Source organism: Halobacillus sp. A5 (assembly GCF_024189315.1).
Classification (GTDB): domain Bacteria; phylum Bacillota; class Bacilli; order Bacillales; family Halobacillaceae; genus Halobacillus_A.
The window spans coordinates 1-56,982 of sequence record NZ_JAIZEO010000005.1 but is presented as its reverse complement, the minus strand read 5'-3'; the positions used below and the strand labels follow the sequence as shown (position 1 = coordinate 56,982).

Sequence of the window (56,982 nt, the reverse complement as noted above, 5' to 3'; positions counted from 1 at the left end):
TGATTAACTTCAGCATGCTGGTGATTGTCATGTTGAAATTCCATGATCATGATCAAGAATAATGCAACTAGAACCTTACTTCCTGAAGCTTCTTAATTTGATTTCTATGAAAAGGAGAACTTGGTTTTTTGTATACTACGCTTAATGTGTTCCCATCTGGATCAAAAAAATCAAATTTCGTCATAGAGCCAAAGTCTTCAATATCTGTAGTTTCCACTTGATTACTTTTCAATTTTTGCTGAGCTGCATTCAGATCATCCGTTTTTAAATTGAAGTAGACATTTCTTTCTCCATCTTCACGCGTAAACTCAGACAGCTCTATATTTTTACCTTTATGAGAGCCAGTGTGGCAGATCCTGCAGGAAAAATATAACCAGTTCCTTCACTCCATTCATCCACTTTAATGAGTCCTAAGTTCTGTTCATACCATGCTTGCGCCTTTTCCAGATTGGTTACTGGAATAAAAGCTCCATTAATTTGAAACATTTTATCACTCCTTGTTCACCATATTAACTTAAGACTCCTTCAATTCCATGAAAAAAGCCTCTCTAAATAATTAGAGAGGCGTAAACTTTCATTATTATTCATCATCCACGATTGGATAAACACCATTTTCATCGTGCGTTTCTTTCCCCGTAATTGGAGGGTTAAACACACATACCATTCGCATATCTGTGTTGGCACGCAGAAGGTGCTCATCGTTCTCATCTAGCGCGTAGATTTCATTTGCCTTAATTGGCCAAACCTTACCATCTTTTATGGTTTCGACTTCACCATCACCTTCGATGCAGTATACAGCTTCCAGGTGGTTCTGGTACCAGATGTGTGTTTCTGTTCCGGCTTTAATCGTGGTGTCATGGACAGAGTAGCCCATGCCGTCTTTTTTTAGCAATAGGCGGCGTGAGGTCCAGTTTTCACCTTTAACTTCATTTTCTGTTCCTAGTACATCTTCTAATTTAACGACTTTCATTATATGAGCCTCCAGTTCCTGTTGTATGGTTTGTTGGGTTGATTAAGAAGTAACTAAATCTTTTTCTTTAGCAATGGATCTTACAGCTTCCTCGATAATAGCAAAGCCTTCTTTTAAAGCTTCCTCGTCAATATTGATAGGTGGGAACAGCTTAAATACTTCATCATCTGCACCTGCTGTTTCCATAATTAACCCTTGTTCAAAAGCAGCGGCTGCTACTTTTTCTGAGAAACCTTCAACACTTGAAGAGATTCCCTGCATAATGCCGCGGCCTTTACGGTATCCTTCCATTTCAGGATACTTCTCCACAAGTCCTTCGAGGAACTCTGTGATTTTTGCTGCTTTATCTTGAATGCTTTTCTCAAAACTTGGGTCATCCCAGTAATTCAGTGCCTCCGTTGCAGTAACAAAGGCCATATTATTACCACGGAATGTTCCATTATGCTCGCCCGGCGCCCATACATCATGTTCAGGCTTAATCAGCGTGATGGCAAATGGCAGACCGTAACCGCCGATTGATTTAGATAAGCAAACGACATCAGGTTTAATTCCTGCTGGTTCAAAACTGAAGAATGTACCTGTGCGTCCTACACCTGCTTGAACATCATCAATAATAAGGAAGATCTCCCAGCGTTTACAGATCGCATCGAGTTTCTTCAGCCACTCTGAGCTTGCTGTGTTAAGACCGCCTTCACCTTGAACAGTTTCAAGGATAACGGCTGCTGGAATTTCAACACCGCTTCCTCCATCTTCCAGATAACGCTCCAAATAATCAAGAGAATCGGAACTTTCGTCAATATAGTTGTCATAAGGCATCGTCACTGTGTTGTGAAGCGGGATACCTGCGCCTTTACGTTTGAAAGAGTTTCCTGTAACTGACAGAGCACCGATCGTCATGCCATGGAAACCATTAGTAAAGCTGATAACCTCTGTACGACCGGTTACTTTACGAGCGAGCTTAAGTGCACTTTCTACCGTGTTTGTTCCAGTCGGTCCTGGGAACATCACTTTATAATCGAGATTTCTAGGTTTTAAAATAACATCATTTAATTTTGTCAGAAAATCTTTTTTTGCAGTTGAAGCCATGTCTAAGCTGTGAGTTATTCCATCATCCGTAATATATTCAATCAGCTTTTTCTTCATGTTCGGATCGTTGTGCCCATAGTTTAATGCGCCGGCTCCACTAAAGAAATCTAGATATTCTTTTCCATCTACGTCCCACATTTTGTGACCCTGTGCTTTTGTGAAGATCGTAGGGAAGCTGCGGCAATATGAACGTACCTCTGATTCTAATTGTTCGAATACGGTTAGATCGTTTTTCATTTTCTAATAATCCTCCTTGAATGAATCATTCGTTGTGAATAAGTTCTTGTTCTATTTGGAAAATGGTCCGATTCTATAAGTTTGTTCTTCCTCATGTTCATCTCCAGGGAATAATTCCTCTGCAAAGCAGTCTGAGACTTCACACTTTGTGTTGTGGTCCCGGGCCAGGCGCTTAAATAATGCCTGTGACGCTTTGTTGGATGGTGTAACGGTGGCTTCCACGTATCGAACGTCTTTGCAGCTCTCGCGCTGCAGAAGACTGTTTAAGAGTCTAGAGGCTACTCCTTTCCCTCGCTGCGAAGCATCTGTACCAACTTGCCAGATAAACAATACATCTTCTTTCTCTGGTGGAATGAAGGCAGTGACAAAGCCGACAAGCTGATCATTCTCTTTAGCAACAATACAGGTTTCCGCGAAAAACTCACACATCATTATATATTTATAGGGTGAATTTTGATCGAGGGTTGAGTTGTCAACAAGCTCCCACATTGCAGAGCCGTCTTCAACGGTAGGTTTTTCAAAGGATAACGTATCTTCAGCTTTTGTGATTGTGGCAGTGTTAGGATTCATTAGAAATCACCTGTTTCATTTCCAATAGTTTAATGACATTGGCCTCCTTTAAAATTATCAGTGACTAACGACAGTTGACCAGAGTTCCCTTTAAGTGAATTCTCCCAATTGGACATCCACTATCTGGAATAAATCTGGAATTGTTAACGTTTTTATAATAGGGGGAAGCGCGAATATAATCAAACCGGCTTAATGGCGATAAATTGGCTTTAATAGTGATTAATGGGAATGGCACACACTAAGTGGCTGTTCCTTCTAGTTTGCTTATGTATAGTTAAAAATACAGAAGATTTGAAGGAATTTGGAAATTAAGTGTATTTTGAAAAACGGCTTAACCCTATGTGTGCCATAGGGTTTGGAAGAATCGCGCGGGGAGCGCATTTATAGCACATTAACTGCACATTTAAATCACGCTGAAATCAAATTTTGGCAACAATCTATGTGCCAAACATGTATTTAGATTGTATTGATGTCAACAATGTAACCGTTTTACTATTAAATTACAAAGAAAAAATTTGAGACGAGGAGTGAGTTAAATGTCTGAACAGAAAAAATCAGGCTTTAGAGCAAAAGTTCAAAGATTCGGAAGCTTCCTCAGTGGAATGATCATGCCGAATATTGCTGCATTTATAGCTTGGGGGATTATTACGGCTTTGTTTATCCCGGACGGCTGGACCCCAAACGCTGATCTTGCCGGCATGGTAGATCCGATTTTATATTACTTATTACCAATTTTAATTGCGTTCACTGGCGGCCGTCTGATTTACGGTCTCCGCGGAGGAGTAGTTGGTGCTATTTCCACTATGGGAGTGATTGTATTCTCTGAGGATGCACCGATGTTCTTAGGAGCCATGATTATGGGTCCGATCGGGGGCTATGCAATCAAACAACTGGATAAGCTGTTTGAAGGGCGGATCCGGCAGGGATTTGAAATGCTGGTTAATAACTTTTCAGCAGGTATCCTGGGTACGATTCTGACCATTCTGTCTTACTACGTGATGGGTCCAATTATCTCTGGACTTACAAGAGCACTTGCTGTCGGGGTTGAATTTTTAGTTGATGCGGGTCTTCTCCCACTGGTAAACATCTTTATAGAACCGGCAAAAGTGCTTTTCTTAAACAATGCGATCAACCATGGGATTTTAAATCCTATTGGTGCGAGCCAGCAGTCTGAACTTGGGAAATCTATTCTTTTCATGCTGGAATCAAACCCCGGACCGGGATTTGGTGTCCTGCTGGCCTTTATGATTTTTGGAAGAGGAGTTTCAAAACAAACTGCCCCAGGTGCAGCTGTTATTCAATTCTTAGGTGGAATTCATGAAATCTATTTTCCATATATTCTATCCAAGCCTGCCCTGCTGCTGGCTGTAATTGGCGGAGGTGTAAGTGGTACAGCTACGTTTGCTGCTTTTGGTGTAGGGTTAAGTGCTACTCCTTCCCCAGGTAGTATTTTTGCTTATATGGCTTTAACACCTAGAAGTGATTATGTTGGAGTTGTATTAGGAGTGCTTATTGCAACAGTGGTATCCTTCCTTATTGCTTCCTTCATTCTTAAGTTAAGTAATCAGGACGACGAAGGAGATCTCACAGAAGCCACTGCTAAAATGGAAGGAATGAAAGGGAAGAAGAGCAGCGTGGCTGGCAGTCTCTCTGATGAAGAGAAAGCTAAAGAAGCAGAACCTGCCGAAACTCGCTCGACAGATGAAGTTCCTGCATTAAATCGTGAAAATGTTAATAAAATCATTTTTGCCTGCGATGCTGGTATGGGATCGAGTGCAATGGGTTCTTCATTGCTGAAGAATAAATTTAAGAAAGCCGGTATTGACATTGATGTCACGAACATGGCTATTAATGACCTGCCATCTGATGTAGATGTAGTTATTACCCACAAAGATTTAACGGAAAGAGCGATTCACATAGTTCCAAATGCTTACCATATTTCTGTTGAGAATTTCTTGAATAGTCCAAAGTATGATGAGTTAGTAGAAGAGTTGAAGTCTGAATAATTATTGGGAAGAAGGGTCTGATTGGTATCAGACTCTTTCTTTTGATATCGATATTAAATTTTGTCAACAATATGAATGAAGTAATTTGCTTTTCTTACTATTGTTTCTCAGTTAGAACAGGGATTATGATTAAGAAGTACAATTAAATATTAAATGATGTCAAAAAAAGAGGAGGTGGGAGCGTGTACATTACCGCAAGAGAACGCAAGATCCTGCAGCAGTTAATTAGTGCCCAAAATGAAATCACAGTGAAGACTATCGCTGATGAATTAGATGTAAGCACCCGGACGATCCATCGGGATTTAAAAGGTGTAGACGATGCACTTGCATCTTATGGCTTAAGTCTTGAAAAAAAATCAGGCAGCGGTCTTGTACTACAAGGAGAGCAAGAACAGAAGCGGGAGTTAGAAAGAGAGATTAATCAGCAGCCTGCTATAGACTACACACCTGAAGAACGGCATGTCATGATTTTATCCCGGCTTCTTGAAGCAAGAGAGCCTGTTAAATTACTTTCTTTGGCTAATGAACTGGGTGTGACAGTGGCGACAATAAGTAATGATCTCGATAAAATTGAAGAGGAATTATCCGGCTTCCACCTTACTCTTATTCGAAAAAGAGGGTACGGAGTTGAAGTTCAAGGAGAAGAAGTAAAAATCCGCGAAGCGATAGGTTTTTTAATTATGCGTCATATGGACGAACTCGAGCTGTTAAATATTCTTAGAGAGAATATTGGAGGCACGGCAAGTTCAACAGTCGATACTGTTTCTGATCAATTACTCGGACTTGTTGATAAAGAAAAACTTGTTCAGATTGAACGTCATGTGGAAGAAATCCGCTCCTCTCTTCCTTATGACTTAGCGGACAGCGCTTATTTAGGATTAGTGATCCATTTGGCTTTAGCTTTAGAACGTATTCAAAAAGATGAAATAATTGAAATGGCGGGAGAGTATTTAGACGAGCTGCGTCAGTCCCAGGAGTTCGAAATGGCAAGCAGACTTATCTCTCAGCTGGAAAACTCGTTTCACCTAACGATTCCTGAGGCAGAAACCGGTTATATTACGATGCATTTAATGGGAGCTAAAGTCCGTTACAGTCAAGACTCATTCCTTGAAGCGACAAGTTTAAGTGTAGCCTTTAAAGCAAAGCAGCTAATTGAGTACGTTTCCGCTCAAATTAGTGTGAATCTTCACGATTCAAGTCATTTACTCAATGACTTAGTTATTCACTTAAAACCTAGTGTGTACCGTATACAGCAAAAAATGGATATTCAAAACCCTCTAACCGAGCAAATTGAAAAAGATTATAAAGATTTATTTGCTATTGTGGAAGAGGCCGTCCGTCAAGTATTTACGGAGTTTCATTTTCCAAAAGAAGAGACCGCCTTTCTAGTGATGCACTTTGCTTCCGCGCTGCTTCACGATACGCAGCTTAAAGGGTTAAGAGTGCTGGTTGTTTGTTCAAGCGGAATCGGCACAGCCAAAATTCTGGCAGCAAAGCTTAGTCAGCAATTTAAAGAGATCGATGCGGTGGAGCACGAGTCACTGTTTGATTTAAAGAATATCGACCTCTCCATGTTCGACCTTGTAGTTTCTACTGTCGGGCTGGTTGAGTTTGACGACTACATTTTAGTGAATCCGATGCTTCCGGTCGGGGATATTCATAAAGTAGAGCATGCTATCCGACGGAAGAAAGTAATCAAACAGACTGAAAAAACAAAAGCAAAGCCCAAGCTGCAGATTCAAGATCAGACGATGAAGAGTATTCAGGATTCTGTATTATCTGTTCAGCGGTATGCTACAGCTGTGCACCAGCTCTTAGATTCGTTAGAGGTGTATAACGTTTCAGGAAGTGCCACAGAGGAAATTATACAAGCAGCAACTAAAAAACTGAAAGTAAGACAGTTTTTAACTCATGCTGACTCTGTTGTTCAAGCATTAATGGAAAGAGAAAAGGCCGGAGGGTTAGGTATTCCAGAAACTAAGATGGCCTTATACCATGCACGGTCAGAAGAGGTAGTACAGCCGCTGTTTACGATTAATCTGCTCGAGAAGCCGCTTCAAGTTCCAGGTATGGATGGAACGGACATGGAAGTCACGACAATCCTCCTTATGCTTGCTCCGCATTCAATAGAAAAGGAAGGGCTTGAAGTGTTAAGTTTTCTCAGTTCATTAATTGTTGAAGATCCTAAAGGAATAAAAACATTAGAGTCTCATGACAAAGCTGCGATCATGCACTACCTTTCAAACAAGCTGCATGAATTTTTTCAAAAGAATTAACTTAAAAAGGAGAATTATAATGTCTGAAAATATTTTAACGACCAATAACATTGAATTAAATGTGAGCCTGAGTGATAAAGAAGAAGCTATCCGCTACACTGGGAAAATTCTTAAGGAGCAGGGGTATGTATCAGAGGACTATATTGACGAAATGTTAAAACGAGAAGAATTGACGTCTACTTTTATGGGGAATCACGTAGCTATTCCACACGGCACTGAGGATGCCAAAAAGGCTGTACTGGAAACTGGGATTTCTATTGTCACGGTTCCTGAGGGTGTTGATTTTGGTGATGGAAATATAGTTAAACTGTTGATCGGAATAGCGGGTAAAGGAGATGACCACCTCGAAGTGCTTTCACAGATTGCTATTGTATGCTCAGAGGAAGAAAATATCGATCGAATTCTAGCGGCCGATACAAAAGAGGCAGTCTTAGCGATCTTTAGTGAGGTGAGCTGAATGAAGGCGGTCCATTTTGGCGCTGGTAACATTGGCCGGGGATTTATTGGTGCTTTGTTAGACCAATCGGGATTCGAGACGATTTTTGTTGATGTAAACGATCAAGTAATTGAAGCGTTAAACCAAAAACAATCCTACCAGGTTGTTCTTGCCGGGGGAGATCAGAAGTTAACCGTTGAAAATGTCTCGGGAATAAACAGTAAATATGAGGAAGAGAAAGTTACAGAGGCTATTGCAGAGGCCGATCTTATTACGACAGCTGTAGGTCCCTCGGTCCTTCCGTTGATTGCACCTGTAATTGTAAAAGGGCTGCAGAAACGAATAATCGCAAGTAAAGGCTATCTTAATGTTATTGCTTGTGAAAATATGATCGGGGGAAGCTCTCTTTTAAAGGAACATGTTTATGAGAGGCTTAATAATGAAGAAAAGAATGAGTTTGATCGATTGATTGGTTTTCCTAATGCTGCGGTGGATCGAATCGTTCCTGATCAAAAGCATGAGGATCCATTAACAGTAGAAGTGGAGCCCTTTTATGAATGGGTGGTAGAAACAAATGGGCTGAAAGGAAAGCAGCCTGAGGTAAAAGGCATTACTTTTGTTGAGGACCTTACTCCTTATATAGAACGAAAGCTTTTTACAGTGAACACGGGACACGCAGCTGCTGCCTACTTAGGAAGGCAGCACGGACATATTACGATTAAAGATGCGATGGACGATGAAGCGCTTGTGGAGAAGGTGCGGGGTACCTTAGAGGAAACCGGGGCAGTGCTGATCAAAAAATATCAGTTTAATCAGGTTGAGCACAATGCCTATATTAATAAGATTATCGAACGCTTTATGAATCCGAGTATTTCAGATGAAGTGACTAGGGTTGGGCGGGGACCAATCCGGAAACTTGGCCCTGAAGACCGCTTGATCAGACCGGCTGCTGAATATGTGAGCTGGATAGGAGAAACTCCTCAATATTTGCCGGAGGTCATAGCAGCTGCTCTTCATTTTGACGATACTAACGATGAAGAAGCAATCAAACTGCAGCAATCTATAAAAGATAAAGGGGAATTAAGGACGTTACAGGAAGTAACCGGGCTTCTGGAAGATCATCCGCTATTCCTCGAGATTAAAAAGTATATAACTACGAACTGATCCAAATAGCAGGGGGAGGCGCAGTATGCGTACTCCCTCATTTTAATTTAATAGCGTATTTATTCGACAGGCAGGAAAACGAATGTTTTGAAAGAATTATAATGGAGAGGGTAAGAAATTTATGAATATAGAATATATATGGGATAGTAAGGTGGAATAAGGTATGACAAAGGTTGCAGTCATTTCAGATATTCATGGAAACAAAACAGCATTAGATTCCGTAATGGCAGATATAAGACAGCGTGGTATTGAACGTATATTTTGTTTAGGAGACCTTATCGGCAAAGGTCCTCAAGGCTCAGAGTGCATTGAAATAATAAAAAACAATTGTGAAAAGGTGATAAGAGGCAACTGGGATGTTTTTATTCAAAATCCAGCAGAGGGTGAGTTTATTCAATGGTTTCAAGATCAGCTCACTACTGAGGACTTTCATTATCTGTCCTCCCTTCCTTTTTACATTGATTTGGAACTTAACGGCCAGCTTATTAGATTCTTTCATGCATCGCCAAGAAGTGAATTTGAACGAATCCTTCCTTTTCATTCGATAGAGAAGCGGTTATCCATGTTTGAAAATAGCGAACACACAGGAGAAACTCCTCCTCCAGACATTGTGTTTTATGGAGATATTCATACAACCCTTTTACATACTTACAAGCCTGGTATTTTGTGCAATGCCGGAAGTGTAGGTAATTCCCTGGATTTAACGACAGCTTCCTACGCTGTCATTGATGGTACATATAGTACGAATGCGATCCAATTTATACGAGTCGATTACGACCGTAACGCAGAATTACAAATTGCAAAAGATCTAGGACTCCCTGGTTATGATGAGTATCGGAAAGAACTTATGCTGGCTAAATATAGAAATGCTGAATAATTCTACTGTGGGAAGAGGTAAAGCTATGAAGATTGCCATAAACTATTCACCTGACGCACAGAAGCTTCTTGATCAATCTTTGATAAATGTAGACCTGTTTAAATGTCCTGATTTTAATTCCGATTTAATTCAGCAGGCAGAGAAGAGCAGGCCTTCATATATACATTTTGACTTGGACGCCGGTCGTGGTGATTTGGAAAGTACGGACTGGGACAGAGTAGAAGATTTCATTACACAGACGAATACGCCTTATGTCAATTTACATTTAGTTGCCTACTCTAATGACTTCCCAGCAATACCCAGTGCCAGCTTAGAACGAAGAGATTTAGCTGCAATAAAGAAAAAAGTATTAAATGATATTAGTTATGCAGTAGATCGATTTGGAGCAGACCGTATCATATTAGAAAACGTTGTTTACCGCGATCAGAACAGTGATATGCTGCATGCAATTGTGACCCCTGAACTGATCTCCGAAATTGTAACTGAATCAAAATGCGGCCTGCTGCTTGATATTGCTCATGCACAAATGACATGTTATTACTCCGGAGAAGATGTATACAGTTATATAAACCGTTTCCCGCTGGCTCACCTTAAAGAGCTGCACATCACAGGTATTCAAAAAAAGGAAGGCAGATATAAGGACAGTATGCCGATGAGTGAAGCAGATTGGAAACTTGCTGAATGGGCAGTATCCAATATTAAAAAGGGACTTTGGAATGAGCCGTGGGCAGCTTCATTTGAATATGGAGGGGTAGGACCGATTTTTGAGTGGCGAACTGATATGAAGGTGATCGCTGACCAAGTCCCCCGATTATATAACCTGATAAAGGATTAAATTGCTTGGATATTTTTAGAGGTAACACTATTTGTTGAATGAACCAATGAAGAATATATATGGCGCATTAATATCAACAGTCCGAATTGTTTAAAAAGCAGGTGTATGATTTATGCCTGCTTTTTTTTTGCTGGAGATAGACACTTTATTGAATAATGGAGTTTAACGTGTCAAATTTACGGGTTTAGTAAAGTATCTAGTTATCTATTCCTATATCATTTCTATCAATAAGCTACATAAAAAAGTTGATAACTGGGTAAGGTCTATTAAGTGGGGGAGAGTTTTTGAAAAAATTAATTATGGGCGTATTATTAGGCGCCGTTGTTGCCGGAATCATAGTGTTCTTAGTAACGGCTGACAATGAAGAGTTTGGCTATGGTTCCGATGATAATGGAGAAGAAGGGGAAGGTGAACGCACCGTTGAAGGTGATTCAGAATTAATGGAAGAACAAGATGGGGTGAGTGAGGTTATTCAATCCTCCTATAGTCAGGGAGATTATAATTTTGACGAACCTCTGGTGATAGAAGATCCCTATGGAGCTGCTCCTCTGACAGCTTTGGCCAAATTTGAAACTGATGAAGCACAGGAAATCACCGTAACGGTTGAAGGCCGTGATGGCGGAGAAGAAATCTCTAATACGTTTGACGGATATGAAACAGAACATGAGATTCCTATACTGGGACTTTATCCGGACCACGATAATACGGTAGTTTTGGAAGCGGAAACAGACGATGGAGAAACTTCTGAAACGGAACTTACGGTAACTACTGACCCTCTTCCTGATAATTTCCTGGATACAGAATTAGTTGAAGCGGATGAACAACGGATGGAAAACGGACTGACATTTATCATCCCCAGTGGGGAATATGCATACGGGGTTGATTCAAATGGGGAAGTACGCTGGTATTCTTCTATGCCGAACAGTCATGTCTTCCAGCGGCTTGAGAATGATAAGCTTGTATTTCTAACCCAGAAGGTAGAACAGTCCGGTCAGTATAACCTTATTCTTGAAATGGATATGCTCGGGCAGGTTTCTTTTGGCTCTTATATTGATGTCAGTAATTTTGAAAACTGGGGTGTCGTTCACCATGATGTCATTGAACTGCCAAACGATAATTTCCTGGCTACTGACCATGATGGTTCAGAATACATTGAGGATGATATGGTCGAAATTGACCGTGAGACAGGTGATATGGTGGATGAATTAAATATGAAAGATATTTTCCCAGAAGAAATGTATGAGGATTATGATGGTGCATCCGCCGATGAAGGAGACTGGTTTCATCAGAATGCGGTCTGGTATGACGAAAATGATGATGATATTTTAGTTTCCAGCCGTCACCAGGATGCGATTGTTGACATGAGTTATCCTGATGGAGAGGTAGAATGGATTCTGGCTGACCACGAGGGGTGGCCTGAAGAATTTGAGGATAATCTTCTTGAACCACAAGGGGAGGACTTTAAATTTCCTGGAGGACCGCACGCTATTATGACGCTTCCAGACCAGGATGATGATCCGGAAACGACTGACGTGATGCTTTTTGATAATAATATCTCCATCGTCAGGGGAGATGAAGGTCAAAGTGAAGAATTCAGCCGGGCTGTCCAGTATCGTATAAATACGGAAGAAATGACTGTAGAAGAAGTATGGTCTTACGGTGAAGATAGGGGTGAAGCTTTCTTCTCTAATATCGTAGGGGATGCTGATTATCTTGAAGAAAGCGGCAACCGCTTAATAACTTCGGGACACGCCTTTGGAGAAGAAGGGGACGACCTCCACAGCCGTATTGTTGAAACAACAGGCGATGAAGAGGCTGAAGTTGTGTATGAACTTAAGATTTCAGGTTTTGAAGAAGGCGAGAGCCGCCAAGCTTATCGAGCCTAGCGCATGCCTCTTTATCCAGAGGAATGGGAGTTTAACCTGCAGAATGAATAAAATGAGAAGATTCTCATGTGGAATGACAAAAATTTACTGTTCACCAAATATGAATACAAAGCAGTGAAGCACGTTAATGCAGAGAATCTGCTAAACACAGAAAGACCCGATCAAATTCAAAAATGAATTGTTCGGGTCTTTCTTAGATTCATGTCGTTTTATTTCTGCTTAATTCTGTTTTGCATCCCATTCTTCATCAGTTGGAGGAGAAGTACGTCTCACAAAAATGGATAGAATTAAAGCGATGAAAGATAACACCGCTACTACCATAAATGCTACATTCACTCCAAATATGTCTGGAGTTTCTACTGTCTGCTGCTGTTCGGCAGTCATAGCAGTTGTTGTCATCACTGTAACTAAGATAGCTGTCCCGACGGAAGCTGCAATTTGGCGCATTGTATTGTTCATAGCAGCGCCATGAGGGATAAGCTTTGGAGGCAGCTCATTTAAACCGGCTGTGGTTACGGGCATCATGACCATCGATAATCCAAACATTCGAATCGCATAGGCAATCATTAAGTAAGTTAATGACGTTTCGGTGTCCAGCATTCCAAGGGCGACAGTTGAGACAGTCATGATAGATAAACCGACGATAGCAAGGGCACGTGCTCCAATTCTGTCAAAAATTCGTCCTGTAATAGGAGACATTAAACCTGATATCAATGCTCCCGGCAGCAGGACAAGACCTGATTCCATGGCCGAGAAGTCTCGCATATTCTGCATGTAGAGAGGGATGAGAGTCTCAGCTCCAATTAAACCCATAAAGCTTACCATTCCAATACCTGTTGTTATTGTAAAGGTGCGTAATTTAAACACTCTAAATTCCAGCATAGGGTGACTCAGACGGAGCTGGCGGGTTATGAAGATGTATAAGATCAGAGCGCCTCCGGCAAGCGCTCCTATTGTAATAAGGCTTGCCCAGCCGTTATTTCCGGCACTGGTGAATCCGTATAATAATCCTCCAAACCCGAACGAGGATAAAATAATGGATATGGGATCAACTTTAGGGTTCTTTATCTCTGTTACATTTCTAAGAATCTTGTAAGCAATGATAATCATGATAATTGCTAGAGGTAAAATAAACCAAAACAGGTACCGCCATGAATAACTCTCAGTGACCCATCCGGATAATGTCGGCCCAATGGCTGGTGCAAATGAGATTACGAGACCAATATATCCCATGGCCGCTCCTCTTTTTTCTACAGGAAAGATAAGAAGAAACACTGTCTGCATAAGGGGCAGCATAACACCGGCACCTGCTGATTGAATAATACGTCCCAGCAGCAGTATGGGGAAGTCAGAAGCAATACCACCTACAATTGTTCCTGCTGCAAAAACAGACATTGCCGTTATGAACAACTGCCTTGTAGTGAATTTCTCCATTAGAAATGCACTAATGGGAATCATGATTCCATTAACCAGCATAAAGACTGTTGTCAGCCATTGTGCTGTATTTTCCGAAATAGACATTTCCTCCATAATAGGGGGGATCGCTGTAATCATAAGTGTTTGATTTAAAATAGTTATAAATGACCCTGCAATAAGCAGAGCAGCGATTAAAACCTTGTTGTAGTTCTGCGGCATCAGACGTCCTCCTCGTATGTCAAAAAAATCTATTAACCTCTCATTATTTAGTGACCTAATGAAAAATTATACTCCTAGAAGAGGAGTGTGACAAATATGTTGATTAACTTTTCAATCATATTTGGAAGGGATTACAAGCTGGTTGTCGAATAAGAGGAAAGGTGAGTAAAGAGGAGGGTGTTAATTGAAGGAATTTGAGGGGGCTTCCGTGTATGATCAGATTGAATTTTTTTCTTCATACTTAAACAAAAGAAACTGTAACGAAAGTCCAAATCAAATGATAGAAGAGCCGGTGTTTGTAGAATTATTGGGAAATGTAGCTGGCAAAGACGTAGTTGACCTGGGCTGCGGTGATGGAAGATTTGGGAGACAATTATTAGAACGGGGCTGTGGTACTTATCTCGGAGTAGACAATTCCGCTAATATGTTAAAGGAAGCTGAGAAAAACCTGGAGAATACTGTTGGTAAAGTCGTCAGGTCTTCACTGGAGGAGTGGTGTTCACAGGAAACTGCTTTTGATCTGGTGATTTCCCGTCTGGCTCTTCATTACATTGATAATTTATTACCTCTCCTATGCAGAATTAATAAAGCATTAAGAGAAGGCGGACGGTTTATTTTTACTGTACAGCATCCTGTTTTAACAGCTTCCATGAGAAGCGCGCAGAAAGAGGGCAGACGTACAGACTGGATAGTAGATGATTATTTTTTCAGTGGTAAACGGAGTGAACCCTGGATGGGGCAGCAGGTCGTTAAATATCACCGTACATTTGAAGAATATTTTCAATTGCTTAATGCTGCCGGATTTGAAATAAAGGATGTAAGAGAGGGCAAGCCGGATCCGTTCTATTTCACAGAAGAAGAATACAAGAGGCGGGCAAGAATTCCGCTGTTTCTTATGATTTCCTGTGTAAAGCCAGGAGGACAATGACGGAGCGGCATTCTTTTTTGGAAGAAGTTAGATGAATGAATGAGGTCTGCCTGCAGGTTTGCGGAACTGGGGACGCAGTACAGGAAGCTGTGAAAAGAGAAATATTAGAGGTCACAAATTTGAAATTAGGGAGATGGATTATTCGGTATTTATTATGGACCTGATAAACATAAGGCCTTCTCTATTAATAATGAGGCTGCTGTGGTCCTAATGCTGTTAGTGAATGAAGACTTCAAGGGAGAATTAGTTAATTTTATTAGTGAAACCATTGCTGCTCAATTCATTTTAAAGACCCATCTTCCCATCCCTGTTTCCATGAGCATAAAAGAATGATAGGCGACTTCCTTTCCAAAAGAGATTGACTTGAAGGCGGTTAACGTGCAGCTAATAGCTTAGGCTGCTGGCTGATCTTCCGTAAGATGTATAGCTGTTCCTGTTTTGATAACATCCTCCAGCTGCTCACTTTAATTTTCACTTAAATCTCCTCCATGGATAGATTTAATTGCTGTATATTAGGTTATACCGTCTTTTTAACCATTTTAAACAACAAAAATTTCTACAATGTTCGCAGGAAAGGATAAAGATACAGATGTTTTCTAAACTTGTAATGCTCTGGAAGAAGCTGGACAGAAGTAGTGCATAAACATCTGGAAATAACTTCAATTTTAAATGTTGTCCTAATAGTCATTTTTTTTGCCATATGCATAATATCTGCACATTTCCTGGGGAAGTATAATGTAGGGTTTAGCCTATCCCTTTATTGGAAAATAGGTAACAAAACTACCTTATACCTAAGGAGGATGAAGATGTCTCACTTAAAGTATCAATCCACTATTGAAAAATTGCATGAGTGTATGGAAGCGTGTAACCACTGCTACGACGCATGTCTTCAGGAAGATGATGTGAAAATGATGGCCGACTGTATACGCACTGACAGGGAATGTGCAGATATTTGCAGCTTTCTTGAACAAGCGTTAACTCGCGGAACTCCATTCGCAGCTGAACTTGCGGAAGCTTGCGCGAAAATTTGTGAAGCGTGCGGAAAAGAGTGCAAGAAGCACGACCACGACCATTGCCAGCAGTGTGCTGAAGCTTGCTTTGCCTGCGCGGAAGAATGCCGGAAGCTTGCAGCATAGCAATCCTAAAAAAGGAGCGATTGCGCAGGCATAGCGCTCCTTTTTTACGGGTTATCTGCTTGTCAGACGTATGTTGTTAATCAACATTAGGGTAAAAATACAAATTAAAAAAATTAGAAAAAACACGTTGACTTTTAAAAATACCTATGTATAATTATAAACAATTAGTAATAAACATACAGAAAACAGACACTAAATAATTCTACGATGAAGAGAGTAAATGTATTTAGAATTCTAGCGAATCAGGGACGGTGTAAGCCTGATATTCGAAATACGTTGAAACGCACTTCTGAGAAGTTCTGGTGAAGAAGCAGTAGTCAGAGCCGGGAGCTCCCGTTATCAGTATATGAGCTGGTCTATTTATATAGACAATTAGAGTGGTACCGCGGATGATACGAAGTCCGTCTCTTATTTATAGAAGAGACGGACTTTTTTGATGGAAAATATAAGGAAATACACAAGGAGGCATTTACTATGGCAAAACCAAAAGTAGTATTAGCATATTCAGGCGGGTTAGACACATCAATTTCGGTAAAGTGGATTCAGGAGAAATACGGATATGACGTAATTGCTCTTGGACTTGATGTGGGCGAAGGGAAGGACCTGGAAACCATTCGTCAAAAAGCGCTTGATGTTGGGGCTATTAAGGCGATCATGGTAGATGCGAAGGAAATGCTGGCAAAGGACTATCTCATGCCGGCCTTAAAAGCAAACGCATTATATGAAGGGAAGTATCCATTATCTTCTGCATTGTCCCGTCCACTCATCTCGAAGCTCCTCGTGGACGTTGCTGAGCAGGAGGGTGCAGTGGCTGTAGCACATGGCTGTACAGGTAAAGGAAATGACCAGGTTAGATTTGAAGTATCTATCCAGGCACTTAATCCTGAATTAGAAGTAATTGCTCCGGTAAGAGAATGGGGCATGAACCGTGATGAACAAATTCAATATGCAGAGGATAAAGGCATTCCAATTCCTGTTAATTTAGAGAATCCATTCTCTATTGATGCGAATATCTGGGGACGTGCCTGTGAAGCAGGTGTGCTTGAGGATCCTTGGATGGAAGCTCCTGAGGCAGCATATGCATGGACGAATCCTATTGAAAAAACACCAGATACACCAGATACAGTTCAAATTGAATTCGACCAAGGCATTCCTGTGGCACTCGACGGTCAGCCGATGGATCTTGTTCCGCTTATCGAAAAGCTGAATGAATTAGGTGGTATGCACGGCGTCGGACGTATTGACCATACAGAGAATCGACTCGTAGGGATTAAATCAAGAGAGGTTTATGAAAATCCTGCTGCAATGATTTTAATCAATGCTCACAAAGAGCTCGAATTTATTACTCTGACTAGAGAGGTTTCTCAATATAAAGTGAATGTTGAACAGCAGATGTCAAAAATGATTTACGACGGACTATGGTATTCACCTCTTCAGCCGGCTCTGCAGGCCTTCGTTGAAGAAACGCAGCAGGTAGTTACAGGTACAGTTAAAGTGAAGTTGTTTAAAGGCCATTACAATGTAGTTGGTAAAAAATCTCCTGTCAGCCTTTATAACGAGGAACTTTCGACTTACTCTAAAGGTGATGCCTTCGACCATAATGCAGCAGTAGGCTTCATTAAGCTTTGGGGACTGCCGACAAAAGTGAATGCAGATGTGCATAAAGCAAAGGAAATTAAAGCAAAGAAAGTACCGGTGAGTGTGAATGAGTAAGCTGTGGGGCGGAAGATTTACGAAGCCGACGGATAAGCTGGTCGAAGAGTATACCTCTTCGATCGGTTTTGATGTTAAATTGGCATTACAGGATATACAAGGAAGCAAAGCGCATGTTGAAATGCTTGGCAAATGTAATATTATTTCAGGTGAAGAAGCCTCCCAAATTAAAGAAGGTCTTCAAATCATTGAAAAAAAGATCGAAAATGATGAAGTCGAGTTTTCAGTAGAAGATGAAGATATTCACATGAATATTGAAAAGCTTTTAATAGAAGAAATTGGTCCGGTCGGCGGCAAGCTGCATACGGGGAGGAGCCGTAATGATCAAGTGGCGACCGATATGCACTTATATTTAAAGGAAAAGACGAATCAGCTTATTAAGTTAGTTGAAGCTGTTCAGCAAGCACTGGCTGAACAGGCCGAACAGCATGTTGATACTATTATTCCGGGCTATACGCACTTGCAGCGAGCTCAGCCCGTTTCATTTGCGCATCACCTGCTGGCTTACTTCTGGATGTTTGAGCGGGATAAAGAGCGTCTTCAGGACAGCATTAAGCGAATCGACTGGTCTCCTCTTGGAGCAGCAGCACTTGCGGGTACGCCTTATCCTGTTGATAGAAAAATGACGGCCGAAGCTCTTGGGTTTGAGAACGTTTATCCAAACTCATTAGACGCCGTCAGCGATCGTGATTTTATTCTTGAATTTTTATCGATTTCATCCATTTTAATAACTCATATTTCAAGGTTGTCGGAGGAGCTTATTCTATGGAGCAGCCAGGAGTTTGATTTTGTTGAGCTTGATGATGCATTCTGCACAGGTTCAAGCATTATGCCACAGAAGAAGAACCCTGACGTGCCGGAGCTTCTACGTGGAAAAACGGGGCGGATTTATGGAAATCTAATGGGTCTGCTGACGCTGCTTAAAGGGCTTCCTCTTGCCTACAATAAGGATATGCAGGAAGACAAAGAGGGGATGTTCGATACGATGGAAACGCTGGACGGGGCATTGTCTTTGCTCGCTCCAATGCTTTCTTCGATGGAAGTGAAGGGAGCGAATATGCGCCAGGCTGTGAATGAAGATTATTCGAATGCCACAGATATTGCTGATTATCTAGCCGTCAAGGGAATGCCATTTCGTGATGCTCATGCAGTCATTGGCCAAGTCGTTCTTTATGCTATTGAACAAGGAAAGTATTTACTCGAATTAAAGCTTGATGAATATCAACAGTTTTCGGAGTTGTTTGAAGAGGATATTTATGAAAAGCTTGCGCCTGACCACGTGGTTGCTGCCCGTATCAGTGAAGGTGGTACAGGATTTGAACAAGTAAAGGAACAACTGAAGCTTGCAAAAACACATTTGAAATAAAATGGAAAGATCGGGACAAAACTGAATAAAACATAAATAATCCGGATGATTTTTAGAAATCAGTTCGGATTATTTATGTTAAAAAGAATTCACACTATCGCTCCGTCCAAATGCTTCGCTTTCCGTGGACACAGCCTCAGATTCATCAGAAAGTAAAGAGCGCTTTCCTGCGGGATCTTCGGCTCGTGCTGTCCCCACAGGAGTCTTCGCATTTTGACTACGCTAATAATCTCGTTTATACAAATGTCTGTTTTTTTGACATAAATGCTTTACTTAAGCCTCAGCGTCTTTTTGTACGTGCTGGAAAAGGTTATAGTTCCCTTTGTTTTGGGAATAGTGATAGTACAAAATAAAAAAAGGAGTGGGTATAGCGGTGACTAAGCATATTGAAGCTTACTTCAAGACGGAAAACGATGCCGAAAGTGCGAAGGCAGAGCTCCAGAAGCTTTCCGTAACAAATGAAATGGTAGAGCCGATTCCTGAAGAATCCCGGTTAACCGGGGTGGTGCCTGTACTAAACCAGAGCCAGTCAGCAGGCGTGGCCAATTTCAGTGACGTGATCAATCCCGAGAAAAGCACTTCACGGGAAGATACACCGCCGGAGGTTAAGCACCTGACCTATTTGCTTCATTTTGATGTAGACAGTAAAGAATATAATGATGCTCTGGCCATATTGAAAACCCACCATGGGCATATGAATCAGGACAAATTGTGATAGGAAGCGATGCTCCTTGCCGGGATCATCGCTTTTTTCATAGGGCAAGTGAGCAGCAAGCCAGACAATTTTCCTTCTACATGTACATACTCGCTAAAAAGATTCCGAGCGTTTTTTGATAGATTTCATCAAATTGTGTGATGGGCAGAGGATTGATTCCTTGACCAAGCTCTACTGTAAACCCTGGTTTGCGAAAATCTTGAATAAACCAGTCCTTGTAACCTGCGAAGCTGTAAACGTATCGGATGGGGTCATAACCGCTCACGCGGGAGAATTCGTTGATGATCCGGCGGGAACCGGCAGGCTCCAGATTCTTATATCCCCAATAAATGACTTCCCCTTGTGTATGAAAAGCCAGTAATTTTTCGAAATTCAATTGTGCTGCTAATTCTGCCATGGCGATGCTTTCTGGTTCTGTCAAGGGCGCGTATCCTGGAAAATCCCTCGGGGCGGGTTGTTTTGGTTTTCGTTCTGCTTCTATTTCCCAGTTAGCTGGATACTGGTTATTTAAGTCAACCCCGCGGATATTCGCTTTCCACCCCCTGAAATCCCTATTTCCGCCATTAATACGCAAGGCTTCTTCGCCAAACTCTCCTTCTGGCGGACCGTGTAAACCAAGATCAACGCCGTCGGGGTCCACCATTGGAACAATCGATAAAGTGATTTGATCGTAGAAAGGGTACATCATATGTCCCCGGATTGCTTCATTATTTGTAAGAGCTAATAAGTAGTTATTAACAAATTCCATAATGACAGCAGAGGTAATCCATTCCTGGGCATGAAAAGCACCATTCCAATGAACTACTTTCTCACCTCTGCCTATTTGAATTTCAATCAAGTCTTTTCCCATTACACTTTTGCCAATTGTCCGCATTCTCATAAAAGGATAGAGATCAGCTAAGTTTTCTAAATCAGCAGCTAAAACTTGAGAGTCATAATTTTGTCTGGGGTTAATAATCGTTGAAGTAACTCTTGATGGAATTTGAATGCTCTGCCCGATTTGCAGTGCTCTCGGGTTTGTATTTGGGTTGACTAATAATAAGCTGTCGATCGAGGAGCGTTGGGTTGAAGCCAATTTATAAAGAGAATCGCCTGCCTTTATGTTATAGCTTTGAAGCTGGTAACCTGGAATCTGAATGGTCTGTCCAATGGATAGGGAAGATGGATTGATAGTGGGATTGGAATGAATAATGAGGGGGAGCGGAACGTTAAATGTATTGGAATAGGACCATAAAGTATCTCCGCTTCTAACTTGAACCTCCATGCACTGCAGCCCTCCCTGAATCATTGATATTATCAATATTATATGGTTTTTCTAAAATAAAAATGTTCATTAATTAATGTGTCCGTTACAATAAGGAGATGGACGCATATTAGAAAGAAGTGAAGAGAAATGACAACCTTTAAGAATATAGGTATAAATGAAACATTGGGACTCAAATTGAAAAAACTTGGGCTGACAGAACCTACTCCTGTTCAGGAAAAAGCGATACCACTGCTGCTTGATGGACAAGATGTCATGGCTGAAGCTCAGACAGGTACAGGTAAAACACTCGCCTTTTTACTGCCGCTTTTACAAATGATTGATACAGATCAGCCCACTATACAAGGATTAATTGTAACTCCTACCCGGGAATTAGCTCTGCAAATCACGAAGGAACTGGAAAAGCTTCGTTCAGACCACACAGGAGTGCTGGCGGTTTACGGGGGTCAAGATGTAATCAAACAGGCAAAAAAATTAGGCCGGACGCACATCGTTGTAGCGACTCCAGGAAGACTGCTGGATCATGTACGCAGAGAGACTATCTCATTAAGCAGCGTAAAGCATGTTGTGTTAGATGAAGCGGATCAAATGCTCGAAGCAGGGTTCCTTCCTGATGTGAAAGAGATCTTATCTGAAACTCCTGCACAACGACAGACGAGCGCATTCTCAGCAACTATTTCTGCTCAAGTGAAGAGCCTGGCTGGTAAAGTAATGAACAAACCTGAAAAAGTAACGGTTCAGGCTGAAAAAGTAACCCTTAAAGAAATTAAGCAGCTCGTTTATGAAACAACGGACAGGGCTAAGCAGGATACGTTAATACAAATTATGAATGAACACCGGCCTTTCCTTGCTGTCATTTTCTGCAGAACGAAACGGAGAGCGGGTAAGCTTTATGGTGCTTTAAAGGCTGAAGGTTTTGAAGTGGATGAATTGCATGGTGATTTATCGCAGGCGAAGCGGGAAAAAGTGATGCAGTCTTTCCGTGACGCTAAAATCCAGTACTTAGTCGCAACGGATGTAGCGTCACGAGGGCTCGATGTTGAAGGAGTAACACATGTGTTCAACTATGATATTCCTCAAGACACGGAAAGTTATATTCACCGCATCGGCCGTACTGGACGTGCTGGCGGAAAAGGTCTTGCTATTACCTTTGCAGCACCTAAGGATAAACAAGCGCTGCACATAATAGAAAAGGGGATAGGTGAAAAGCTGCTTCGTCGTTCAGTATCCACTTTTGCTCCGGGGAAGAGAGAGCAGGAAAGGGAACAGAAAGACCGGTCTCGACGGAGAAGACGCAGGTAAGTAAAAGAAGCGGGCGAGTCCTGCTTCTTTTTATGTGATGCTATAGAAATCGTTAACATTAAGGCTCAGTTTGAAATATGATAAGTTAAAGTTGTAATTCCTAGTTAATCAATAGGAATTATGTAAATTTGAGGAGATGAATCAAATGGGCGTGGAGTTTGTCGACCTTTTTAATCAATGGGCGGACTCTTATGATGATACGGTTTCGGGAAGTGATCCAGAATACAAAGAGGTCTTTGAAGGGTACGATGCTATGCTGCAGGAGCTGGCTGATTTATCAATATCCCCTGTGCTTGAATTTGGAGTGGGTACGGCAAATTTAACACAAAAGATAGTTGCCCAGCATAAAGTAGTAATTGGTATTGAACCATCTGAAGAAATGAGGCGGATTGCAAAAGTAAAATGTCCGGAAGCTGCTGTGTATGCGGGTGATTTTATCCATTTTCCGATGCTGCAAATGCCGGTTCGTTCAATTGTAAGCTCGTTTGCTTTTCACCACCTTAATGATCAAGAGAAAAGGTTAGCCTTAAAGACATATTATGATAAACTGGAACCAAATGGAGAACTTATTTTCATTGATACATTGTTTAAAGATGAGAATTATAAGCTGCAGATGATTAAAGAAGCAGAAGACAAAGGATTTATGAATTTAGCCCAAGACTTAAGAGAGGAGTATTATCCTTACCTGGAGGACCTTGAGCACATGTTTCTGCAGCTTGGATTTAAAGTAACATTTAAACCATTAAACAAATATGCCTGGCTGATCCAGGCGGGAAAAGGAGAATGATGTATGCCGCAAATGAACGTTGAAAGTTTTAACCTTGACCACACAAAAGTGAAAGCCCCTTATGTCCGGCTGGTAGGAGTAACAGAGGGTGATCATGGAGACAAAATTTTTAAATATGATATCCGCTTGAAGCAGCCGAACAAAGAGCATATGGAAATGCCTTCTCTTCACTCGCTGGAGCATTTAATGGCAGAGAAAAGCCGTGACCACCATGATCGTGTCATTGATATTGGACCCATGGGCTGCCAGACCGGCTTCTACCTCGCTGTTCTAAATGATGACAGCTACGAAAATGTATTAAATGTATTAGAAAATACGCTCAATGATGTTCTTGTAGCTGAGGAAGTACCAGCATGCAATGAAGTCCAGTGCGGTTTTGCAGCGAGCCACAGCTTAGAGGGTGCGAAGGAACTTGCTCGTGAATTGCTTGAGAAACGAGATGAATGGACAGAAGTCTTTTAAATATTAGAAGGTGAGGAAATCCGATGGGATACGTTACGAACGTTCAATCACTTGTCGGTCAGACACCGATGATTGAATTGACACACTCTGCGATTCCTAATCAAGCGCGCATTTTTGCAAAGCTCGAATTTATGAACCCAGGCGGCAGTGTCAAGGACCGTCTGGGTTTAAAATTGATTGAAGATGCATTGGCCCGCGGGCTGTTGAAACGAGGCAGCACAATTGTGGAACCGACTGCAGGCAATACAGGCATAGGCCTGGCCCTGGCTGCAATCGGAAAAGGTTTTAAAGTGCTGTTCGTTATTCCGAAGAAGTTCAGTATAGAAAAGCAATCGTTGATGAAAGCTCTGGGTGCGCAAATTGTTCATACACCTACTGCTGAAGGAATGATCGGAGCAATCAAAAAGGCTGAGCAGCTTTGTGATGAAATTCCTGATGCTTTTAGTCCTCAGCAATTTCACAATATGGCGAATCCCAATACGTACTACGACACGCTGGCACCGGAAATTTACAATGATTTAAACGGGCAGATTGATATATTTGTTGCAGGAGCAGGAACTGGCGGTACATTTATGGGTACTGCCCGTTATTTAAAAGAGCAGAACCCTTTGATAAAAACAGTAATCGTAGAACCTGAAGGATCGATTTTAAATGGAGGAAAACCTGGTCCTCATCGAACAGAAGGAATCGGTATGGAATTTTTACCTTCTTATATGGATGACAGTTATTTTGACGCTGTTCATACAGTTTCGGACAAAATTGCTTTTCAACGTTTAAAGGAGCTGGCTTTGAATGAAGGACTGCTTGCAGCCAGCTCGTCCGGTGCTGCATTCGAAGCGGCATTACGAGAAGCAGAAAAGGCGGTTCCAGGGGCAAGAATTGCTACGATTTTTCCGGACAGCAGTGAGCGTTATTTAAGCCAGGGGATTTATGAGGAGTGTAAGCAATGAGGAAAAAGACACGACTGATTCACGGAGGAATAACGAGTGACGAGCATACTGGCGCGGTTTCTGTACCTGTTTATCAAGTGAGTACCTACAAACAGGATGGCGTTGGTCAGCATAAAGGATACGAATATTCAAGAACAGGTAATCCGACCCGGTTTGCTCTTGAGGAGCTGATTAAGGAACTGGAAGGAGGCTGTGCAGGATTTGCCTTTGGGTCTGGAATGGCAGCGATTACAGCTGTAATGATGACTTTTAAACAAGGAGATCATGTTATTTTTACGGATGATGTATATGGGGGAACGTACCGCTTTGTTTCTAAAGTCATCAACCGTTTTGGAATAGAGTCTTCATTTGTAGACACGAGTGAAACGGCGAACATTGAAGCGGCGATAACAGATAAAACTAAAGCAGTATATGTAGAAACACCGACAAATCCGCTGCTCAAAATAACGGACATGAAGAAAGTTGCAGAGCTTGCGAAAAGCAGAGGATTAACGTTTATTGTAGATAATACCTTCAGTACGCCCTATTGGCAGAATCCGCTTGAAGCCGGTGCAGACATTGTTATTCACAGTGCGACCAAATATTTAGGTGGTCATAGTGATGTCGTTGCAGGGCTTGTTGTTGTAAATTCAGAAAAGACTGCAGAAGATGTCCACTTTGTTATGAATTCTACAGGCGGGGTGCTGGGCCCACAGGATTCATGGCTCCTTATGCGTGGTATTAAGACGCTTGGAGTACGAATGGAAGAAATTGAAAGTAATACAAAAAGCTTTGTAGAATTTCTTGAAACTCTATCCGAGGTTACAACGATTTATTATCCTGGCTTGAAAAATCATAAAGGCAGGCAAGTTCACGAAACTCAGGCAGGCGGATACGGCGGTATGATTTCATTTGATGTCGGCAGCGGGGAGAGAGCCGGTCAGGTGCTGCGCAATGTGAAATACTTTACGTTAGCTGAAAGTCTTGGCGCAGTTGAAAGTCTGATATCGGTGCCGGCAATGATGACTCATGCTTCAATACCAGCTCAGAGGCGGGCTGAGCTCGGAATTACAGACGGTCTTATCCGCGTTTCGATAGGACTTGAAGATATTGAGGATTTAAAAGAAGATTTTTTACAGGCATTGAGAAAGTAAAGGGAAAGTCGGTCATATAGTGGCCGTCTTTTTTTGAAGCTCGACTGATTACCATTACATGAATACTACCCATCCTCTTAGACACACTATAGGTAAGTGATGAAACAGGAGGAATGACGATGGATTACACTCATTTTAAGGCTCAACTTGAGGAAAGAAAACGAGAAATTGAGCAAAAAATGATAAAAAATAACCATTATGGGTTGGACCGCGGGTTTGCAAGTGACAGGGCTTCTGGAGAATTATCTCAATATGATAATCACCCAGCAGATTCTGGAACTGAGCTGTACGAGCGGGAAAAGGATATGGCTATGCTGGATCATGTCGAGGAAGAGTTAGAAGAAATTAAACATGCTTTAAAAAGGATGGAGCAGGGGACTTACGGTGTGTGTGCAGTAACTGGGAAACAGATTCCAAAGGAAAGGCTTGAAGCTTTACCAACTGCAAGAACATTAAAAGAATATGCTTCTGCTCAACATGTTCCAAATGACAGAAGTATTGAAGAAGAAGTGCTGGAAGAAATTGATCAGGGGGATGACAGAGAGCCTGATGCTTACCAGCAGGCCGCATCATTTAACGAAAATAGCATGACTTATGAGGACTCTTCTTTGCAGGAAGAGGATGAGGGGGCAGGGTATACTGAAGAATTTGAACCTTTCGTGTCCACAGATATCCATGGATATACAGGGGATGAAAATATTCACCTTGAACATAACCTTCATTATGAAAAGTATAAAGAAGAACATGACGAATGGGATAAATAACAAGAGGTCGGGAGAAAACTGAATAAAACATAAAATAATCCGAATGATTTTGTAGAAATCAGTTCGGATTATTTATGTTAAAGAAGTTCACACTATCGCTCCGTCAAAATGTTTCGCTTTCCGTGGGCACGGCCTTAAGCTTCCTCAGATAGCAAGGAATGCTTTTCCGGAATCTTCGGCTCGTGCTGTTTGCACAGGAGTCTTCGCATTTTGACTACGCTAATCCTCTGCGTTTATACAAATGTTTGTTTTTTGAAATTACTGCTTTACTTATGTTCCAGCCTCTTGTTAATAGCCCACTTCTACAGAAGCGTTGACAATATACATTTGATCATTGGAATCATTTTTTTCTTCAAGAACGATTCCGCTGGTCGTCATCATCCCGCCATCCAGTTTCTCTATTTTTACATCTCCGTAAGGGATAGCCTGTTTTACTTCTTCTTCATCAAGGTTATCGTGATCAGCAGGGAGGGCAAGTTTTACATTCACTTTCATATTATTGAGGTCTTGATCAGGTAGTGCTTCACGGATCCCTGGCATTGAATTGGAGTTTATCGCATTTTGTACGGCACGTATGGATGCATGGGTAATGTTTTGTCCGTGGACATCAATTCCCATACCTGTTTGGATGAACATTAATTTTTCCATTGCTTGAAATCCTCCTATTTCGTATTTATAAAACCATACCCGCAGAACCAACTAATTAAAAGTCTTATTTGTTGAATAAATATAAGTAATCAAATATAATCAACTTACAAAAAGTAAGTGTTAGGAGATGTTAATTTGAATTATTCAACGGCGGAAAGTCCCCATATTAAAGAAGTGACGATTCGAGTGACTGATTTAATGGAAGCGAGACGATTTTATACTGAAGTTATTGGTCTAAAAGTCTTGAAAGAAACAAAGGAAGAGCTTCAGCTTGGCGTTGGTGAGCACGTACTGCTTATGGTACGATCTGGTGCAGAGTTTAAAAAATTATCAGGAAAGGCAGGGCTGTACCATTTTGCATTGTTAGTGCCGGCTCGGGAAGACTTGGCGGGTATACTGAACCATTTACTTAATGTAAACGCCCCTATACAAGGCGCAGCTGATCATATTTTTAGTGAAGCGATTTATCTTAGCGATCCTGATGGGAATGGGATTGAGGTGTATTGTGACCGTCCTAAAGAAAAGTGGCAGACAGAAGATGATGGCTCATTGCCTCTGGCTTCAGATCCTTTAAATGCAGAGGACATATTAAAATATAAGAATCAGTGGGAGGGGCTGCCTGAGGGTACGGTAATGGGACACATCCACTTGCATGTGGCGAGCATTCCTGAAGCCCTTCATTTTTATCATTCAATTCTAAATTTTCAAGTAAAAATCAGGCATGGAAACCAAGCTTTGTTTTTAGCGGCACAAGACTATCACCATCATATAGGATTAAATACATGGGCCGGGGCAGGTGTTCCTTCCAACCCGCCTGAAGCTGCCGGACTTATAGAATATTCATTACAGGTGGCTTCAGCTGAAGAACTTGCTCGTTTAGAAAAACTTCTGCAGGAAAGTGATTATGCCTGCAAGCGTGGTGAAAATTATATATTAGTGAAAGATCCATCTGGAAATCAAATGCGTTTTATACTTTAAAAAAAGCGATCTCAGCTGAGATCGCTTTTTTTTATGATACCGATTGTTTAACAGGATCAAAAATATTCATCGTCCACATTCCGATATCTTCAAATCCGAGCCGCTTGTAAATTGAACCTGCTTCCGGGTTGTCGTAAAAAAGACAAAGCATTTTCTCTTCTTCTAACAGATCCTTACAAAGCTGTTTCATACAAGTACTGGCATAACCTTTACGTTTGTGGTCAGGATGAGTACAAACCCCTACAATCATGGCGGACATCGAATTTTCAGCTGTTGTGGAAGCACTGGAAATGATTTGTTCACCCTGCTGCACGTAATAAATCCGGGCAGATTTTCCTTCTATTCCTTTAATCATGCTGCTTTCACGGCTGGCATCCTGTTCAAATTCAGGAATCTTGTCGTGCAGTTCGATAATTCGAGGCACATCCTTTACGGATGCTAATTTAACGAGCGAAGTTTCCAGGTTCAGTCCAAGCTTATTCTTGCTGTCACATTTCGCGTAATAGAGTGACCGTGTTTTCTTAAGCTGATGGTTGATGTAAGGAAGAATTTGTTCCGTTATGGATTGAATGCCGGAGAGCTGCATAAAGTCAAAGTCTCTATTAATAACATTGGCGAAACCTTCAGCATTAAAGTTCCCACTTGCGTAAGCAATATAATTGTTATGATATTTAAGTAATATGGCACAGAGTTCCTGCTGCTCGTCAAAGTCTCCCCAAAGTGTTTGAAAATCCTGATCATATCCGAAGTTTTCAATATCACCAATGATGAACAAGTTTTCGGCAGGCTTTTCAGCTAATAAGCGTTGACAAGCTGTATCATCTTGTATTGTTAGTTTACGGATCATACTCATTCCCCCCCCCTTTGTTATGTAAATTGTATTAATTTTACCAAAAATAATGAAAATTACAACTGAGATTAGAAATTTTTTCAAAATCGATAAGTTTTAATAAAAGTGGTCACACTAAAACGGAGGCAATAAAAGGGGGATTTAAATGAGGACCATACTTTTAATTATTATAGCTGTAGTGTTCTCGGCTCTACCTGCTCAGGCTGAGAGTGTTTATAGCATTAAGCATAAAGATCGCGTTATGGAGGACTATGAAATTCATATTGATTTTCCAAACTTTGACGGGCTGATCAACAAAAACCTTGAACAGGAAGTAAACGGGCAGATAAAGAGTGAGATTGAAGAGACCATGGAGGAAGTAAAGAGAGCAGGGGAAGAATCTGTAGGTATTCCAGTCTTATATTACGGCGAATCTTCCGTTATAGAGGACAAAGATTTAATTTCAGTAATCCTCATTTCAAACATTACGAAAGGGGACCATTATGCATCCTCCGTGCGGTCGATTAATTTTGAGAATAAAGAAGGGGGAGTCTTCATGAATTTAGAAGATGTGGCTCACCTTGACAAGTTGAATGTAGAGGTGGAAAGAAAACTAGCGCGTGATCCGGAGACCTTTAAAGTGCAGAACTTCGGAGGGGTAAGAAAGGATACTGCTTACTACATTAACGATGGAAAGCTTACTCTCGTCTTTGATAAATACGAAATTGCATCAGGAGTATACGGTACACCCGAAATTAGTATTCCGTACCAACTAGTTAAGAAAGAAAAACCTCAGCATAAGAAGAGCGTGCCCATTCCAAAAACAGTTTAAAAAAGGAAGCATAGGTTATCTATGCTTCCAATATTTCTTCTTCTGAAGTTTGATCTCCGTAATAATGGAACAAATACTGCTCTTTTGAAATCATATATAAATCATAAATATCCACGTCACGATTAATCCATTGATAAATCTCAGGGTACAGCTCATTTGCATTCACAACGTAAGGTAGTTTTAAAGCTGCTTTTAAAGATCTGACGTTTGCACGTCGTATTTTCATAAAGATTCCTTCAATAGTAAGCTGGAAGAAAAGCTCTTCAAAAAATGCTTCCTTTGCTATTTTATTATATCCTTTTCCGAAGAAAGGTTTTCCAATCCATGTCGCAAGAAATCCTTTATTTTCATGAATATCAAATAAGTTTATTGTACCTATTGGCTGGCCCCACTCATCAAGGATCGTCCGGGAAATTAACTCTCCGTGTTCTTCAGCTTCCATAGTCTGCTTGGTGATGAAATAATATTCATCGCTGGTATCTGCTTTATCACGCACATACGGGAAAACTTCAGGGTCAATCATCAAGTCAAACAGAGCTGGAACATCGTGTAAGTCACGCTTTTTCAGCATAAAAAATCCCTCCTTGTTGTTAGAGGAGGGTAATCTGAACGCAGGAAGCTCATGTTCAGCAGGTTCAAACCACCCTCGAATTTTCATCAATTGCTCACAAAAATTCGGGGTGGGAATCGAACCCACTAGAACCAGCTCGTTGGCTGGTGGCGCACCATTTGCCTTCCCTTCGTTCAAGTACATTACTACATGTTATAGTAAGATTATTTTAATCGATTTCTCAGTAAAAAGGAATAGGCGTTTTGTAAATTTTTTTTGTTAAATTTTACTGTATTTAAGCACCTTTTTGACCGGTTAATTTTGTGTAAACGACAAGTCGGTCCTGGTGAGTTTCGGCTTCCTGGTCATACCATCCTGTACACGTAATTACGTTAAGTGAAGGAGTATCAGAAGAGCCGAAAATCTTTCTGACCGGAGCTTCGTCAGCAGGATAAGCGACCACTCTTTCTACTTCAAAAGTTAGCAGAGTATGATCCCCGTGGATGCGGATGTCGTCTCCGGTTTTCAGTTTTTCTAAATCGAAAAAGACTGCCGGTCCTTTGTAACTGTCAACGTGCCCGGCGAGGACAGCATTCCCGGCATCACCGGGCTTCGTACCTGGCTCAAACCACCCCACGTCTTTATCATTATCAGGAACGTCCATCCCGCCTTCTTCAGTTAATCCCTCCTGCGTTACAGGGGCTGAGACATTAATAGCAGGTATTTCAATTTTGACAGGGGTAATGCCTTTATAGGAAGACTCGTCATCGTTTAAAGTAGTATTTTTTTCTACTTCTCGAGGGATATTATCTTTTTCCGCTTTAGTCGTTTCTTCAAAATCGGAAGTTGAAATGACCCTGGCCCCTTCTGAAGGTTTGTCCTGAAGCCATTGAAAGCTGACAAAGAAGACAAGGAAACCGAGAATCAGTGAACCAATAAATGGTTTCATTTCTACGCTTCTTGGCGTTTGCGAAACAAAATCAATCCTGCGCACATTGCTAGAACTCCGAGAAGACCTGCATATAGTACAGGGGTTGTTCCCGTTTCAGATGTTCCTCCCATTCCTGTAGCAGGCATTTCACTTGGCATTTCTTCATTATCCTGCAGCAGGAGAATTTCTGGAGAATCGGCAGTCCCTACAGCGAAGGCACTATATACATTCCCTTCTTCTATTTCAGTTCCAGATAAATCAAGCAGCTGATCTCCCTCTTCAGTACGAACTTCTAAGTCATAGGTACCTGCTTCGAGATCTTCATAATCAGAAGCTGAAGGAAATTCAGCCCCAGAAAAGATCGCATCGCCTTCCATTTCACCAACATCAACCGCTGGACCCTCTGGAATAAGATGGCCCACACGGAGCTTCGCCAGCCCGTCTTCAGCTTCCATGGAATCTTCAAATGCTTCTAATTCCAAATTGTCTACCGTATTAGCTGCAGCGACAGTATAAGCCATTCCACCTTCTACGCTTACATCCGTAGATAAAACGGGGTCTTCTTCACCCATTGTTCCTTCAGCATAAATTTCCACTGAGTGATCACCTGCTGGAAGTTCCATGTAGTCTGTAGCATCTTTAAATTCTGCGCCGTCTACGACAGAGTCCTCATTCACGTACACATCTACTGCAGGAGCATCAGGGGAAGCGTGAAGAATACGGACCATTGCGGTATCCTCGTGACCGTCAGCGTAAGAAACAGAGGCGAACAATCCAATAAACAAAACGACAATTCCCAGCATCGAAAATAATTTTGACATGTTTCCACTCCTTTAAAATTTTTAAATTTTATATAAATTGCTGAAGAGGAACTTCAACAATATATATTTAATTTTGCGAATTTTGTGTAAGTTTTGTGTAACTAACTATACACGTTTTAATAGAAATGAAAACATTATTGTGTGTTTGAATGTGCTGGGGAAAAGTGTGTCATAGAAAAAAGGCTTTGACGTTTGTCAAAACCTTTAAAAGGGTTACTTCTTGTATACAATCTCTCCGTCGATCATTGTCCAGAGCGGCACTGACATAAATTCGAAGGGGTGGCCGCTCCATAAAACAAGGTCAGCATCTTTTCCTTTTTCTATCGAACCCACACGGTGATCCACACCTAAATTTTTAGCGGGGGTGATCGTTATCCCGCGTAAAGCATCTTCTAACGGAAACCCCTCCCTGGTAGCTAATGCAGCACATATGTTCAAGTATTGTATAGGGGTATAAGGATGATCGGTCATTACGGATACCTGTATCCCGTGTTCATGTAAAACCTTATACGTCTGCCAGGTTTTATTACGGAGCTCTATTTTAGACATACGGGTTAATGTTGGACCGACAGATACCTGTAAGTTGCGGCCGGTAAGTTTATCAGCGATTAAATGTCCTTCAGTACAATGTTCAATTCTTAAGTCTAAATCAAATTCATCAGCAAAACGGAGAGCTGTAACAATATCATCGGCGCGATGAGCGTGGATACGGACTGGAATTTCTTTTCTTAAAGCTTTAAGAATAGGTTGGACACGAAGGTCATCAGGATTGCAATTAGGAGCATGATAGAAAGTTTCTCTCAATGTTCCCATAATTCCGAGCCTGGTTATCGATGCATTTTTTGAAGGGGAATGAACCCGTTTTGGGTTCTCGCCCAGTGCCATCTTTAATCCGGCTGTTTCTTTAATGACCATATCATTTATTGAGTGACCTACTGTTTTAATAACTGAAGTAGTGCCGCCGATAATATTTGCGCTTCCCGGCATAATATGAGCGGTCGTGACTCCTGCTTTTCTAGCATGGAAGAAGGCTGGGTCGAAAGGGTGGGCTCCATCGATCGCTCGAAGATGGGGAGTGGTCGCTTCAATTGTTTCGTTCGCATCACTTCCGGCCCAGCCTGTCCCTTCGTCATATAACCCTAAATGGGTGTGAATGTCAATAAACCCGGGAAATAATTGTCGTCCTTCTCCATCGATGATTTCCGCTTTCTCGGGTACAGCTATGTTTTTTCCGAATTCTTTGATCTTTCCATCCTTTATGTGGATACAGCCCTGTTCTATAAAGGGAGTAGTAATAGGGTGGATCCTGACATTTTTAATGAACGTGTGCACAAGCGGCCTCCTCAATTCGTCTTCTCTATATTATACTTCTAAATTAGAAAACTAGAGCATAAAAAAGAACGGAAGTGGCAGCTTCCGTACCTGAATTATAGATATATTTCTGCTTTTTTAAAACTTAAGCGGGATAGAAATTAATTGAAGCCTATTCGTCTAAGATTGATTGCAATGCTGGTTTGAGCTCAGGATACTTAAATGAGTATCCATGTTCGACTGCTTTTTTAGGCATTACAGATTGTCCGTCAAGCAGCAGTGTGCTCATTTCTCCAAGTGCAGTTTTGAGAGCGAACGCCGGAGCCGGAATCCAGTGAGGACGATTAAGAACTTCTCCTAAAATTTGACCAAAGTCTTTATTCCTCATTGGATGAGGGGCAGTACCATTTAATGGTCCCTGGAGCTTTTCTTCTTTTATCGCAAACTGAATCAAGCCCGCTGCATCATCTATATGCACCCATGACATCCATTGTTCTCCGGAGCCAAGATTTCCCCCTGCCATTAGTCGATAGGGAATGATCATCTTCGGTAAGGCACCTTCTTCTCCTAGAATAATTCCAAATCGGACAAACACGGTTCTAACATTTAAATCTGATGCCTTGACCGCACGCTTCTCCCACTCCTCGACAACACTGGCTAAAAAGTCATTACCCGGTTTGGTTGTTTCTTCAGTGAAGGTTTTAGTCTTTGAATTCCCATAATATCCAACAGCTGACGCGTTGACTAACACTCCTGGTTTGGTATGTGATTTTTCTATAATTTCGAGTACCCCTTCTGTGGCATCGATGCGGCTGTTCATAATGGATCGTTTCTTTTCCTCCGTCCAGCGTCCGCTGTTTAAAGACTCTCCCGCCAGGTTGACAAAAGCGTGTATCTCGGGCAGTTCCTCCCACGGTGAGAATTCTTCCTTCAACCAGCCGACAAACGTTATGTGGTTTGTATCATGATGTTTATCGGGGTTTCTCGTTAATATGTACACATGGTGACCTTCTTCAATCAGTGCATTCGTAAGCGTTTGACCTACAAATCCTGTTCCACCAGTAATCGCAATATTCATGAGGTGAGCCTCCTTGGTCACAATTAAATCTTAATCCTATCCTTCATATCAATAAACACATTTAACATTACAATTAACGATTCTTACACGTGACCGAGTAATAGGAAGCCGTGCTACAATAATGGAAAAGGGGTGTTTGTATTATGGCGAAAATCACTCGGATCACGACTCAGAAAAAAAGTAAGAATCGGTACAATATCTACCTGGATCGAGGTCAAGGGGAGGCCTACGGTTTCAGCGTAGATGAAGACATCTTAATTGAGTATACGCTCCAGAAGGATAAGGAGCTTGAAGAGTCTACCATCGAAGCTTTAATCCAAAAAGATACCGTACATAAGGTATATACCCAAACCATCAATTATTTAAGCTATAGAATGCGTTCAGAGAAAGAAATTCGGGATTTTTTACTGAAAAAAGAAACAGACGATGAACACATTGAAGAAATTATACGAAGATTGTACAGAGAAAAGCTGCTGGATGATCTGGAGTTTGCAAAAGCTTTGGTGAGAACCAGAATGAATACGGCAACTAAGGGGCCGCTAATGCTGAAAAAAGAGCTAATTGAAAAAGGAGTTGACGCTTCGCTTGCAGATGAAGCCATTATGGAATTTCCGTTTGCTCTCCAAGTAGAAAAAGCCGCAAAGCTAGCAGAAAAAAAAGTTAGAAGTGATCGTAAAAAGTCTCAAAAACAGCAAATTCAAAATGCCCAGCAGCATCTTATGCAAAAGGGTTTTAACAGCGATGTTATTAAGGAAGCATTATCCAGCCTTCCGGAAGAAGAAGACAACCAGGAGTGGGAAGCGGTCGTTTTTCAAGGGGAGAAACTCCTGCGTAAATACGAGAGGAAGTCGGAAGGCTATGAATTAAAGCAGAAAGTCAAATCAGGGTTGTATCGGAAGGGATTCACCTTTGAAGAGATCGATCGTTTTATTGATGAATATGTAACTGAATAGTAAATGTGCATAAATTTCAGTGCAGATGCGCACAAAAAAAGAGCGCCTCAGAAAGTCATGGCGCTCTGTCTCCTCAATATAATCCTTTAGTTTTTAAATCTTCTATGGCTTCATACACATGGTCAACAACGTATGCTGCCTTTTTCTGAACATCCGGATGAGCGGTAGACATCGCATAGCTGTGCGGCGTGACTTCAAACATAGGGAGGTCATTAAATGAATCCCCAATGCAGGCTGTCTCATCAGGGTTTACTCCGATTGAGTGAAGCAGCGCTTTTATTCCGTTTCCTTTATTTATCATCTGAGGCATAATATCTACACAGGATTCGTGAGAAATAAAGCTGTCAAGCTGCTCGCCGAATTGCTTATGAACACGGCGGTGAGCAAGGATAACATCATCTTCTTTCCCATGCAGCGTAATTTTTGAAGGGGTAATGTGAGTACCGAATTGAGTAATGAGTGCAGGCTCGATAATAATATCCTGAAAGAGCTGCGAAGATATTAAATCAACCCATTCATTATGCTCGCTTGTATAAATTTTATCTTTTGTGGAAACAGTTTTTACCATTGGCTCTTCTTTTATGAAATTCATAACTTCCTTCGCTTTAGCGGCTTCAAAAGATCTGGAATGAATGGAGTTATTATTAACATCATATACAAAAGCACCATTTTGACTGATGCGGTGACCTGTTACACCAACTTTATCGAGGACCTGGGTTATATCATGATCCATCCGTCCGGAGGCTACAGCCAACTCTACTTTAGTGTGATTTAATTCAACTAAGGCTTGAGTATCCTCGGGCTTAATATAGTGATTCATACCTAATAATGTTCCATCTAGATCACTTATGAAAAGTTTAATCATTTTTCTTCTCCTTTCGGCTGCAGACGGCTTTGCAGTCACGATAACGATTGTACAATGAAAATAATGTTATACAAAATACTTTGTTTTTCCTAAGACGAAGGTTGTCAAAATTGGGAGTCAATTATACGATAGTAGATACTGAGACATTGAAAACGTTTTTTTGTCAAATTACGTGGGGGAGCAAATATGGACGAACAAATTACGATAGATAAAGTGCTAAATAATAATGTGGTCATCGCTAAGCACCCATCCTACCAGGAGGTCGTACTTATTGGGAAGGGTATTGGATTCAGCAAAAAAAGAGGTGACTTCATTTCATTTAATAAAGCAGACAAAACATTTTTATTAAAAAATGAAAATGAAAAGCAGCAATATGTGAATTTAGTCCCGCACATTGATGAAGGTTTTATAAATTTCATGAATGATCTGCTGTTTCATATTGAAAAACGCATGGGACAGGAATTAAATGAGCATATTCATGTGGCGTTAACAGATCACCTTGCATTTGCACTAAAGCGGACTCAAAAGAACTTACATTTTACCAATCCCTTCCTGCCGGAAATCGAATCCCTGTACCCTAAAGAGTATCAAATTGCCATGGAAGTCGTTACGATGGTTTTTGATCATCTTGGAGTGCAATTTCCTGAAGGGGAAGTGGGCTTCATTGCCCTGCATATTCATAGTGCAGTAACGGATAAAACATTAAGAGAATTAAACCGCCATAATCAGCTCATTACTAATCTCGTGGAGATTGTGGAAGAAACAATGCGTGTTACAATTGATAAACACAGCGTTGATTATCATCGGCTTGTCCAGCATCTCCACAGGGCAATTGACCGTGTCTATCAGGACGAAAACATTGGAGATGAAATTCGTCTCGCTGACATGTTGAAAAATGAGTATCCTGTGTGTTATAATTTAGCTTGGAAGTTAATCAAAGTGATGCAAAAACAGCTGAATAAACCAGTAGATGAATCAGAAGCGATTTATTTGACGATTCATTTACAGCGACTAACTAATAAATCTTAACGTTACGTGTTACTGATACGATCAGGCATGAGTATCGAAGGATCTGATGGTTACGATATAAGGGAGAGGTGTACCCTGTTTCGTAATGATTGAACCTTTGTACTCATGCCTTTTTTGTGGTCAAATGACGATCACTGTTTCGGCGCCAGGGCTGTTTTATCGCAGCTGCGGCGCCTCCAGTTTCCGAAATTATGAAACCGTTTTATTTTTCTGACAATTGCTGTTTTTGTGTCACAACTATAAAAAATCAAGGAGGAAATACTTATGTTTAAGAATGCTTTTGGTACTTTGCAAAAGGTAGGTAAAGCGTTGATGACACCTGTTGCTTTACTTCCAGCTGCCGGTATATTGCTGGCTTTTGGTACGAGTTTTGCTCAGGATGATTTTACTGACAAGGTTCCGTTTTTTACTACTCCATGGGTAATGACATTACTTGAAGTAATGGCAGAAGCCGGCGGAGTCGTTTTTGACAACCTTCCGCTGCTCTTTGCCGTTGGTGTTGCTATCGGGCTGGCTAAAGGTGATGGAGTCGCCGGGCTGGCTGCGATTATTGGTTACTTAATCATGAACGTGGTTATGGGTGTACTAGGAAATGTAGATGGGGACATGACTTCTGATCCCGCCTATGCGGAAGTTCTCGGGATACCTACATTACAAACCGGGGTGTTTGGCGGTATTATCGTCGGTATTATGGCGGCCGCCTTATATAATCGATATTATAATATTGAATTGCCCCAGTTTTTAGGTTTCTTTGCCGGCAAACGATTTGTACCGATTGTTACCGCTTTTTCCGCAATTTTCTTAGGTATGATTATGCTTGTTGTATGGCCGTTTGCTCAAAGCGGATTAAACGCACTTTCTCACTTAATGCTGGAGGGCAACCAGACGATCTCAGCATTCTTCTTTGGTGTTATTGAACGTTCACTAATTCCTTTTGGATTACACCATATTTTCTATTCTCCATTCTGGTTTGAGTTTGGTACGTATGAAAATGCAGCGGGTGAAATAGTCCGCGGAGACCAGACTATTTTCTTTGAACAACTATCAGATGGCGTTGATTTCACTGCGGGTACATTCATGGTTGGTAAATTCCCATTCATGATGTTTGGACTTCCAGCGGCAGCGCTGGCCATTTATCATACAGCTAAACCTGAACGTAAGAAGGTTGTTGGCGGTATTATGCTTTCCGCTGCTTTAACTTCTTTCTTAACAGGGATTACTGAGCCGCTTGAATTCTCTTTCTTATTTGTTGCGCCTGTACTGTTTGGAATTCACGCTGTTTTTGCAGGACTTTCGTTTATGACCATGGAAATACTAAATGTTAAGATTGGTCAAACCTTCTCAGGAGGTCTAATTGACTTTATTCTCTTTGGAATTATGCCTAACCGTACCGACTGGTGGTGGGTTATCATCATTGGTTTAATCTTCTCTGTTATTTATTACTTTGGTTTCCGGTGGGCAATTCTTAAGTTTAACCTTGCAACCCCGGGTCGTGAGGATGAAGCTATTGATGCAGGTGAAGATAGTGGTGAAGCAGATGATCTGCCATTTGAAATTCTGGAAGCAATGGGTGGCGAGAAAAACATCAGTTACCTGGACGCATGTATTACTCGTTTAAGAGTTTCAGTAAATGATAAATCAAGTGTAAACAAAGACCGTCTTAAACAGCTTGGAGCTTCCGGTGTAATGGAAGTTGGAAATAACATTCAAGCCATTTACGGTCCAGTCTCAGATACCCTTCGCGGACAAATGCAGGACATCATTGATGGTAAAACTCCTCGTAAACGTGAAGAGGATGTAAAAGACAGCACGGCTGAAGCGGGAGCCGTAGCGCCGGTTTCAGACGCCGATCTAGAATTCGTAAGCCCTATTAAGGGTAAAGTATTACCGATTACTGAAGTACCAGACCAAGTGTTTTCTGGTAAAATGATGGGGGACGGCTTTGCAATTGAACCGATTGATGGTAAAATTGTTTCGCCTATTAATGGTAAAGTACTCAATGTGTTCCCTACTAAGCACGCTATTGGACTTCAAGCTGAGAACGGCATGGAGATCCTGATTCATATCGGAATCGATACTGTGAAGCTTAAAGGCGAAGGTTTCACTTCTAAAGTGGAAGAAGGTACAGAAGTGAAGCAGGGACAGACGCTAATGGAAGTTGATCTCGACTATGTCAGCGAGAATGCTGCTTCTATTATTACTCCAATAGTCTTTACAAACCTTGAAGAAGGTCAGCAGGTTGAAGTAACAGCAGCAGGCGAAGTGGATCATAATACAGAGAATATTATTACCATCACAAAATAAAAGGAGAGATTTATCATGGCAGAACAAACGATGAATATTACCGCAGCGGACGGAGTGCATGCCCGTCCGGCAACTGCTCTTGTACAAGTAGCGGGACAGTACGAATCAGATGTAAATATCGAGTACAAAGGAAAATCCGTAAATATGAAATCCATCATGGGTGTTATGTCCCTGGGAATTCCTAATGGTGCAGAAATTAAGTTTACTGCAGAAGGATCTGATGCTGATGAAGCAGTAGAAGCTATTGTAAAAAAAGCAAAAGATGAAGGATTAGGCGAGTAATTTTTTAAAAAAAGAGGAGCAGGCCGCTGGACGGTCCTGCTCCTCTTTTTGATTTAATGAAAAAGCCCATAAATTATGTGAAAAGCCCATAAAGTCGAAAGATCGCCCATAAACGGCCGTTTTCACCCATAAAAATTTATAAATACCCTTAAGTCTCATTTTTCGCCCATAAACCAGATGGTGGGAGCTGTTTACCGGTCAACAAAAATCTCGGAACGTCCATCGTCTTCATTGAAAATCTTTTGTGCCACACCTTCAGGTCCCTTTAAGGAAACCGGATTACTTACGTGGTCACTCTCGTCCCAGAAGGGGGTATTCATTCCACCCATATAAACCGCGGTAGCCTTAAGGGACTCTTTTTCCCATTCCTTTTGGAGGCTTTCTGTGAACCCGCGTACGGCAAACTTTGAAGCACAATACACAGTTTCATTCCTTTTCCCGCGTAGTCCTGCCGTCGAAATAATATTAAGTACTCTGCCATTAGAGCGTTTAAGCAATGGAGCCGCACTCTGGGTCATTAATATTGTTCCTTTAACATTTGTGTTCATCATGACATCAATGTCGTCAGAGGTGTAGGAGGACAAGTCTCCGAAGATGCCGATACCGGCGTTGTTCAGCAGTACATCTAAATGATCAAGCTGTTTAAATGCCTCTTGAACGGATGACGGCTCTGTAACGTCACAAATAATAACCTCGGCTTCTCCTCCTTTTTCTTTAATTTCTTTTTGAACGAGCAAGAGCTTCTTCTCTGTTCTTCCAGTCAGAATGACGTTGTAATCATTTTGAGCGTATTGAAGGGCAAGCGCCCTGCCTAAACCTGTCCCAGCCCCGCTGATTAATGCTTTTCTCATATAATAACCTCCTTAAACGGTAGTATTTATATTGTGACAAAAGACTGATAAAATGAAAACAGTAACATCGTGAGACGTTAACATAAAGGGGATGAAACCATGGAACGACGATACAGTGAATACAGCTATGGTGAATTGAGGAGTGAAGTTGCTCAATTGACAGAGAAGACCCGGAAAGCTGAACAAATGGGAATGGTAAATGAGTATGCGGTTTATGAACGTAAAATCGTAATGGCTAAAGCTTATATGATGAATCCTGAAGATTTCGAATCGAACAGAGTTTATCAAATTAAAGGTGACCCCGGTCACACGTTTCATATTGACTACATGAATGGAGTATTTGCCTGGGGATACCGGATTAATTTAACAGGAGCCGCAGTGGGTGAGAGGGAAGAGGCTCTGCCGATATCCATGCTTGGTGAAAAAGTAAATCAGTAAAAAAGCGCAGCAATTGGCTGCGCTTTTTGGTTTATCGTTTTTTTCTCATCTGAGTTTCTATAATCTGCTCAGATTGAGTCTGTTCGGTTTCGCCATTAACCCGGTGATTTAAGTGCTTTGCTCCTCGATGGAGGGATTTCTGGGTATTATTTCTTTTTCCCATTTTAATATTTGCCTCCTTGATTCACGTCGCGCTCTCTTGAGTGAAGTGCACGTTCCTGTGGTTTAGAATTAATTGTACCATTGGGACGTAATGCTAAATACTCGCTTTGATCATCCGGTGAATGGGTCATTTTTCTGTTAGGAAAGCCTTTTGCTTTGTTTCGCATCGCTCATCCTCCTAAGTGCCACTGAATGGTGACTTTTATAGTGTGTGTAGATGAAGGCGTGTTATGTGATAATATGGTGGGTAAACATTTCCATGAAAGGGGACGATATAATGCAGGATATTCATCAGCGCTTAGCAGAAAAACTATATGAAAAGAATAATTATTTAACAATAGATGAAGCTCGGACGTGGATTGAACTTTTATGGGAAGACTTTGAATCGACCAGGGCTAAAGCTGGTTATGATTACAAGGGGAAGCAGGTTACCGAACAGATTGTTACTCAATGGATTAATTATTACGGACCGAATCTTCACGAATTTAAGGCATCAAATCCAAAATATAAAGATTGGCTGAAGAAAAAAGGGTATGAGCATTAAAAAATCCGGACAGCATTAAGTCCGGATTCTTTATTTTGTTTCAGCAGCAATCATCAGCTTATCCTGCAGCTTTTCTTCTGTGAAAACCCAGCCGGTATATGAATTGATGATCTTTAATTTGTCCCCATGCTCATCATCAATCTGGACTAAAGCAACAAAAGGGTATCTGCCCTTAGAGCGATAGCGCAAATCAATGAAACGGACCTCTGTATACTCGTCAAAATATTCAATATCATACCGGTAGACAGGGGAGAATGACAGAAACGCTTTGATATTAGGATCGGTTAACGCGGTCTTTACAATGGGATCATCGTAATCAATCTCCTTATACACAAATTCATCGTAAATGGTAATGTGACCATTTTCCGCACGGCCTACGTAATAGTTATTCTTTGTTTCGATGGCAATTCTCCATACACTCTGCCGGATAGTAGGGGAAGTAGCAATTTGAACAATATCGTCGAAATGTTCATATACAAGTTTAACGAGTTCACGTTTGTCGAAATATCGTTTAACATAATATAGGGCAATAACAAAATAAATAACGAGCCACATATAAGCAGGATCCGCTCCAAGGTTCCACGCGACAATTCCTGCCAGATGCATCACAAAAATGTAAGGGTCAAAGGTATTAATGAAACCGTATGCGACCCACCTTTTAGTGATGGGGCGGTAAGCTTGTGTGCCGTACGCATTAAATACATCTACAAAAACATGCAGAATAACTGCAAGAAACGTCCACAGCCAAAGGTGTAGGAAATTGACTTCAGGAACGAATAAATAAATGAGAGAGGCAAGGCCGATTCCCCATAAGAGAACAGCGGGAATCGAATGCGTAATCCCTCGGTGGTGGCGGATGTAAACGGCGTTGTTTTTAAGTTTTAAGATGGTATCAGAATCTGGTGCTTGAGAACCGATTAATGTTCCAACGATTACCGCATTTGCAAGCGTTGGATCTGAATGAACCACGGGATCGAGCGTAGCCAAACCGCCAAGAGCTACACCCATAACCACGTGAGTGCCAGTATCCATGAATAGTTCCTCCTTTGGCCGACAACATATACATTGCTTATTAGTAAGGGTGAATAATAGTGAAGCATTATGAAAAAGCTCAAATAATCTTAAATGAGTTCAGTATAGACAACTTTCGCAGCCAATTAATCGATTGGTTTAATAAAGAGCAGCGAAGCCTGCCCTGGAGAGAAAATCAGGACCCCTATCGAGTGTGGGTATCAGAAATTATGCTCCAACAAACTCGAGTTGATACGGTTATACCTTATTTTAATCATTTTATGGAGCAATTCCCAACTCCTGAGGCTTTAGCGAGTGCAGATGAGCAAGACATACTTAAAGCGTGGGAAGGTCTAGGTTACTATTCCCGTGCACGTAATTTGCAAAACGCGGTTCGGGAGGTTGTCGAGTATTATGAGGGGAAAGTTCCAGATAATAAAGAACAGCTTGGAGAATTAAAAGGGGTGGGACCTTATACAAAAGGTGCCATACTAAGTATTGCCTACGATCAGCCTGAGCCTGCTGTTGACGGAAATGTAATGCGCGTCTTATCCCGGATATTGCTCGTTGAGGAAGACATTGCTAAAGCAAGTACGAAAAGCTTATTTGAAGCGTTGGTTCATGAGTTAATATCTAAAGAATATCCTTCTGCTTTCAATCAAGGATTAATGGAGTTAGGAGCCATCATCTGCACGCCTAAATCACCATCATGTCTGCTTTGTCCTGTGCGCAGTGAATGCCGGGCGTTTCACGAAGGCAGAGAGTTAGACCTTCCAGTGAAAACTAAGAAGAAAAAACAAAAGAAGCAGCCTTTTGCTGCTCTGTTTATCGAAAACGATCAGGGCGAAGTTCTTATTGAACAGCGTCCTTCAAAAGGCCTGCTGGCTTCCTTATGGCAATACCCAATGGTCCCGCTGGCAGAAATCGCTGAAAGTGATATTCCTTCATGGTTTCAGCTGGAGTTTGGAATAACAATTCAGCCAGAAGCAGCCATTGATCACGTCCACCATGTTTTTTCCCATTTGATTTGGGATATGAAGGTGATAAAAGCCCATACCTTCGATGGGAAAATGGATAGAGCAAATGCCATTTTTGTCAATAAAGAACAAGTTAAAGATTATCCCTTTCCTGTATCACATCAAAAAATCCACAAGCATCTTAATTAGTCAAAAGCGGCTTTCAGAACTGCTTTCCCATGAAGCTTCGCGTTGAGTTAAACCTCCGCGGAGCTTTATTTCATTGTTAATTTCCCGTAATAATGTTACACCTTCTTGATTCAAATAAGGGGCTGCTTGTGATAATGCGTGATGAAAATATCCTAGTTCAAGGTCCTGCCAATTATCTTTAGGTTCCATACTCAGCGCTGTCATATCCCGGCCTGCATACATAAAAAAGCCCTCCTTTTCCTTGTTATTATTAGATTTTCGACAAATTTTATGCGTGAAAAAAGTCCCCGAATTTTAACGAATAAACAAGTTGTAACGGAACTGTAACGTAACTGTAACGAAATGTGTTGAAGCTTGTCGTATCAACCGTTTTCATAGATTAATAGTGAATTTCCAATGTTTAGCTATATAGACAAGTCATAGAAAAATATGAATAATAGGTAACAGAGCAAAAAACACAGCAAAAAAAGTAGCCTATTCGAACTAGACTAATCTAATAAACTCTAAATTTAATTAAAATTTATCATATAAAAGAGAGGGAAATACGATGAATAAAAAACGTCTTGCAACAACTGTTTTCGGAACAATTGTAGGTGCTTCACTTTTTGGCGGTACAGTTATGGCTGATGAATCACACGAGGTAAAATCTGGAGATTCTCTATGGAAATTAAGTAACAAATATAACACGAGTGTTTCAGACCTGAAATCATGGAATAATTTAAATAGTGATCTTATCCGTGTAGGGCAGAACTTAGTGGTGGACAAGGATTCTTCAAGCGGTTCTTCTAACAGCAGTTCAAGCTCAAGCAGTACATACACAATTAAAAGCGGAGATTCTCTTTCCAAAATCGCTTCAAAACATAGTGTTTCTGTAAGCAGCTTAATGGATTGGAATAACTTAAGTTCTTCTTTAATTTATGCCGGCAAAGAGTTGAAGATTAAAGGAAGCAGTTCTTCAAGCTCAAGTTCTTCGTCAAGTAGTGCAAGCTCTTCAAGCAGCTCCAGCTCAAGTGCTTCAACTTACACAGTTAAGTCTGGAGATACATTATCTAAAATTGGCAGTAAGTATGGAGTAAGTGTTTCTAACCTGCAAAGTTGGAATGGAATTTCAGCACACCTTATCTATGTTGGACAGAAACTTGATCTTAAGAAAACTTCAAATAGTTCAAGTTCTTCTCAGTCTTCCAGTTCTTCCAACTCAAGCAGCTCAGAGAAGGAACAGGTTAAAGGAACATCTACTACTTCAAATACTGGCGTAGTGAGTGAAGCGAAGAAACACATCGGCACACCTTACTCTTGGGGTGGAACTTCTCCTTCAGGGTTTGACTGCAGTGGTTTCTTACAATATGTATTTAATAAAGCAGGAAAAGATCTTCCTCGTACTGTGGCTTCTATGTATGCCGACAGCCGCTTGACTTCAGTGAGTAAATCGAACTTACAAGTTGGAGACATGGTCTTTTTCGAAACATACAAGCCTGGCGCTTCCCATGCAGGTATTTATGTAGGGGATAACCAATTTATCCACGCTGGATCTTCCCGTGGTGTAGAAATCAGTTCACTTTCTAACACTTATTGGAACCCACGCTATATCGGAGCGAAACGTCTTTAATAATTGAAATTGACCAAGCGTCCTTTTTAAGGGCGCTTTTCTTATATTAACTACATTCCACGAGAGCTCCTTATTCTAAACATCAAATTTTTAAAAAAGGGCAGTAGACCCCGGTTGCAAAAAAAAATAACTATTTTGTATGAATGTTTTTGTGAAACCTGCGCACAATAATTTTTGCGGAGGTGATACTGATGGCTAAGCAACCGAAACAAGGTAAAACTGCAGCTGGTACAGATATGAACCATGTAAAACAACAAAACCAACAAGCTGCTCAGCAACAGAACGCTCAACAAAACGCTCAGCAAAACGCTCAGCAAAATGCTCAACAAGCTGCTAAAGGTCAGAACCAATTTGGTACTGAATTTGGCTCGCAGACTGACGCACAACAAGTACGTCAACAAAACCAAAAATCTCAAGCTAAGAAAAAGTAACGCTTGATATTTTAATCTGTACAGGCTTGCAATTTAGCCTGCATCAAACTCCCAGGAGCCGCCCAGATTTGGGCGGCTTCTTATATGTACATAAATTCTATTATTTTCATTCCTATCCAGAAGTCGTTATAATGAATAAAGGTTATTAACGGGATACTACAGGGAAGGGGAGATGAATATGCCCGGCCCGGATTCTGGTCTGCACACAGAAATACAAAGTTATAAACACAATGGCCAGCTGCACCGTGTGTGGGAGAGCACGATGGTGTTAAAAGGTACTAAAAATGTAATTATAGGGGCTAATGACCGTACAAGAGTTCAAGAAAGTGATGGACGAACCTGGATTACGCGGGAACCTGCTATTTGTTATTTTCATTCCAAGCATTGGTTTAATGTAATTGGAATGCTTCGGACAGATGGTGTGTATTATTATTGTAATATCAGTTCTCCCTTTATATATGAAGATGGAATTATTAAATACATTGATTATGATTTGGATATCAAAGTGTTTCCAGATATGACATTTAAGCTGTTGGATGAGGATGAATATGAGGTCCATAAACGGCAGATGAATTACCCGCATGTACTGGATCGAATTCTTTATAACAATGTGGAGGTTCTCATCCGCTGGATACGTCAGCGAAAGGGTCCTTTTTCACCAGAATTTATTGATCAATGGTATGAACGATACTTAACGTATCGCTGAGGGAGAAGCATGCGTACTGTTAAGAGGTGCGCTGCTGATGTTTTATATGGGGAGCTGGGTGGTGCACATTGGAAAGCATTAAGCGTTATTTATCATTTGTTAAACCTTATAAAGGGAAAATTATTTTAACTGTGTTAATAGGTGTTTTGAAATTTTCAATTCCATTGTTAATGCCATTAATTATTAAGTATGTGATTGACGATATTATTAACGAAGATGCAATGCCACAGGGGGAAAAGGTAGATCAGCTGCTTCTCTTAATGGGAGGCGCCTTTTTTGTTTTTATGATCATGCGTCCTCCCGTGGAATATGTACGCCAATACTTGGCGCAATGGATTGGAAGTAAAGTTCTGTACGATATTCGAGATAAATTATTTGATCATATTCAGCGGCTGAGTCTAGGTTTTTATTCCCGTACAAAAACCGGGGAAATCATTTCAAGAGTTATTCATGATGTCGAACAGACCAAAACTTTTGTTATTACAGGTTTGATGAACATTTGGCTTGATATGTTTACGATCGTTATTGCAATTATTATTATGTTGACTATGGATCCGTGGTTGACCCTTGTAGCTGTTGCGTTGTTCCCGTTTTATGGCTTTGCGGTGAAATACTTTTATGCCAGGCTTAGGAAGCTGACAAGGGATCGTTCGCAGGCGCTCGCAGAGGTGCAGGGTCATTTACATGAGCGAGTACAGGGGGTTCCTGTCACTCGAAGCTTCGCTTTAGAGGAATATGAACAGGGACAGTTTGATACGAGGAATTCGAACTTTCTAGATAAAGCACTTAAGCATACGAATTGGAATGCGTATACGTATTCGATTACAAATACTATTACTGACCTGGCACCGCTTCTCGTCATTGCTTTTGCAGGTTATCAGGTTATTACGGGTTCGATGACAGTAGGAACAATGGTAGCTTTTACAGGATACATGGATCGTGTGTATAATCCACTGCGCCGGCTGGTCAATTCATCCACCGTCCTTACACAGTCCATTGCGTCGATGGACAGGGTATTTGAATTCATGGATGAGCGGTATGACATCACGGATCGAAAAGGTGCAAAGCCACTGGAGCATGTGAACGGAGAAGTTACATTCCGAAACGTTTCCTTCAGCTATGGTGAAGAGGATCCGATGGTGCTTAAAAGCGTAAACTTAAAGGTTGAAAAAGGTGAAACCATTGCTTTCGTAGGAATGAGCGGGGGCGGAAAGTCAACTTTAATTAGTTTAATTCCCCGTTTTTATGACGTGACAAGCGGGCAAATCTTAATTGATGGTAAAGATATTCGTGATGTGCAGGCTCGTACGCTCCGGGATAAAATTGGAATGGTGCTGCAGGATAATATCCTGTTTAGTGATTCGATTAAGATGAATATTCAAATGGGGAATCCAGAAGCGTCAGACGAGGAAGTCATTGAAGCTGCTAAAGCTGCAAATGCTCATGACTTTATTATGGACCTCCCTCATGGTTATGACACGCTTGTAGGTGAGAGAGGCGTTAAGCTTTCGGGTGGTCAAAAGCAGCGGGTAGCTATAGCGAGGGTGTTCTTAAAGAATCCTCCGTTATTAATTCTTGATGAAGCTACATCCGCGCTTGATTTAGAGAGTGAAAGTCTAATCCAAAATGCACTTGAGCGTTTAGCATCTGACCGTACAACGTTTATCGTTGCGCACCGCTTAGCTACAATCACACATGCCAGCCGTATTGTTCATATTGAAAATGGAGAAATTGTGGAAGCCGGGACACATGATGAACTGATTAAACGAAAAGGGCATTATTATGACCTTTATCAAGTTCAACAGCTTGATGATCATCAAACGGAATATATGGGAACGTAAGTCCTGTGTAAACCATTAAGATTTGAAATTGGATAAAAAGGGAAGCTCCATAACTAAGTAGTCCCAGCCATTTAAAAAAGCTCAGAGTCGAACTCTGAGCTTTTTTTACTGTTTCATTGTAGCTGGCGGGCTTACTTATCTGTTGTTTGGATATATGTGTTGGGATGGTACTTCTGGTAACTTTTCAACAAACGTTTTAGTTTTTCCAGCTGATAATAGTATTCCATCAGCTGAGAAGCGAGCGGAAGAAAGACAAGTTTATCCGGGTGATGGTTGCTTTCTTCATATTCCTTCATTAAACGTTCAACAAGCATAGGTATATTAGGTTCTTCAATTTGACGCAACGATCTTTTGTGTGTTTCTTTGATACGCCCTTTTAAGCTGAGAATAAGTTTTTCGTGAGCATTTATTAATTTATCAAGTTCTGCGACTAAAGCATCCTGAAATTCATAAGGTATTTGTTCGATCTTATTTTCCAGTCGGTAGAAAGCTTTTAAAACATCAAAAGATTTCTTTGTAGTTGTAATTAATTGCCTGAACAAAACCAGCTTCCGCCCTTTTGAGAACCGGGATCCTCTTAAGTAAGTGCGCTCTTCGGAATAGAGAAGATAAGTATGATCGGTCCAGCGGATATTATCCTGAATGCGAGGGATTTCATATTTTAAAGCAGGTTCATCTGATAGTTGTCTCGTCATAACGCGCAGCCATTGTAAAATTTCATTCGTTGCTGTATCAATTTTTGAAAATAACCGCGTTTCATATTTAGGAGGAACAAAAACCAGATTTACAATAAACGCTGCTAAAATCCCGAGAATCATCGAAGCAAAACGTGAAGCGGCAAAAAATATGAAAGTTTGATCAGTTGAATCCATTAACGCTATAACAGCAACAGCTGCCAATGAGATCGTATTTTCGTTCATCTTTAGGTTCATTGTAAGCCCAATGACGATAATAATTGCAAAAGCTACGATGAACGGGTCATTACCTAATGTAAAAACCGCAATTATGGCAACGACAGCACCAATAATATTGGCTTGAATCTGCTCAACAATCGATTGATAGGATCTATAAATGGACGGCTGAATAGAAAATATAGCTGCAATTGCTGCCAGTAGGGGGTTGATGAAGCCCAGCAGGCTGGCTGCATATAAAGCTACGGCCACAGCTAAGCCGGTTTTCATCATTCGAGCTCCAAGCTTCATATTTCATTCATCCTTATCGTTTAAGAATATTTCTCTTTCCATTATATAGGATGGAAGATGAAAAAATATATAATTTTGAGTGACATGTTCATTCTTTCCCTTAACATCTCGACTTTAATCTCCTTAATTAATAAGCTTGGATGTAAACGAGGTATTTCAGAGTTCTTCCATTAGAATCTAGAGAAAAGGAGAAAAAGCGCCGCTTTTAAGCGGGGCAGACGGAAAGTCTCCTCGGTCACGACAGTTCACTTTTCGCAAATGCCCATAAATTTGCCTATTTGCCCATAATTTGAAATTATTGCCCGTAAAATATAATTATCGCCCGTAAAATCGTGAAATGACCCATAAACTGTGATAAACGCCCATAAATCGAGAACGCTCACCTCCGCGATTCAACGTACCATTAAAGCTATCTCAACAATCTGAAAAAGCGCACCCTTATATAAAAAGGGCACGCTTTGGCCTTCAGCTGTCCTTGGACATTTGTTTGAATGTGTAATCAACGGCCTCTAAAGTTTGATTAATATCTTTCTCGGTATGAGCTGTAGTCAGAAACCAGGCTTCATATTTAGATGGAGCTAAATTTATACCCTGCTCAAGCATCAGTTTAAAGAAACGGGCAAATTGTTCTCCGTTTGTGTTCTCAGCCTGTTCGTAGTTTTCTACTTTCTCATTTGTAAAGTAAATTGTAAGAGCACCCTTTAATCGGTTCACTGTTATATCAATGCCGTGAACGTTTGCTTTATTTAGTATCCCCTGTTCCAAAAGACCGCCTAATCGATCCATTTCTTCATATACTCCCTCTTGTTGGAGTACTTCTAAACAGGCAATTCCCGCCGACATCGAAGCAGGGTTGCCTGCCATTGTGCCCGCCTGGTAAGCGGGACCGAGCGGAGCCACTTGTTCCATAATGTCAGCGCGGCCGCCATAAGCGCCGATTGGAAGTCCGCCGCCTATAATTTTACCCATAGCGGTCATATCCGGTTCAATATCAAGCAGCTGCTGAGCACTGCCGTAGGTGAAACGAAACGCGGTAATCACTTCATCATAAATTACTAAAGCACCCGCATCGTGTGCAAGGTCATTCACTTCATTAAGAAAGCCCGGTTTAGGTTCAACAATACCAAAGTTCCCTACAATTGGTTCGACGAGCACACCTGCTATTTCATCTCCGAACTTTTCCAGTGCTTGTTTAAAAGGTTCTATGTCATTAAACGGGACTGTAATGACGTCTTGAGCAATAGAAGCGGGTACGCCGGCAGAATCTGGTGTACCTAAAGTAGACGGTCCTGAACCCGCAGCTACAAGTACAAGGTCAGAATGGCCGTGGTAGCACCCTGCAAATTTAATAATCTTATTTCTTCCTGTGTAAGCCCTGGCGACTCGAATTGTTGTCATAACGGCTTCCGTTCCTGAGTTGACAAAACGTACTTTGTCTAGAGACGGGACAGCTTCCTTAAGCATTTTAGCAAAACGATTCTCCAATGAAGTCGGTGTACCATATAAAACTCCGTTTTGAGCTGCTTTACTAATTGCTTCAGTAATATGGGGGTGGGCGTGGCCGGTGATTATGGGGCCGTAAGCTCCCAGATAATCGATGTATTTCTGGCCATCCACATCATAGAAGTATGCCCCTTCTCCTTTATCCATGTATACCGGAGTTCCTCCGCCTACACCTTTATAGGCGCGGGAAGGCGAATTTACTCCTCCGACAATATGCTGCTGCGCTTCTTCGAATAATTTTTCAGATTGTGTAAAATTCATATAATCCCTCCATCAAGCATTAAAGTTTTATTTTAACATGAATGATTTAAAGCACATATTCATATTAAATTGTACTGCTGCATATCTAGAGAATAGGCCTGTCTAATTAAGGGGATTGTATTCGATGATAACAATCGTAATTGCGCTTATATGCTTTCTGCTTATAGCAGGGAGCATCAGGCAGTTGTTTACGTCGCTTGAAATCGAACATCATATGTTTTCCTTCCATATTTTTTTAACACTCGCTATGCTTTACACTATTGTCATGATTGGTTTTGGACTTATTTATGCTGTACTGTCTGTGCAGGGAGTGGAGGTTTTTATGCGCACGGTTCACAATGATCCACCTTCCTGGGGGCATGAATTATCAAAAGGCATCTATTTCAGCGGGGTGACTTTATTTACGGTAGGCTATGGCGATTTGATGCCGGTTGGGTGGGGACGGTGGATCGCCATTATTGAAGCGATGATTGGTTATACGATTCCTGCTGCATTAGTAGCAAAAGTTTGGCAGAGTTCTAAAAAGGATAGCTGAGATTGGAACTTTGCTTTCATATGCGATACTCTTAAATAAGAAACGATTTAGGAGGGATTCAAGTATGACAGTAGAAGTAGGACAGCAAGCACCAGATTTTGAATTAACAGCCCACACAGGGGAGAAGGTTAAATTATCAGATTATAAAGGTCAAAATGTTGTATTATACTTTTATCCAAAAGACATGACTCCCGGATGTACAACAGAAGCCTGCGATTTCCGTGATCACCACGAGAGCTTCTCAGACGTCGATGCAGTCGTTCTTGGTGTAAGCCCGGATCCAGTCGAGAGCCATAAGAAGTTTATCGATAAGCATGACCTTCCATTCCTTCTATTAGCTGACGAAGATCATAAGGTAGCTGAAGAATACGGTGTATGGAAGCTGAAGAAGAACTTTGGTAAAGAATATTATGGAATTGAGCGTTCTACATTTATCATTGATAAAGAAGGTAAACTTGCTGAAGATTATCGGAAGGTAAAAGTGGACGGACATGTAGAGTCCGCTTTGCAATTAATCCGCGAAAAATTAGCGTAACCCTGAAGCTGTGGCAGAATCCTGCCGCGGCTTTTCTTTTTTATATTTTTGTAATTATTAATGTTGGGGCATAGGAAATGGGGTACTTTCTGCGGGAACAAGGATTTTGCTCATATACGTTCATCGGTCTCTGTGTTCTCTTTCAAGAAGGCACGCCAGGTATCCTTTAAGACTTTTGATAAAAGAGGTTAGTTTAAGTTGCGGTTAAGTCCAGTTACATATAATAATAGAAGAAAGCAGGATGGGAGGGGTAGTATGTTTATCTTATCAGCAATTAAACGAGTTCCTGAAGAGATCAGGGCTCATTTTGAACAAACCTTTGAGGATGTAGAATTTCTGTTTTGCCATGGGATTGAAGAAGCCGAGCAGCATTTACCTAAAGCAGACGTGTTCGTTACATACGGCGAAGATTTGAATGATGACCGGATTAATGCGGCTCAGCAATTGAAGTGGATTATGGTATTATCTGCCGGCATGGACCGCATGCCTTTTAAAGCTATTGATCAGCGAAATATTCTTGTCACGAATGTTAGAGGAATCCATGCTAAGCCAATGGCTGAGTATGCTATGTCCATGGTCTTGCAGGTAGCGCGCAATGCTAAACGACTAATGGAAAGAGAACGCGATCATATTTGGGACCGCCGGGTACCGATGACGGAGATCAATCAGAGTACTATGGTTTTGCTTGGTACCGGAGCGATTGCTCAAGAAACTGCACGGCTAGCGCAGGCTTTTAAAATGAAAACGATCGGTATTTCAAAGTCAGGACAGTCAAAGGAATTTTTTGATGAAACCTATAAAGTTGAGAGTATGGATGTTGCTTTAAAAGAAGCAGATTTTTTAATCGCGGTCTTACCGAGCACTCCGGATACTAAGTACTTGCTGACGAAAGACCATTTTAAGAAAATGCCTTCTCATTCTGTTTTTCTGAATATGGGGAGGGGAGACTTAGTGAAAAGCGAAGACATACTTAACGCTGTTCGTTCTAGTGATATAGGGCATGCGGTCCTCGATGTGTTTGAAGAGGAACCGCTGCCGGAAAATCACGTTTTCTGGGATGAGGAAAATATTACAGTCACACCTCATCTATCCGGAATCTCGCGTCATTATGTTCCAAGAGGGTTTGAGTTGTTTGAACGTAATTTAAATGCTTACAGGCAGGGAACGAAAATGGAAAACATTATTGATGCTAAACGGGGGTATTAACCATGCGTATTTATACAAGATCAGGGGACAAAGGGCAGACCTCACTTATATATGGTACACGTGTAGCGAAAAATGATTTACGTGTTGAAGCGTACGGAACGTGTGATGAAGCTAATTCTTCTATCGGAGTAGCAATCAGTCATTTAACCAGAGAAGATTGGGATGGGAAAAAATCATTTATCGAAGTAATGCATAAGATTCAAACTATACTTTTTCATGTAGGAGCGGAGCTGGCTACACCAAAAGGAAAAGAAGTGAAATGGCAGCTGAAGAATGAATACATTGAGGAGCTGGAGCAGCATATTGATAAGTGGGAAAAAGATCTTTCACCGTTAAAAAATTTCATACTGCCTTCCGGTCATGAGGCATCAGCAGCGTTTCATATGGCAAGAACCATTGTGCGCCGGGCAGAAAGAACGGCTGTAGGGTTGGAAGAGGAACTAAATAACCCGCTGGTCGTTTCTTACTTAAATCGATTATCAGATCTGTTATTTGTGGCAGCGAGATACGTAAACCATCATTTAGGCGGGAAAGAAGTTTTATTAAACCCTGAGGTGTAATTCATCGATAGATAGTCCTAAACTGTTTGACAATAGATAAACAAGCAGGTTAAACTAATTATAAGGATTCTAATTTAATAATTTTTTAATCAAGAACCAGTAATGAAAGCGAGGTGCATGACGGTGTCAGATCATCGACTTCAAGAAGCCATTGATACTTTAAAAGATTCTGGGGTACGGATAACACCACAACGTCATGCGGTGCTTGAATACCTGCTGAACTCTATGACTCACCCAACAGCTGATGAAATATACAAAGCATTAGAGAGCAAATTTCCTAACATGAGTGTAGCTACAGTTTATAACAATCTACGTGTGTTTAGAGAAATCGGCCTCGTAAGAGAACTAACGTATGGCGATTCATCCAGTCGTTTTGATTGTAATACTTCTGATCACTATCACGCGATTTGTGAATCATGTGGCAAGATTGTTGATTTTCACTATCCTAGTTTAAACGAAGTGGAATCATTAGCTGAACAGGTGACTGGATTTACTGTAAGTCATCATCGCATGGAAGTGTATGGTACGTGTGCTCAATGTAAAGCTAAAGCTGCTCACTAATATGTTTATATAAAAAACGTCCCGCTGATTTCAATTCAGCGGGACGTTTTTTATGTTTGTTGGTCAGCTTCTTTCTTCTGATGCCTTTTGGAATTGTATTTTTCATCAAATTCTTTACCTTCTAAAGACTTGTCTAACGTTAACGGCTGTTTGCAATGCATGCACGCATCCACACGACCCAGCATCTTTGTCGGCTTTTCGCAGCTTGGACACATAATCTGTATCGTTTTTGTCGAGAGCATTCCAATCCAGAAATATACGACCGTACTTAATCCGATAAATCCCATTCCCAGTATCATAAATAGGGCCATCGCCCAGGCAGTTTCTTTAAAAAGAAGACCTATGTACATCACGCCGAATCCCACAAAAATCAGCCAAAAAGCAAAGGAACGAATTTTATTGATTTTACTTTTATATTTTAACTCCAACTGATTTCCCTCCTAGATAGCTTACAACCGTAGTATAGCATTTTTTATAAGAAAAATATATTTATGGAAAGGATTTTGCCATTATATATCGAATATCATTTAAGTAGCGAAATATGATATGGGGGAACTATAATGGAAGATCTTTTGCGGCCCATTTATCAGGAAAGAGCCAGCCAGGCGAATACTCTTGGGATCTTAATTTTAGAAAAGAAAAAACCTGTCAGTCCTGTCACTGATAATTTTGACGTAATTTTGTTTATTATTGTAAAAAATGCTAAAGAACCTTGGTATGTTAAACATTATGAATTTGAAGAGAAAACAGCAGCCATGCATATTGTGGATGAAGAGCTGCTGCAACAATGGATCGATACAAGTTCTTACCGTCGGGCGGTGGAGTGGGTTATAAATGGCTCCATTATTTTTGAAAGAAATGATTATGTTAGTGATTTGAAAGAAAAGCTGAGGACATTCCCTGCCAGTACTAGAGATTTAAAGAAAGCGATTGAATTTGCTAAGTTAATAAGAAGCTATAGTGAATCAAAGGATTTATTTGAAAACGGCCACCACTTGGATGCCTTCAGCCGCATGGTGAATTCACTTCATTACCTGGCAAGGCTGGCTATCATTGAAAAAGGATTTCATCCTGAAGTAACAGTCTGGAATCAAGTGAAGAAGATTGAACCTGAAATTTATAAATACTATGAAGAGCTTATAATGAGTAAAGAATCAACAGATAAGCGGGTTCAATTGATGACGCTGGCCGTGGAACATGCCATTAGTATACGAGCGAGGACAAGTGCCAAGCATCTTCTTAATTTAATGAATGATAGACAAGAGACGTGGTCATTTGGAGAACTGAAGGTTCATCCTGAAATTAAAGAGTATGCCCTTGATCTTTCTTCCATGATTGAATATTTAGTGGAAAAGGGATTAGTAGAGATTGTGCGGCATGATACTAAAGGAATAAATATTTATCACCGAATGTATAAAGTGGCTTTCTATGGTGGAAAATAACCCTTCGAAGCCACCACCCTTTCTTTTAAAAAAAGAAAGGGTTTTTAATTTGGAAAAACTTATTGACTATAGTTTAAAAACCGTGGTATATTATTAAACGTCGCAACAAGAGGTGCGGCATCGCAAGAAAACAAATCAAATCATCCTCGAAAAAGTTATTGACTTCAACTCGTTAAGATGATATATTGATTAAGTCGCCATTTTGAGGCGTCAAACGAAATTTTGATCTTTGAAAACTGAACGAACCAACCAGTACGTCAACATCTTCTTTCTATATAGAAGGAAGTAAAACAAGCACATTCGGTGTGCAGAGCTAAAGGATCTTCAACTAAGTTCGCAACGTCCTGTTGCAACGTTGAAGTCAGTGCATCCGTGCACAAGTAAGTCATTCTCAACTTTTATGGAGAGTTTGATCCTGGCTCAGGACGAACGCTGGCGGCGTGCCTAATACATGCAAGTCGAGCGCAGGAAACCAGCAGATCCCCTTCGGGGGTGACGCTGGTGGAATG

At 41.0% G+C, this 56,982-nt stretch carries 61 protein-coding genes, 1 rRNA gene and 1 other annotated feature (1 of these 63 only partly in view); of the genes, 39 read left to right on the top strand and 23 right to left on the bottom strand.

Annotated features, from left to right (window positions below; translation table 11 throughout):
- Nucleotides 1–62, top strand: partial view of a putative holin-like toxin gene (locus LF822_RS18275; protein ID WP_253925541.1) — the 3' portion only. Its footprint begins 31 nt before the window's first position; only the last 62 of its 93 coding nucleotides appear in the window; its start codon lies off the left edge, out of view; the stop codon is at nt 60–62.
- A 5-nt stretch (nt 63–67) separates the two neighbouring features.
- Here LF822_RS18275 and LF822_RS23175 read toward each other — a convergent pair whose 3' ends face one another.
- From LF822_RS23175 to ectA, 5 genes are all read right to left on the bottom strand, one after another.
- Nucleotides 68–217: a hypothetical protein gene (locus tag LF822_RS23175; RefSeq protein ID WP_371925971.1), complete on the bottom strand. Its 150-nt coding sequence runs from the start codon at nt 215–217 to the stop codon at nt 68–70.
- 101 nt (nt 218–318) lie between these two features.
- Nucleotides 319–486: a VOC family protein gene (locus LF822_RS18270; RefSeq protein ID WP_253925540.1), complete on the bottom strand. Its 168-nt coding sequence runs from the start codon at nt 484–486 to the stop codon at nt 319–321.
- Between the two features lie 94 nt (nt 487–580).
- A complete protein-coding gene (locus LF822_RS18265) occupies nt 581–970 on the bottom strand; it encodes an ectoine synthase (RefSeq protein ID WP_253925539.1) in 390 nt (129 codons plus the stop codon).
- A 42-nt stretch (nt 971–1,012) separates the two neighbouring features.
- Complete coding sequence (gene ectB, locus LF822_RS18260; RefSeq protein ID WP_253925538.1) at nt 1,013–2,293, bottom strand: diaminobutyrate--2-oxoglutarate transaminase; 1,281 nt, start codon at nt 2,291–2,293, stop codon at nt 1,013–1,015.
- Nucleotides 2,294–2,344: 51 nt separating this feature from the next.
- Nucleotides 2,345–2,863: a diaminobutyrate acetyltransferase gene (ectA, locus tag LF822_RS18255; protein WP_253925537.1), complete on the bottom strand. Its 519-nt coding sequence runs from the start codon at nt 2,861–2,863 to the stop codon at nt 2,345–2,347.
- A 536-nt stretch (nt 2,864–3,399) separates the two neighbouring features.
- On the opposite strand from ectA, the gene LF822_RS18250 reads away from it, so the two are divergent.
- From LF822_RS18250 to LF822_RS18220, 7 genes are all read left to right on the top strand, one after another.
- The gene (locus LF822_RS18250; protein WP_253925536.1) at nt 3,400–4,869 is read left to right on the top strand and encodes a PTS mannitol transporter subunit IIBC; all 1,470 of its coding nucleotides are present in this window, start codon (nt 3,400–3,402) and stop codon (nt 4,867–4,869) included.
- A 182-nt stretch (nt 4,870–5,051) separates the two neighbouring features.
- A complete protein-coding gene (locus LF822_RS18245; protein ID WP_253925535.1) occupies nt 5,052–7,145 on the top strand; it encodes a PRD domain-containing protein in 2,094 nt (697 codons plus the stop codon).
- Nucleotides 7,146–7,164: 19 nt separating this feature from the next.
- Nucleotides 7,165–7,602, top strand: coding sequence for a PTS mannitol transporter subunit IIA (locus LF822_RS18240; RefSeq protein ID WP_253925534.1), 438 nt, complete (start codon nt 7,165–7,167; stop codon nt 7,600–7,602).
- Complete coding sequence (locus LF822_RS18235) at nt 7,603–8,745, top strand: mannitol-1-phosphate 5-dehydrogenase (protein WP_253925533.1); 1,143 nt, start codon at nt 7,603–7,605, stop codon at nt 8,743–8,745.
- A gap of 163 nt (nt 8,746–8,908) precedes the next feature.
- Nucleotides 8,909–9,622 carry a metallophosphoesterase family protein gene (locus tag LF822_RS18230; protein ID WP_253925532.1) on the top strand — a complete coding sequence of 238 codons (714 nt, stop codon included), beginning with the start codon at nt 8,909–8,911 and terminating at the stop codon, nt 9,620–9,622.
- A gap of 25 nt (nt 9,623–9,647) precedes the next feature.
- On the top strand, nt 9,648–10,457 hold the full coding sequence (locus LF822_RS18225; RefSeq protein ID WP_253925531.1) for a multinuclear nonheme iron-dependent oxidase: 810 nt from the start codon (nt 9,648–9,650) through the stop codon (nt 10,455–10,457).
- A 284-nt stretch (nt 10,458–10,741) separates the two neighbouring features.
- Nucleotides 10,742–12,343: an aryl-sulfate sulfotransferase gene (locus LF822_RS18220; protein ID WP_253925530.1), complete on the top strand. Its 1,602-nt coding sequence runs from the start codon at nt 10,742–10,744 to the stop codon at nt 12,341–12,343.
- A gap of 219 nt (nt 12,344–12,562) precedes the next feature.
- Here the strand turns inward: LF822_RS18220 and LF822_RS18215 are convergent, their stop codons facing one another.
- Complete coding sequence (locus LF822_RS18215) at nt 12,563–13,978, bottom strand: MDR family MFS transporter (RefSeq protein WP_253925529.1); 1,416 nt, start codon at nt 13,976–13,978, stop codon at nt 12,563–12,565.
- 184 nt (nt 13,979–14,162) lie between these two features.
- Between LF822_RS18215 and LF822_RS18210 the strand changes: the two genes are divergently transcribed.
- The 5 genes from LF822_RS18210 to LF822_RS18190 all read left to right on the top strand — a co-directional run bounded on the left by LF822_RS18210 (nt 14,163) and on the right by LF822_RS18190 (nt 19,836).
- Complete coding sequence (locus LF822_RS18210; RefSeq protein WP_253925528.1) at nt 14,163–14,906, top strand: class I SAM-dependent DNA methyltransferase; 744 nt, start codon at nt 14,163–14,165, stop codon at nt 14,904–14,906.
- 806 nt (nt 14,907–15,712) lie between these two features.
- Nucleotides 15,713–16,042 carry a four-helix bundle copper-binding protein gene (locus LF822_RS18205; RefSeq protein ID WP_253925527.1) on the top strand — a complete coding sequence of 110 codons (330 nt, stop codon included), beginning with the start codon at nt 15,713–15,715 and terminating at the stop codon, nt 16,040–16,042.
- A gap of 195 nt (nt 16,043–16,237) precedes the next feature.
- Nucleotides 16,238–16,454 (top strand) — a binding site (T-box leader).
- Nucleotides 16,455–16,516: 62 nt separating this feature from the next.
- Entirely contained in the window at nt 16,517–17,755 is a 1,239-nt protein-coding gene (locus tag LF822_RS18200) for an argininosuccinate synthase (protein ID WP_253925526.1), read from the top strand.
- Complete coding sequence (argH, locus tag LF822_RS18195) at nt 17,748–19,121, top strand: argininosuccinate lyase (protein WP_253925525.1); 1,374 nt, start codon at nt 17,748–17,750, stop codon at nt 19,119–19,121. Before LF822_RS18200 ends, argH begins: the two co-directional genes overlap by 8 nt.
- A gap of 373 nt (nt 19,122–19,494) precedes the next feature.
- Nucleotides 19,495–19,836, top strand: coding sequence for a hypothetical protein (locus LF822_RS18190; RefSeq protein WP_253925524.1), 342 nt, complete (start codon nt 19,495–19,497; stop codon nt 19,834–19,836).
- 76 nt (nt 19,837–19,912) lie between these two features.
- Here the strand turns inward: LF822_RS18190 and LF822_RS18185 are convergent, their stop codons facing one another.
- On the bottom strand, nt 19,913–21,100 hold the full coding sequence (locus tag LF822_RS18185; protein WP_253925523.1) for a M14 family metallopeptidase: 1,188 nt from the start codon (nt 21,098–21,100) through the stop codon (nt 19,913–19,915).
- Between the two features lie 129 nt (nt 21,101–21,229).
- Here LF822_RS18185 and LF822_RS18180 point away from each other — a divergent pair, with 129 nt between their 5' ends.
- The 6 genes from LF822_RS18180 to LF822_RS18155 all read left to right on the top strand — a co-directional run bounded on the left by LF822_RS18180 (nt 21,230) and on the right by LF822_RS18155 (nt 26,498).
- Nucleotides 21,230–22,402 (top strand): DEAD/DEAH box helicase, encoded by a 1,173-nt coding sequence (locus LF822_RS18180; protein WP_253925522.1) that lies wholly within the window; start codon nt 21,230–21,232, stop codon nt 22,400–22,402.
- 145 nt (nt 22,403–22,547) lie between these two features.
- Nucleotides 22,548–23,189, top strand: a complete 642-nt coding sequence (locus LF822_RS18175; RefSeq protein ID WP_253925521.1) for a class I SAM-dependent DNA methyltransferase — start codon at nt 22,548–22,550, stop codon at nt 23,187–23,189.
- A 3-nt stretch (nt 23,190–23,192) separates the two neighbouring features.
- Nucleotides 23,193–23,651, top strand: a complete 459-nt coding sequence (locus LF822_RS18170; protein ID WP_253925520.1) for an S-ribosylhomocysteine lyase — start codon at nt 23,193–23,195, stop codon at nt 23,649–23,651.
- Nucleotides 23,652–23,674: 23 nt separating this feature from the next.
- Nucleotides 23,675–24,601, top strand: coding sequence for a PLP-dependent cysteine synthase family protein (locus LF822_RS18165; protein ID WP_253925519.1), 927 nt, complete (start codon nt 23,675–23,677; stop codon nt 24,599–24,601).
- Nucleotides 24,598–25,734: a bifunctional cystathionine gamma-lyase/homocysteine desulfhydrase gene (locus LF822_RS18160; protein ID WP_253925518.1), complete on the top strand. Its 1,137-nt coding sequence runs from the start codon at nt 24,598–24,600 to the stop codon at nt 25,732–25,734. The genes LF822_RS18165 and LF822_RS18160 overlap by 4 nt, the downstream gene beginning before the upstream one ends.
- A 119-nt stretch (nt 25,735–25,853) precedes the next feature.
- Complete coding sequence (locus tag LF822_RS18155; protein WP_253925517.1) at nt 25,854–26,498, top strand: TraR/DksA C4-type zinc finger protein; 645 nt, start codon at nt 25,854–25,856, stop codon at nt 26,496–26,498.
- A gap of 288 nt (nt 26,499–26,786) precedes the next feature.
- Here the strand turns inward: LF822_RS18155 and LF822_RS18150 are convergent, their stop codons facing one another.
- A complete protein-coding gene (locus tag LF822_RS18150) occupies nt 26,787–27,146 on the bottom strand; it encodes a Lin0512 family protein (RefSeq protein WP_253925516.1) in 360 nt (119 codons plus the stop codon).
- 135 nt (nt 27,147–27,281) lie between these two features.
- Between LF822_RS18150 and LF822_RS18145 the strand changes: the two genes are divergently transcribed.
- Nucleotides 27,282–28,124 (top strand): VOC family protein, encoded by an 843-nt coding sequence (locus LF822_RS18145; RefSeq protein WP_253925515.1) that lies wholly within the window; start codon nt 27,282–27,284, stop codon nt 28,122–28,124.
- Nucleotides 28,125–28,155: 31 nt separating this feature from the next.
- On the opposite strand, the gene LF822_RS18140 is transcribed toward LF822_RS18145, so the two are convergent.
- Nucleotides 28,156–28,971 (bottom strand): GNAT family N-acetyltransferase, encoded by an 816-nt coding sequence (locus tag LF822_RS18140; RefSeq protein ID WP_253925514.1) that lies wholly within the window; start codon nt 28,969–28,971, stop codon nt 28,156–28,158.
- A gap of 148 nt (nt 28,972–29,119) precedes the next feature.
- On the opposite strand from LF822_RS18140, the gene LF822_RS18135 reads away from it, so the two are divergent.
- Nucleotides 29,120–29,785, top strand: coding sequence for an RsiV family protein (locus LF822_RS18135; protein WP_253925513.1), 666 nt, complete (start codon nt 29,120–29,122; stop codon nt 29,783–29,785).
- A 19-nt stretch (nt 29,786–29,804) separates the two neighbouring features.
- On the opposite strand, the gene LF822_RS18130 is transcribed toward LF822_RS18135, so the two are convergent.
- The 5 genes from LF822_RS18130 to LF822_RS18110 all read right to left on the bottom strand — a co-directional run bounded on the left by LF822_RS18130 (nt 29,805) and on the right by LF822_RS18110 (nt 34,476).
- Entirely contained in the window at nt 29,805–30,356 is a 552-nt protein-coding gene (locus tag LF822_RS18130) for a GNAT family N-acetyltransferase (RefSeq protein ID WP_253925512.1), read from the bottom strand.
- Between the two features lie 274 nt (nt 30,357–30,630).
- Nucleotides 30,631–31,284, bottom strand: a complete 654-nt coding sequence (locus LF822_RS18125) for a class F sortase (RefSeq protein ID WP_253925511.1) — start codon at nt 31,282–31,284, stop codon at nt 30,631–30,633.
- Nucleotides 31,285–31,286: 2 nt separating this feature from the next.
- Nucleotides 31,287–32,087: a DUF4397 domain-containing protein gene (locus LF822_RS18120; protein ID WP_253925510.1), complete on the bottom strand. Its 801-nt coding sequence runs from the start codon at nt 32,085–32,087 to the stop codon at nt 31,287–31,289.
- A gap of 213 nt (nt 32,088–32,300) precedes the next feature.
- A complete protein-coding gene (locus tag LF822_RS18115; protein ID WP_253925509.1) occupies nt 32,301–33,419 on the bottom strand; it encodes an amidohydrolase in 1,119 nt (372 codons plus the stop codon).
- 151 nt (nt 33,420–33,570) lie between these two features.
- On the bottom strand, nt 33,571–34,476 hold the full coding sequence (locus LF822_RS18110) for a TIGR01777 family oxidoreductase (protein ID WP_253925507.1): 906 nt from the start codon (nt 34,474–34,476) through the stop codon (nt 33,571–33,573).
- A 143-nt stretch (nt 34,477–34,619) separates the two neighbouring features.
- Here LF822_RS18110 and recX point away from each other — a divergent pair, with 143 nt between their 5' ends.
- Nucleotides 34,620–35,429, top strand: a complete 810-nt coding sequence (gene recX / locus LF822_RS18105; protein ID WP_253925506.1) for a recombination regulator RecX — start codon at nt 34,620–34,622, stop codon at nt 35,427–35,429.
- Nucleotides 35,430–35,502: 73 nt separating this feature from the next.
- Here the strand turns inward: recX and LF822_RS18100 are convergent, their stop codons facing one another.
- The gene (locus LF822_RS18100) at nt 35,503–36,294 is read right to left on the bottom strand and encodes an HAD family hydrolase (protein ID WP_253925504.1); all 792 of its coding nucleotides are present in this window, start codon (nt 36,292–36,294) and stop codon (nt 35,503–35,505) included.
- 186 nt (nt 36,295–36,480) lie between these two features.
- Here LF822_RS18100 and glcT point away from each other — a divergent pair, with 186 nt between their 5' ends.
- From glcT to LF822_RS18085, 3 genes are all read left to right on the top strand, one after another.
- Complete coding sequence (glcT, locus tag LF822_RS18095) at nt 36,481–37,323, top strand: glucose PTS transporter transcription antiterminator GlcT (protein ID WP_253925503.1); 843 nt, start codon at nt 36,481–36,483, stop codon at nt 37,321–37,323.
- 264 nt (nt 37,324–37,587) lie between these two features.
- Entirely contained in the window at nt 37,588–39,627 is a 2,040-nt protein-coding gene (gene ptsG / locus LF822_RS18090) for a glucose-specific PTS transporter subunit IIBC (RefSeq protein ID WP_253925502.1), read from the top strand.
- A gap of 15 nt (nt 39,628–39,642) precedes the next feature.
- Complete coding sequence (locus tag LF822_RS18085) at nt 39,643–39,909, top strand: phosphocarrier protein HPr (RefSeq protein WP_253925501.1); 267 nt, start codon at nt 39,643–39,645, stop codon at nt 39,907–39,909.
- A 191-nt stretch (nt 39,910–40,100) separates the two neighbouring features.
- On the opposite strand, the gene LF822_RS18080 is transcribed toward LF822_RS18085, so the two are convergent.
- Entirely contained in the window at nt 40,101–40,760 is a 660-nt protein-coding gene (locus LF822_RS18080; RefSeq protein WP_253925500.1) for an SDR family NAD(P)-dependent oxidoreductase, read from the bottom strand.
- A 99-nt stretch (nt 40,761–40,859) separates the two neighbouring features.
- Between LF822_RS18080 and LF822_RS18075 the strand changes: the two genes are divergently transcribed.
- A complete protein-coding gene (locus LF822_RS18075) occupies nt 40,860–41,198 on the top strand; it encodes a YfhH family protein (RefSeq protein WP_253925499.1) in 339 nt (112 codons plus the stop codon).
- 31 nt (nt 41,199–41,229) lie between these two features.
- Here the strand turns inward: LF822_RS18075 and LF822_RS18070 are convergent, their stop codons facing one another.
- The gene (locus LF822_RS18070; RefSeq protein WP_253925498.1) at nt 41,230–41,361 is read right to left on the bottom strand and encodes a YpzG family protein; all 132 of its coding nucleotides are present in this window, start codon (nt 41,359–41,361) and stop codon (nt 41,230–41,232) included.
- Between the two features lies 1 nt (nt 41,362).
- On the bottom strand, nt 41,363–41,527 hold the full coding sequence (gene sspK / locus LF822_RS18065) for a small acid-soluble spore protein K (RefSeq protein ID WP_253925497.1): 165 nt from the start codon (nt 41,525–41,527) through the stop codon (nt 41,363–41,365).
- A 110-nt stretch (nt 41,528–41,637) separates the two neighbouring features.
- Here sspK and LF822_RS18060 point away from each other — a divergent pair, with 110 nt between their 5' ends.
- A complete protein-coding gene (locus LF822_RS18060; protein WP_253925496.1) occupies nt 41,638–41,904 on the top strand; it encodes a YfhJ family protein in 267 nt (88 codons plus the stop codon).
- 30 nt (nt 41,905–41,934) lie between these two features.
- Here the strand turns inward: LF822_RS18060 and LF822_RS18055 are convergent, their stop codons facing one another.
- Nucleotides 41,935–42,936, bottom strand: coding sequence for a metal-dependent hydrolase (locus LF822_RS18055; protein WP_253925495.1), 1,002 nt, complete (start codon nt 42,934–42,936; stop codon nt 41,935–41,937).
- Nucleotides 42,937–42,995: 59 nt separating this feature from the next.
- Between LF822_RS18055 and mutY the strand changes: the two genes are divergently transcribed.
- Nucleotides 42,996–44,081 carry an A/G-specific adenine glycosylase gene (gene mutY / locus LF822_RS18050; protein ID WP_253925494.1) on the top strand — a complete coding sequence of 362 codons (1,086 nt, stop codon included), beginning with the start codon at nt 42,996–42,998 and terminating at the stop codon, nt 44,079–44,081.
- Here the strand turns inward: mutY and LF822_RS18045 are convergent, their stop codons facing one another.
- Nucleotides 44,082–44,303, bottom strand: a complete 222-nt coding sequence (locus LF822_RS18045; RefSeq protein ID WP_253925493.1) for a cytosolic protein — start codon at nt 44,301–44,303, stop codon at nt 44,082–44,084.
- A 325-nt stretch (nt 44,304–44,628) separates the two neighbouring features.
- Between LF822_RS18045 and LF822_RS18040 the strand changes: the two genes are divergently transcribed.
- The 4 genes from LF822_RS18040 to LF822_RS18025 all read left to right on the top strand — a co-directional run bounded on the left by LF822_RS18040 (nt 44,629) and on the right by LF822_RS18025 (nt 48,668).
- Nucleotides 44,629–45,690, top strand: a complete 1,062-nt coding sequence (locus LF822_RS18040) for a C40 family peptidase (protein ID WP_253925492.1) — start codon at nt 44,629–44,631, stop codon at nt 45,688–45,690.
- 191 nt (nt 45,691–45,881) lie between these two features.
- The gene (locus tag LF822_RS18035; protein WP_253925491.1) at nt 45,882–46,121 is read left to right on the top strand and encodes a gamma-type small acid-soluble spore protein; all 240 of its coding nucleotides are present in this window, start codon (nt 45,882–45,884) and stop codon (nt 46,119–46,121) included.
- Nucleotides 46,122–46,299: 178 nt separating this feature from the next.
- Complete coding sequence (gene ntdP, locus LF822_RS18030) at nt 46,300–46,827, top strand: nucleoside tri-diphosphate phosphatase (RefSeq protein ID WP_253925490.1); 528 nt, start codon at nt 46,300–46,302, stop codon at nt 46,825–46,827.
- Between the two features lie 68 nt (nt 46,828–46,895).
- On the top strand, nt 46,896–48,668 hold the full coding sequence (locus LF822_RS18025; RefSeq protein ID WP_253925489.1) for an ABC transporter ATP-binding protein: 1,773 nt from the start codon (nt 46,896–46,898) through the stop codon (nt 48,666–48,668).
- Between the two features lie 131 nt (nt 48,669–48,799).
- Here LF822_RS18025 and LF822_RS18020 read toward each other — a convergent pair whose 3' ends face one another.
- Both LF822_RS18020 and LF822_RS18015 read right to left on the bottom strand, forming a co-directional pair.
- Nucleotides 48,800–49,870 carry an FUSC family protein gene (locus LF822_RS18020; RefSeq protein WP_253925488.1) on the bottom strand — a complete coding sequence of 357 codons (1,071 nt, stop codon included), beginning with the start codon at nt 49,868–49,870 and terminating at the stop codon, nt 48,800–48,802.
- Nucleotides 49,871–50,335: 465 nt separating this feature from the next.
- Nucleotides 50,336–51,634: a glutamate-1-semialdehyde 2,1-aminomutase gene (locus tag LF822_RS18015; RefSeq protein WP_253925487.1), complete on the bottom strand. Its 1,299-nt coding sequence runs from the start codon at nt 51,632–51,634 to the stop codon at nt 50,336–50,338.
- 124 nt (nt 51,635–51,758) lie between these two features.
- On the opposite strand from LF822_RS18015, the gene LF822_RS18010 reads away from it, so the two are divergent.
- The 5 genes from LF822_RS18010 to perR all read left to right on the top strand — a co-directional run bounded on the left by LF822_RS18010 (nt 51,759) and on the right by perR (nt 55,031).
- Complete coding sequence (locus LF822_RS18010; RefSeq protein WP_253925486.1) at nt 51,759–52,169, top strand: potassium channel family protein; 411 nt, start codon at nt 51,759–51,761, stop codon at nt 52,167–52,169.
- Between the two features lie 64 nt (nt 52,170–52,233).
- Nucleotides 52,234–52,704: a thioredoxin-dependent thiol peroxidase gene (gene bcp / locus LF822_RS18005; protein ID WP_253925485.1), complete on the top strand. Its 471-nt coding sequence runs from the start codon at nt 52,234–52,236 to the stop codon at nt 52,702–52,704.
- A gap of 255 nt (nt 52,705–52,959) precedes the next feature.
- The gene (locus tag LF822_RS18000; RefSeq protein ID WP_253925484.1) at nt 52,960–53,910 is read left to right on the top strand and encodes a D-2-hydroxyacid dehydrogenase; all 951 of its coding nucleotides are present in this window, start codon (nt 52,960–52,962) and stop codon (nt 53,908–53,910) included.
- Nucleotides 53,911–53,912: 2 nt separating this feature from the next.
- Nucleotides 53,913–54,470 carry a cob(I)yrinic acid a,c-diamide adenosyltransferase gene (locus LF822_RS17995; protein ID WP_253925483.1) on the top strand — a complete coding sequence of 186 codons (558 nt, stop codon included), beginning with the start codon at nt 53,913–53,915 and terminating at the stop codon, nt 54,468–54,470.
- Nucleotides 54,471–54,587: 117 nt separating this feature from the next.
- On the top strand, nt 54,588–55,031 hold the full coding sequence (gene perR, locus LF822_RS17990) for a peroxide-responsive transcriptional repressor PerR (RefSeq protein ID WP_256522319.1): 444 nt from the start codon (nt 54,588–54,590) through the stop codon (nt 55,029–55,031).
- A gap of 50 nt (nt 55,032–55,081) precedes the next feature.
- Here perR and LF822_RS17985 read toward each other — a convergent pair whose 3' ends face one another.
- The gene (locus LF822_RS17985; protein WP_253925481.1) at nt 55,082–55,459 is read right to left on the bottom strand and encodes a YgzB family protein; all 378 of its coding nucleotides are present in this window, start codon (nt 55,457–55,459) and stop codon (nt 55,082–55,084) included.
- A gap of 132 nt (nt 55,460–55,591) precedes the next feature.
- On the opposite strand from LF822_RS17985, the gene LF822_RS17980 reads away from it, so the two are divergent.
- Both LF822_RS17980 and LF822_RS17975 read left to right on the top strand, forming a co-directional pair.
- On the top strand, nt 55,592–56,473 hold the full coding sequence (locus LF822_RS17980) for a nucleotidyltransferase-like protein (protein ID WP_253925480.1): 882 nt from the start codon (nt 55,592–55,594) through the stop codon (nt 56,471–56,473).
- A 397-nt stretch (nt 56,474–56,870) separates the two neighbouring features.
- A 16S ribosomal RNA gene (locus LF822_RS17975) occupies nt 56,871–56,982 on the top strand; the annotation flags it as partial.

Coding starts and splice junctions, on each gene's coding strand:
- LF822_RS18270 (WP_253925540.1), bottom strand. CDS start 486: ATGTTTCAAATTAATGGAGCTTTTATTCCAGTAACCAATCTGGAAAAG.
- LF822_RS18265 (WP_253925539.1), bottom strand. CDS start 970: ATGAAAGTCGTTAAATTAGAAGATGTACTAGGAACAGAAAATGAAGTT.
- ectB (WP_253925538.1), bottom strand. CDS start 2,293: ATGAAAAACGATCTAACCGTATTCGAACAATTAGAATCAGAGGTACGT.
- ectA (WP_253925537.1), bottom strand. CDS start 2,863: ATGAATCCTAACACTGCCACAATCACAAAAGCTGAAGATACGTTATCC.
- LF822_RS18250 (WP_253925536.1), top strand. CDS start 3,400: ATGTCTGAACAGAAAAAATCAGGCTTTAGAGCAAAAGTTCAAAGATTC.
- LF822_RS18240 (WP_253925534.1), top strand. CDS start 7,165: ATGTCTGAAAATATTTTAACGACCAATAACATTGAATTAAATGTGAGC.
- LF822_RS18235 (WP_253925533.1), top strand. CDS start 7,603: ATGAAGGCGGTCCATTTTGGCGCTGGTAACATTGGCCGGGGATTTATT.
- LF822_RS18230 (WP_253925532.1), top strand. CDS start 8,909: ATGACAAAGGTTGCAGTCATTTCAGATATTCATGGAAACAAAACAGCA.
- LF822_RS18225 (WP_253925531.1), top strand. CDS start 9,648: ATGAAGATTGCCATAAACTATTCACCTGACGCACAGAAGCTTCTTGAT.
- LF822_RS18215 (WP_253925529.1), bottom strand. CDS start 13,978: ATGCCGCAGAACTACAACAAGGTTTTAATCGCTGCTCTGCTTATTGCA.
- LF822_RS18205 (WP_253925527.1), top strand. CDS start 15,713: ATGTCTCACTTAAAGTATCAATCCACTATTGAAAAATTGCATGAGTGT.
- LF822_RS18200 (WP_253925526.1), top strand. CDS start 16,517: ATGGCAAAACCAAAAGTAGTATTAGCATATTCAGGCGGGTTAGACACA.
- argH (WP_253925525.1), top strand. CDS start 17,748: ATGAGTAAGCTGTGGGGCGGAAGATTTACGAAGCCGACGGATAAGCTG.
- LF822_RS18185 (WP_253925523.1), bottom strand. CDS start 21,100: ATGGAGGTTCAAGTTAGAAGCGGAGATACTTTATGGTCCTATTCCAAT.
- LF822_RS18180 (WP_253925522.1), top strand. CDS start 21,230: ATGACAACCTTTAAGAATATAGGTATAAATGAAACATTGGGACTCAAA.
- LF822_RS18175 (WP_253925521.1), top strand. CDS start 22,548: ATGGGCGTGGAGTTTGTCGACCTTTTTAATCAATGGGCGGACTCTTAT.
- LF822_RS18170 (WP_253925520.1), top strand. CDS start 23,193: ATGCCGCAAATGAACGTTGAAAGTTTTAACCTTGACCACACAAAAGTG.
- LF822_RS18165 (WP_253925519.1), top strand. CDS start 23,675: ATGGGATACGTTACGAACGTTCAATCACTTGTCGGTCAGACACCGATG.
- LF822_RS18160 (WP_253925518.1), top strand. CDS start 24,598: ATGAGGAAAAAGACACGACTGATTCACGGAGGAATAACGAGTGACGAG.
- LF822_RS18155 (WP_253925517.1), top strand. CDS start 25,854: ATGGATTACACTCATTTTAAGGCTCAACTTGAGGAAAGAAAACGAGAA.
- LF822_RS18150 (WP_253925516.1), bottom strand. CDS start 27,146: ATGGAAAAATTAATGTTCATCCAAACAGGTATGGGAATTGATGTCCAC.
- LF822_RS18140 (WP_253925514.1), bottom strand. CDS start 28,971: ATGATCCGTAAACTAACAATACAAGATGATACAGCTTGTCAACGCTTA.
- LF822_RS18135 (WP_253925513.1), top strand. CDS start 29,120: ATGAGGACCATACTTTTAATTATTATAGCTGTAGTGTTCTCGGCTCTA.
- LF822_RS18130 (WP_253925512.1), bottom strand. CDS start 30,356: ATGCTGAAAAAGCGTGACTTACACGATGTTCCAGCTCTGTTTGACTTG.
- LF822_RS18125 (WP_253925511.1), bottom strand. CDS start 31,284: ATGAAACCATTTATTGGTTCACTGATTCTCGGTTTCCTTGTCTTCTTT.
- LF822_RS18120 (WP_253925510.1), bottom strand. CDS start 32,087: ATGTCAAAATTATTTTCGATGCTGGGAATTGTCGTTTTGTTTATTGGA.
- LF822_RS18110 (WP_253925507.1), bottom strand. CDS start 34,476: ATGAATATTGCGATTACTGGTGGAACAGGATTTGTAGGTCAAACGCTT.
- recX (WP_253925506.1), top strand. CDS start 34,620: ATGGCGAAAATCACTCGGATCACGACTCAGAAAAAAAGTAAGAATCGG.
- LF822_RS18100 (WP_253925504.1), bottom strand. CDS start 36,294: ATGATTAAACTTTTCATAAGTGATCTAGATGGAACATTATTAGGTATG.
- glcT (WP_253925503.1), top strand. CDS start 36,481: ATGGACGAACAAATTACGATAGATAAAGTGCTAAATAATAATGTGGTC.
- ptsG (WP_253925502.1), top strand. CDS start 37,588: ATGTTTAAGAATGCTTTTGGTACTTTGCAAAAGGTAGGTAAAGCGTTG.
- LF822_RS18085 (WP_253925501.1), top strand. CDS start 39,643: ATGGCAGAACAAACGATGAATATTACCGCAGCGGACGGAGTGCATGCC.
- LF822_RS18080 (WP_253925500.1), bottom strand. CDS start 40,760: ATGAGAAAAGCATTAATCAGCGGGGCTGGGACAGGTTTAGGCAGGGCG.
- LF822_RS18075 (WP_253925499.1), top strand. CDS start 40,860: ATGGAACGACGATACAGTGAATACAGCTATGGTGAATTGAGGAGTGAA.
- LF822_RS18070 (WP_253925498.1), bottom strand. CDS start 41,361: ATGGGAAAAAGAAATAATACCCAGAAATCCCTCCATCGAGGAGCAAAG.
- sspK (WP_253925497.1), bottom strand. CDS start 41,527: ATGCGAAACAAAGCAAAAGGCTTTCCTAACAGAAAAATGACCCATTCA.
- LF822_RS18060 (WP_253925496.1), top strand. CDS start 41,638: ATGCAGGATATTCATCAGCGCTTAGCAGAAAAACTATATGAAAAGAAT.
- LF822_RS18055 (WP_253925495.1), bottom strand. CDS start 42,936: ATGGATACTGGCACTCACGTGGTTATGGGTGTAGCTCTTGGCGGTTTG.
- LF822_RS18045 (WP_253925493.1), bottom strand. CDS start 44,303: ATGTATGCAGGCCGGGATATGACAGCGCTGAGTATGGAACCTAAAGAT.
- LF822_RS18040 (WP_253925492.1), top strand. CDS start 44,629: ATGAATAAAAAACGTCTTGCAACAACTGTTTTCGGAACAATTGTAGGT.
- LF822_RS18035 (WP_253925491.1), top strand. CDS start 45,882: ATGGCTAAGCAACCGAAACAAGGTAAAACTGCAGCTGGTACAGATATG.
- ntdP (WP_253925490.1), top strand. CDS start 46,300: ATGCCCGGCCCGGATTCTGGTCTGCACACAGAAATACAAAGTTATAAA.
- LF822_RS18020 (WP_253925488.1), bottom strand. CDS start 49,870: ATGAAGCTTGGAGCTCGAATGATGAAAACCGGCTTAGCTGTGGCCGTA.
- LF822_RS18015 (WP_253925487.1), bottom strand. CDS start 51,634: ATGAATTTTACACAATCTGAAAAATTATTCGAAGAAGCGCAGCAGCAT.
- LF822_RS18010 (WP_253925486.1), top strand. CDS start 51,759: ATGATAACAATCGTAATTGCGCTTATATGCTTTCTGCTTATAGCAGGG.
- bcp (WP_253925485.1), top strand. CDS start 52,234: ATGACAGTAGAAGTAGGACAGCAAGCACCAGATTTTGAATTAACAGCC.
- LF822_RS18000 (WP_253925484.1), top strand. CDS start 52,960: ATGTTTATCTTATCAGCAATTAAACGAGTTCCTGAAGAGATCAGGGCT.
- LF822_RS17995 (WP_253925483.1), top strand. CDS start 53,913: ATGCGTATTTATACAAGATCAGGGGACAAAGGGCAGACCTCACTTATA.
- perR (WP_256522319.1), top strand. CDS start 54,588: ATGACGGTGTCAGATCATCGACTTCAAGAAGCCATTGATACTTTAAAA.
- LF822_RS17980 (WP_253925480.1), top strand. CDS start 55,592: ATGGAAGATCTTTTGCGGCCCATTTATCAGGAAAGAGCCAGCCAGGCG.